Origin of the sequence: Haloparvum sedimenti (assembly GCF_001462205.1) — an archaeon.
In the GTDB taxonomy this organism is placed as follows: domain Archaea; phylum Halobacteriota; class Halobacteria; order Halobacteriales; family Haloferacaceae; genus Haloparvum; species Haloparvum sedimenti.
Map to the genome: position 1 here is coordinate 1 of NZ_LKIR01000075.1, position 40,698 is coordinate 40,698.

Genomic DNA, 40,698 nt, shown 5'->3' on the forward strand with positions numbered 1-40,698 from the left:
GCGGGAGATTTGCGTCATAGACAACCGCATTCTCTCGCTTCAACTCCTTTGATTTAGCGGCCTAACTCGCTGCTGTATGGCGATTCAACACAGCCGTAATAACTGACGTAGAAGCGTGGGTAGGAACGTTCGGAGGAAGCTCTCGCCGGGAGATACAGAAACTCGTAGAATCGAATCAAGATCGAATACATAACATCCGCGACATTCACGCTAAGGTAGTTATCTCCGACTATTCTGCTATTCTTGGGTCTGCAAATCTGACAGAAAAAGGAGTGACGGGACGGAGGGAGATGGGTGTTCAATTTGAGGAGGACGACATCATCGAGGAGTTGCAAGATTGGTTCCTCAGCCTATGGTCGAAAAGCTCGTCAATCGACCTCGATGAATTTGAAGACCACATTCAATCCCTCTCTGCAATGCCGACGACGCATTCGGGAACCACGTCGTCGGTTACGTCCGAGGCTCCGCGAGTGAATGCCAGCTTCGTGAAGCAGGACGCCCTGTCTGAGGACGACGTGGAGTCGGACGACGAAGCGCGGGAAACGTTGGTAGATATTCTCCAGATGGCTCCGAGTCAAGAGTGGGCGGATTCGTTCTTCGATCTGCTGGCCGACGTTATTCTCACTTGGGAACTCGAAAGCGACGACCCTCGTTTAGTGACCTCCATCGCTCAGAAAGACCGTATCGCGGTGTCCATCAACAACCGATACGTGTTGGGTGCGTTCCCAGCGGATGAACCTTCGACAGGTTTCACCATCGAGGATAGCACGAAGAACGTGGAGAGCCTCATCGAGGAGGCTGACGAGTATATGGCGTTCGAGGCACTCTCAGGAGAGGACGAAGGCAGAACGCCGCATTGGGTCGAGTATAGTGCTTACCCCAAGCGGATGATGAACGACTCGTTTCGCCGTGGGTGGATGAAAGCGATCTCCGACGAATTAGAGCGAGCATCTGGCTCCCCGTATCAGCAATATCACGAGCCACTGGTGTATCGAATGGCCGTCGATGCGGACTATAGAGAACTGATACTGCGGGATGCCTTCTTTGGGGGTCTGTGAGTAACCATTAATCCAGATTTACCCAATCCACCGACGCTCGCCCCACCTCGATGGGTCGAAGTCCAGTGTCGATCGTGACCGCGATCAGCTGGATGTCGGCACTAAGCCCCTATCCTCAAAGGAGCGACCGCAGGGAGCGGATTGGGAGGAGATACAGCGTCGTTATCACTTGTCTATACATCGATACGCTTAGATGACCACAGGTCTACACAGTCGCAACTTTTTCGCATTGGGATACTATACAATTAGAGGAACCCAATGGAATATGACCTCGACTCGGGAGCGCACTCGACGTATTCCCTGCACTACCACCTGATACTCACCACGAAGTATCAGCGAGGAGTGCTAACCGAGGAGCGAACCCAATTCATTCACGAGGTCATCAGCGGGTTCACGGACAACTACGGTGTCGAACTGACGAACCTCGACGGCGAGGACGACCACGTACACATCCTTTTCCGAGCGAAGCCAACGACAGACCTCGTGAAGTTCATCAACACGGTCAAGGGCGCGACCGCCCGCCGTATCCGCAATGAGTACGCGGACGAACTGAAGACCGAACTGTGGGGCGACTCATTCTGGAACGATTCGTACTGCCTCATCTCGACGGGGCAGGTGTCGCTGGATATGCTGAAACAGTACGTCGAAGACCAGCGGGAGAGCTGATGTACTACACCTACAAGTACCGTCTCAAGCCGTCCGACGCCCACCGCGAGGAATTGGACCGCCACCGAGACATTTGTAGGCAACTGTACAACCACACGCTCTACCGTCTCAACGAGTACCAAGACGAACACGGCGAACTGCCGTCTATGACCACCCTCCGGTCGGAACTTCCCGACCTCAAGGAGTGGTGGGACGGTCTCTCGGACGTGTACTCGAAAGTTCTCCAAACCGTCGTGGAACGCCTGTTCGACAACCTCAAAGGACTCTCGGCGCTCAAGAAGAACGGCTACGACATCGGTCAACTCAAGTGGAAGCCGCCACGGGAGTTCCGCAGTTTCACGTACAGTCAGTCCGGCTTCAAGCTCGACAAGAAGGGCGGTCAGACTGTCCTGTCGCTCTCGAAACTCGCGGATATTCCGATCCGGCTTCACCGCGCCATCCCCGACAATGCGACGCTCAAGCAAGTCACGGTCAAGAAGGAACCGACGGGCAAATGGTTCGCCACGTTCGGCGTCCAAATGGAACGTGAGGTACCCGAACCGCCTGAGAATCCCGAGAAATGCGTCGGCATCGACGTAGGGATTCTCAAGTACGCTCACGACACGGATGGAACCGCCGTGGGATCGCTCGATCTCTCCGACGAGCGTGAACGATTGGAGCGCGAGCAGCAGAAGCTCTCGCGGAAGCAACACGGGTCAAACAACTACGAGAAGCAACGACGACGCGTTGCGGAATGTCACGCAGATATCCGACGGAAACGCCGCGACTTCTTGCATAAACTCTCGGCGTACTACGCTCGGAAGTACGACCTTGTGGCGGTCGAAGATCTGAACGTGAAGGGGATGATGGAGTCACCGTCGAACAGCCGCAACATGGCGTCTGCCGCGTGGCAGACGTTCCTCTCGTTGCTCGAATACAAGTGTGAGCGCGAGGGGACGCACCTCGTGGCGGTCAACCCGAGAGGGACGACCAAGGAGTGTGCGTCCTGCGGCGTCTCGACGGAGAAACCGTTGTGGGTCCGTGAACACTCCTGTCCTGCCTGCGATTTCGAGGCGGACAGGGACGCGAACGCGGCATGGAACATTCTTTCTCGTGGCCTCGAAGACGTAGGAGTGGGATACTCCGAATCAACGCCTGTGGAGACTGCGCTCCCTGTGGATACGCCTGTATCTGCAAAGCGCGTCGTGGAAGCAGGAAGCCCTACCCTCAAGGAATGAAGGGCGTCAGCCGTAAGCGAGTAGGGTAGTTCACGCGTTTCGATCCGGACGCCGTCCGCGAGGTCGTCGCACGGTCGCGGTCCGGCCGTCGGCGCTCGCCCGATCGCTTCGATCGCGCCGGTAGAGCCACCGCTCCCGGTTCGAGAACGGTCGTGGGCCGCAAGCCGGCCGTCGCTGCCTGCCCGCCTCAGGCGCGCTCCTCGGAGAGCGCGGCGATGCGGTCGGCGGTGGCGTCGGGGAGCGCCTGCCCCGGCGGCGGGAACTCGCCGTCGTAGTCGGCGGCGAGCTCGCGGGCGTACGTCTGCAGCTCGGTGGGGGGGTCGCCGCCCACGGCGGTCGTCCCGGCGACGACCGCGAGCTCGAAGACGTCCTCCTCGAGGTTGCGGTCGAGGTCCGCGGCCGCGGCGGGCGCGGCCTCCTCGCGGCGGGTCTGGTCGCGGCCGAACGCGCGGACCACGTCGACGGCGGCCGCGGCGGCCTCGGTGCGCGCGAGCAGGTAGAAGCCCCGCGAGACGAGCACGTCCGCGGCGAGGATGTCGAGGTCGGCGGCGATGTCCGCCTCCGCGGCCGCCTCCTCGACCCACGGCTCGTCGTGCGCGAGCCGGCGGGTGAGCCGGAGCCCCTCGTAGATCAGCTGGACGCCGGCGGCGCGGTCCGCGACGGCGTCCATGTCCGCGGTCGGGTCCAGCGCGCGCGTGGCGACGAGCGCGAGGACGCCGGGCGTCACCGCCGCCGCAGCGAGTCTGTCGTCGAGGACCTCGCGGAGGCGCGCCGGCTCGATGTCGGCGACGGCCTCGCGCGCGGCGGCGCGTGCCCGCACGGCGTCGTCCATCGCCGGAAAGGAAGGCCGGGAAGGGCAAAGACCTTTGGAAACGACCCGTCTCTCCCCACCGTGATCCGCGCGACCGCGGACGGCCCGGTCCGGGTCGTCACCATCGACCGCCCCACTCGCCGCAACGCGCTCCGTCCCGAGGACCTCGACGCCCTCGCGGACGCCGTTCGCGAGACGAGCGAGCCCGTGGCGCTGCTCCGCGGCGCCGGCGACGCCTTCTGTGCCGGCGCCGACCTCGATGTCGTCGCAGACCTCGACGACCCCGAGGCGTTCGCACGTCGCGGGCAGCGGACCGCGCACGCCATCGAGACTGCCGACGCGGTGGTCGTGGCGGGCGTCGACGGCGCGGCCCGCGGGGGCGGGGTCGAACTCGCGCTCGCGGCCGACGTGCGCGTCGCGACGCCGGCGGCCACCTTCGGCGAACCGGGCGTCACCTTCGGCCTGTTCGGCGCGTGGGGCGGGACCGCTCGTCTTCCGCGGGTGATGGGCGAGGGCGAGGCGCTCGACTTCGCCTGCTCCGGACGCGTGCTCGACGCCGACGCGGCGCTCCGGACCGGCCTCGTCTCGCGAGTCGTCGACGACCCCCGGACCGTCGCCGATGAGATAGCGGCCAACGCGCCCGACGCGCTCGCGGTCCTGAAGCGCCGACTCCGCGACCGCCGGAGCGCGGAGGAACAGGAGGCGGCGGAGGCGGCCGCCTTCGGCGACCTCGTGCGGGAACACGCCGCGGATCTGGCCGCGGACAGGGAGTGACGGCGCCGTCGAGCGTGACGGCACCCTGTCACTCGACCGGGATCCGCGTCCTCCCGCGCTGCCGCCGACGGCGCTCCGCGTCGGCCCGTTCGGCCAGCCGCTCGACGCGCTCTTCGGTCGGGGGATGCGTAGAGATCCACCGCTCCAGCGTCGACTCCGTCTCGCGGTTGGTCGAGAGGGGACCGAGCGGCCACGCCGTCTCGGTCGCGCGCTCGATCCGCCGGAGCGCTCGCGCGAGCGCCAGCGGGTCGCCGGTCACCTCGACCGCGCGGTCGTCGGCCGCGAACTCCCGCCTGCGCGAGCGGGCGCGGACGAACAGCGTCGCCGCGAACAGGACCAGCACCGGCGCGGCGACGACGGCCCGGCGGAGTCGGCTCAGTGGACCGCGGCGGTCGCCCGGTCGGCCGCGCATCCACGCCGACCCGCGCGCGAGCCCCGACAGCGCGAGGATCGCGGGGAGGAAGGCGAGCGTCACCAGACCGACCGCGGTCTGGACGACTCCCTGCGCGAGCGCGCGGCGGAGCCCGTCGTTGCGCTCCAGGTGGGCGAGCTCGTGGGCGACGATCCCCTCCAGTTCCGCGGGATCGAGCAGGCGGAACAGCGAGCGGTCGAGGACGAGCGCGCCGCGGTCGCTCCCGCCGACGGCGAAGGCGTTGGGTGCGCCCATCTCCCCGACGTACAGCGTCGGCCGGTCCACGCCCATCCGCGCCGCGAGGTCGTCGATCCGGCGGTGGAGCCCGGGCGCGGCCGACCGCGGCAGCCGGTCCGTCGAGAGGGCGGCGAGCAGTTGGCTCGTGCCGACGCGGTAGCTCAGGTACGCGGACAGCAGGGTCGCGCCGACCAGGATCGCCGCCAGCGTCGGGGCGTCCGGGCGCGTCGCCCACAGCCACAGAAGCGCCCGGTAGCCGAGGAGCGCGGCCGCCAGATAGCCCGCGAGCAGGGCGACGCCGACCGCGGCCATGGCGACGCGCGCGGCGACTCGTCGCATCGGCCGGAAGTACGCGGGCGGTCCTGAAACAGGTTCCGGCGGTCGAGGCCCTCGGGACACACAGCGAAACCGGTAACACGACCGGCCGAGACGGGCGCGTATGGACCCGCGTATCCGCGAACACGCAGAGATCATCGTCGACCACTCCGCCGGGGTCGAGGCCGGCGACGACGTGGTCATCCAGATGCCCAAGGAGGCCGAGGACCTCGCCGTCGCGCTCCACGAGCTGTGCGGCGACCGCGGCGCGAACCCCCTCTGGCTCAACAACTCCGACCGCGCCGACCGCGCGTTCAAGCGCGCCGCGGGCGAGGCGTTCGAGGAACCGGCCCACGAGCGCGCCCTCTACGAGGAGACGGACGTCTTCATCATCGCCCGCGGCGGCGCCAACGCCACCGAGGGCGCGGACGTCGACCCCGAGACGAACGCGGCGTACAACCGCGCACGCGCCGAGATCAAGAAGGAGCGCCTCTCGAAGACCTGGTGTCTCACGCAGTACCCCACCAGCGCCCACGCCCAGCTCGCGGGCATGAGCACCGAGGGCTACGAGAACTTCGTCTACGACGCGGTCTCGCTCGACTGGGACGAGCAGCGCGAGTTCCAGGCGCAGATGGTCGAGATCCTCGACGACGCCGACGAGGTGCAGATTCGTAGCGGCGAGGAGACGGACCTGACGCTCGACGTCTCGGGGATGAAGACGCTCAACGACTACGGCGAGGCGAACCTCCCCGGCGGCGAGGTGTTCACCGCGCCCGTCCGCGACGGCGTCGACGGCGAGGTGTACTTCGACCTCCCCCTGTACCGCTACGGCCGGGAGATCGAGGACGTGCGCCTCACCTTCGCGGACGGCGAAGTGGTCGACCACTCCGCCGGCCGCAACGAGGACCTGCTGACCGGCATCCTCGAGACCGACGCGGGCTCGCGCCGCCTCGGCGAGCTCGGCATCGGGATGAACCGCGCCATCGACCGGTTCACCTACAACATGCTGTTCGACGAGAAGATGGGCGACACCGTCCACATGGCGGTCGGATCCGCCTACGAGGACTGCGTTCCGGAGGAGAACGAGTTGAACGAGTCCGCCGAGCACGTCGACATGATCGTCGACATGAGCGAGGACTCCGTCATCGAGGTCGACGGCGAGGTCGTCCAGCGCGACGGCACGTTCGTCTTCGAGGACGACTTCTAGATCGGCGCGTCGAGCCGCCGTCCACTCCGCGCCTCGGAAGTCCGGTCCGGCTCGACTACGCCTCGCGCTCGGCCTCCCGGATCCCCAGATCCGGCCCGAGCGTCACGGTCAACGTCTCGTCACTCTCGGGGATGGCCACGCGGAGCGCCCACGGGTCGCGGTCGAGGACCTCGACGTACTCGTCGCTGACGCACCACGGGAGCGTCCAGTAGGGGGTCGCCGAGAGGTCGACGCCGCGCTCGCGGTAGAAGGACACCACGTCCGACTGGTCCAGAAGCGAGAGGCCGACCGACGAACGGAGCCGGTGGCGGCACTGCGCGCAGACGTGTTCGACGTGGACCGAGAGCCCGAGCGGGGCGTCCTCGGGCTCGTCCGCCTCCACGATGTTCGTGGTCATCCGACCGTTACACTCGGGGCAGACCCCGTCCGCGGCCAGACAGTGGAGGTGGCGCACGCGCTGGTCGAACGCGCGCAGCAGTTCGGTCTCGTCGCGGTCGTTGAGCCCGCCCGGCGGGAAGGCGTACTTCCCGTGGGGCTTGCCGCAGTCGGGGCAGGCGACCGCGAACGTCTCGTCGGCGTAGCTCGCTCGCAGCTCCGCGCCGCAGTCGACGCAGGGGTCGCCGACGCCGAACGGCTCCACGTCCGGCGACTCGTTGAAGGTGCCCGCGAGCACCGCGCGCACGACGGCCTTGCCCGCGTGTCTGAGGTCGTACCCCTCGTCGGTCCGCACCACGAACTGGTCCGTGAGCTTCCCGAGGTGGTAGTTGAACTGCGCGGAGTCGCGCATGCCGACCTCTCGGCGGAGGTCCGAGAACCGCACCGGCGTCTCCTCGCTCCGCCACAGCGCCTCGAGGATGGACAGCCGCGTCTCGCTGGCGACCACGGAGAAGGCGTCCGCGGGCGACATGCAGTCGTCGCAGGCCAGAAGCTCCTCCGCGTCCGCCTCGCGTCGCCCGCGCCGGTCCCGCTCCGGTGACGTGCTCGCCTCGCTCATGCCCCTAACTGGCGCGTCCGGCCCCATAACCGTTGCCCGAACCGGATTTTTGTAGAACGTCTGAAACGAACGACGACCGCCGTCACCACAAAGAACTTGCTCACCGGGGGCGATTCGCCGACGATGCTCACCACGGTAGCCCTCCAGGGCGGCGCGGGAGCGATCTTCGGCCTGATCGGGATCCTCCTGCTCGTCGCCCACCTCGCGCTGATCGTCTGGACGTACAGCGACGCCGAGTCCAACAGCAGTCACCCCGCGTTCCTCTGGGCCATCGTCGTCTTCCTCGCGCCGCTCCTGGGGATCGTTCTGTACCTGCTGCTCGGCCGCGACCGCCTGTAGCGCGGCCGCCCGGGTGGCGACGAAGTGTCCCCCGACGGCCGGCAGTTCCTCAAACGAGTTTCAGTAAGCTCCGGTACATAATTGTTCTTCTGCTTACACTTATCTGGGTTTCGGTCCATCGTTTACACGAGTCATGACCCCATCCGACTCGACCCGACGGCGCGGACGCGAGACGACCGGCCCCGGCGGCGTCGGCCGCCGCGAACCGCCCGCAGCCCCCTCGATCCGCGCGGTCGCCGCGACGGCGCTGCTCCCGGCCGCGCTCGTCGCGGGCGTGACCGCGGCGCTGTGGCTCCGCGAGGCCGCCCGCGCGATCGATCCCTCGGCCGAGGCGGTCGCGCTCGCGGTCCTGCTGGTCGGCGTCTCGCTCGTCGCCCGCCCGCTCCGGCCGACCGCGCTGCTCGGCCGGATCGCCAGTCGGCTGCCGGCCCCCCGGCGCACGGCCGCGGCCGACGGGGCGTAGAGCGGCGCGCGGCCGGCCGAGCGGACTCGGCGCGTCCGCGACGGTCTCCGAGCCGAACCGGTTCGGGGACCGGTCCGAGCGGTCGGACTCCCCCGACCGTGTGCCGCCTTTATCCGCTACTCGGCGAACGCGTTCGCGGTCGTTCTCAGCCGCGTGGAACGCGGTCCACGCTTGACCGGGCGCCCCCCGTACGCTCGCGTACGGACCCGTCACGCGGACGCGTCGGTCGCGTGTGGCCTCCGGCGACGTGCCCGACGGCACCGCCGGCCGCGCGCGGTCGGGTCCCGGGAGACCGACCATGAGCACTGACGACGACATCGACACGCCACCCGACGACGAGGAGCGGCACAGGCGACTCCTCGACGAGACGGACTACGACACGGACCTCGGGCTGGAGCTCGCGCGGGACGCTCAGCGCGTCACCGCCGGCGAGCTGAGCGAGGCCGCGTTCTACCGGCGCTACCACGACCGGATCGTCGAGGAGTTCGAGATGGACGACCGCGAGATCGACCTTCCCGACCCCGACGCGCTCGCCGCGGGCGAGGGGGGCGACGGCGGCGTCGGCGACGGGAGCGGCGACGCCGGCGGCTTTCTCGACCGCCTCGGGGACGCGCTCGAGGGTTTCGACCCCGACGACGGGGAGTCCCGGCGCTCCGTGATGAAGAAGGGGGCCGCCGCGGGCGCGCTCGCACTCGGCGGGCTCGGAAGCACCGGCGGCGCCGGCCCCGGCGACGGCACCGCGGCCGGCGCCGCGGGGTCCGGCGAGGAGGGCGACGGCACCCGCTGGGGGATGACGATCAACCTCAACAACTGCGACGGCTGCCTCGCCTGCATGGTCGCCTGCGACCAGGAGCACAACCTCTCGCGCGGCGCCAACTGGATGTACGTCTTCGCCTTCGAGGACGAGAATCAGGGCGAGGAGACGAACTTCCTCCCGCGCACCTGTCAGCACTGCACGGACTCGCCGTGTACGAAGGTGTGTCCGGTCGGCGCCCGCCACACGCGCGAGGAGGACGGGCTCGTGCTGACGGACTACGACATCTGCATCGGCTGCCGCTACTGCGAGGTGTCGTGTCCCTACGGCGTCAACTACTTCCAGTGGGGCGAGCCCGACGTGCCGGAGTCGGAGATCGACGACGACCACCAGATCGACGACCGGGGCCGGTGGGTCGGCTCCCGGCCGCCCGAGGGCGTCATGGGCAAGTGCACCTTCTGCGTCGACAGACAGGACGGCCAGATGGGCGAGGAGAAGATCGGCACCACCGCCTGCGAGGAGGCGTGCACGATGGACGCCATCCACTTCGGCGACCTGAACGACCCGGAGAGCCCGCCGAACCGGCACCTCCGGGAGTACCGCGAGTCGCAGGAGAACGACCGCTCCGACTACCCGAACCGGAAGGAGCACACCGTCTCCACGTTCCAGCTGCTGGAGGAGCGCGGCACCGACCCCAACGTCACCTTCGTCGGCAACGCGCCCTCGCAGGACGCCCGGCAGGTCGACGGGCCCGTCACCTACGAGGAGATGGGCCTGACCGATAACCGCAAGGAGGTGCTCGATCAGGGGGCCGAGGCCGCGGGAGGTGAGACGGCGTGAGCGTCGACGTGACCGGCGTCGACCGCGACACGCTCGTCCGGCCGATCCGGACGGTCTCGACGCGCTACCTCGCGGCGCTGTCCGTGGCGCTCGGCATGATCGGCGTGTGGCTGTTCTTCTACCTCCAACAGCTCCGGCACGGCCTGATCGTCACGAACCTCGCCGACTGGGGTTCCGGCGGCGGCGTGCCGTGGGGGCTCTACATCGGCGCGTTCATCTGGTGGGTCGGCATCGCCCACGGCGGGATCATCCTGTCGGCCGCGGTCCGGCTGCTCGGGATGGACACCTACCAGCCCGTCGCGCGGCTCGCCGAGCTGTTGACGATCGCGGCGCTGACCTGCGCGGGGATCTTCATCCTGATCCACGTCGGCCGGCCGGACCGACTCGTGACGAGCGTCATCCCGGCGTGGCCGACCCGGGTCCAGTGGTCGCCGCTGATGTGGGACGTGACGGTGATCACCGCGTACTTCGTGCTGACCGCGACGTACCTCGGGCTGACGATCCGGTACGACCTCCACCGGCTCCGCAACCGGCTGCCGAACCGGCTGGACCCGATCTACGACGTCCTCCTCGTCGGCTACTCCGAGACCGAGGACGCGGTCGTCGAGCGGATGGTCTGGTGGATCGCGTTCGCGATCATCATCATGGCTCCCCTGTTGCTCCACGGCGGCGTGATCCCGTGGCTGTTCGCGCTGCTGCCATCGATGGCGGGCTGGGCCGGCGGGGTGCAGGGGCCGTCGTTCCTCTCCATCGCGCTCACCTCCGCGGTGAGCGGGATCATCATCGTCGCGGCCGCGTTCCGGTACGCGTACGGCTGGGCGGAGCTGATCCCGGAGGCCGTCTTCCGCGGGCTCGGGCAGTGGCTCGGCTTCTTCAGCCTGCTGTTCCTGTGGCTGCAGCTCCAGCAGGTGATCACGGGGATCTTCGCGGCGCCGACGACGCTCCAGCACGCGACCGAGGTGAAGATCGCGACGCCGCTCTACTGGGTCGCGATCGGCGTCGTCGCGCTCGCGATGCTCTACGTCTTCGCGGCGTCGCTGCGCCCCTCGCTGTTCAGCCTCCCGCTGCTCGTCGCGCTCTCGGTCGGCGTGCTCGCCGGGACGCTGATCGAGAAGGTGCTGTTCGTCGTGGAGGGGCTGATGCACGCGCACTTCGACCTCTACGCCGGCGTTCCCGGCGCGTACACCCCCTCGGCGGTCGAGCTGTCGGCGCTCGTCGGGACGGTGGGGATCGTGGTGCTGTTCTTCCTCGTCGTCTCGAAGGTGATCCCGGTCGTGGAGCTCCACGCCATCGAGGACCACGGGGAGGTGGAAGGATGACGGCTGCGCCGGCCGCCCTCCCGCCCCTCCTCGCGCTGGCGTCGCTCTCCGCGCCCCTGCCGGCGCTCCCCCTGCTCGCCGGCTCGGCCGACTACACGCTCCCGTTCGTCGGCCCGGGGACGTACCTGATCTTCGGCATCGTCCTCCTGCCGGTGTACGTCATGGTCGGCGCGTGGTTCCTCGGCGACCCGAGCGACCGGTTCGCGAACCTGCTCGGCGTGGGCTACCTCGCCGGCCTGACCACCGTGCTGTGGGGGAGCCTGCTGGTGGCGACGCTGGTCATCGGGGCGGTGTTCTTCTGAGCCCGCCCCGGCGCAGCGAGCGATAATCGAACACAGTACCGCCCGCCGACCGATCCGCGACCCTGCATCGCCCGCCGACCGATCCCGACGCCGCATCGCGCCGCAACCGACCGCGGTCCGACCGCGGTCCGACCCACACCGAACCCATGACCATCACCGAAGCAGAACTGACCGACCGGCTCCGAGCGGTAGCGGACCCGACGAACGACGACGACATCGTCTCGATGGGGCTCGTCAACGACGTGACCGTCAGCGACGGCACCGCCGAGGTCTCGCTGGCGTTCAACGCGCCCTGCGCCCCGGCGGAGATCGAGATCGGCGACCGCGTCCGCGAAGTCGTCGCGGACGCCGGCCTCGAACCGGACCTGAGCGCCAGTTTCGGCGAGGCGCACGGCTTCGACCGGAGCGTACTGCCCGGCGTCAGAAACGTGATTGCGGTCGCGTCGGGCAAGGGCGGCGTCGGCAAGACGACCGTCGCCGCGAACCTCGCGGCCGGGCTGGACGAGCGCGGCGCCCGCGTCGGCATCCTCGACGCGGACGTGCACGGGCCGAACGTCCCCCGGCTGCTTCCCACCGAGAACGAACCGGGGGTGATGCCCGACGGCGACATCGTCCCGCCGCGCTCCGACGGGGTGCTCGTGATGAGCGCCCACCACATGCTCCCGGGCGACGACCAGCCGGCCGTCCTCCGCGGGCCGATGGTGAACAACGTGATGATGAAGTTCGTCAACGAGGTGGAGTGGGGACAGCTCGACTACCTGATCGTCGACCTCCCGCCGGGAACGGGCGACGCCTCGCTGAACCTGCTCCAGTCGCTGCCCGTCGCCGGCGTCGTCATCGTCACGACGCCACAGGAGATGGCGGTCGCGGACGCCCGCAAGGGGCTTCGGCTGTTCGACGACCACGACGCGCCCGTGCTCGGCGTCGTCGAGAACATGGCCGCGTTCCGGTGCCCCGACTGCGGCGACACCCACGAGGTGTTCGGCGAGGGCGGCGCGGCGTCGATCCGCGACGACTACGGCGTCCCCGTGCTCTCGCGGATCCCCGTCCACCCGGACTTCGACAGCGAAGGGGCCGAGGGGCCGACCGTCCGCGACGACGACAGCGACGTGCAGGACGACCTGTTCGCCCTCGTCGACGACGTGGCCGATCGCGTCGGAACGGTGACCCGCCGAAAGGTCGCGGAGCGGGTCGGGGACTGGAACCCCGAGGGCAGCGAGGAACGCGCCGCCGAACGCGGCGGTTCCGACGACACCACCGGCGAGAAGCACGCGGCCGACGGCGGCGAGGACCCGTCGCGCTGCTCCTGCTCGGAGTGACCGGCGGCCGTTTCGGGGCGGTTTTTCGGGACAGTTTTCGAAGCGGGTTTTCGGAGTGAGGCGGGTCGGCTCCCCCGGAACCCGAACATCTTCGGCGGAAGGGCCGGGATGGCGGCGCTCGAGCGTGTGCACATGGGCGCGACACGATTCACGACACTCCTGACGGCGAGCGTCGTCGGCACGTACCTCGTTCTCGCTCTCGGCGCGACGACCGCGACGGCGGGGGAAGCGGCGACGCCCGGGCCGCTCGCGTGGGTCGCGAGGGGCCACTACGCGCTCGCGGCCGCGGTCTGGCTGCTGGTCGCCGCGACCGCCGCCTCCGCGTGGCGCGATGAGCGCGCGGCGGGCGTCCGTGCGGGGCTCGCGCTGGCGACGGTCGGCGTCCCGGTCCAGGGGGTGGTCGGCATGGCGGGACGCGTCGAAGGCTTCGACGGCGCGTGGTGGGGTATCGGCGTCGGAGGGGTCCACCTCTTCGGCGGCGTCGCGGCGTTCGCCGTGCTGCTCGTCGTGCTGGTCCGACACCTCGACGCGACGGTCGCCGAAGGGGACGCGACGGCGGAGAACGTGCCGACCGGGACCGGTTCCCGGCCGCCGCCGACCGACGCGTCCGCTCCGGACGGGCCCGCGGACCGCCTCCGCGCGTACCTCGCGCTGACGAAGCCGCGGCTGATGTGGCTGCTCTGTCTGCTCGCGCTCGCGGGGATGGCGCTGGCGGCGGCCACGGGCGCGGCGGTCGACGGCGTCACCGTGGTCGCGACGCTGGCCGGCGGCGTGCTCGCGGTCGGTGCGGCCGGGACGTTCAACCACCTGTTCGAGCGCGAGCGGGACCGGAAGATGGCCCGGACCGCCGACAGGCCGGTCGCGACGGCGGCGGTGCCGCCGCGGCGCGCGGCCGCGTTCGGGCTCGGGCTCGCCGCGGCGTCGATGACGCTGCTGTGGACCGTCGTCACCCCCCTCGCGACGCTGTTGACCGCCGCCGCGATCGGCTACTACGCCGTGGTGTACACCGTCCTGCTGAAACCGACGACGCGCTGGAACACCGCCGTCGGCGGCGGGTCGGGCGCGCTCCCGGCGCTCATCGGCTGGGCCGCGGTGACGGGCGGGATCGGGCTCCCTGCCGTCCTGCTGGCGGGCGTCGTGGTGCTGTGGACGCCCGCGCACTTCTACAACTTCGCCATCGCGCACCGCGAGGAGTACGCCAGCGCCGACTACCCGATGCTCCCGGTCGTCGCCGGAGTCCGGGCGACGCGCCGGCGCACGTGCTACTGGCTCGGAGCGACGCTCGTCGCGGCGGTCGCGCTCGGCGTCGTAGCGGAGTTTGGCGCGCTCTACGCCGTGACGACCGCGGGCGCCGGGGGCGTCTTCCTCGGGTCGCTCGTCCGACAGTACGACCGAGGGACGGACGCGGCCGCCCTCCGGACCTTCTACGCGTCGAACGCCTACCTCGGGCTGCTGCTCGCGGCGGTCGTCGCCGAAGCGGTGGTGGTCTGAGTGGCGGACGCGACCCGGACGCGACTCGGTCCGCCGCGGGTCCCTCGCCCCGCCGCGCTCGCGGCCGCGGCCGGCGACGTGACCGCGATCTCGGCGTTCCTCGGCGTCGGCCTGCTCGCACACGCGATCAACCCCCTCGCGTTCCCGCGGCACGCGGCGCTGACCGCGCTCCCGTTCCTGCTGGCGTGGGCGGTCGTCGCACCGCTCAGCGGAGTGTACGGGCGGGAGATCAGGGGGGACCTCCGGGCGCTGGTCCCACGGGTGACCGTCGTCTGGACCGTCACCTCGCTGCTGGGGGCTGGGCTCCGCGCGACCCCGATGCTCCCCGGCGATTCGCCGCCGACGTTTCTGTTGGTGAACGTCGGGATCGGGCTGGCGTTCCTGCTTCCGTGGCGACTGGCGTTCGCGGTCGGGATTCGCCGGTTCGAGGCGAAATGAAGGGGTTCGCGGTCGGGTTCGGAGCGCCGGCTCCGGCCCAGTGCTGCACCCTCCGAATCGCCACCACGTGAGCGAACACTCCGGTTCGGTGCTGTGGCAGTGAGGTGCAACGGCAGCGCTCTTCAACTGCGGTATCGCCTGCAGCTGTTGTGGCGATGCGGTCGGCGCGCGCGAGTAACGCGCGCGAGGGAGGCGGCGGCGCGGCCGCCTGCTGTGCGGTCCCGCGGCCGCGCCGCCGCCGAGGCTGGGGAGGTGTGAGGCTGCGGCTGCGGGGCGGTCGCGGGGCGGCTGCGGGGCGGTGGGACGAACAGGGCGACCGGGCGGAGCCAGAACAAGGCCCACCGACCGCGCATCGGGCGCCACAGCCATTAGCCCCGGGCGCACAGACACCGCGTATGCAGACCTCCGAGGCGTTCGTCGGACTCGACTGCGTCGACTGTGGCAACCGCTTCGACCCCGGCGAGGAACCGGGGCGCTGCCCGGACTGCGGCGGGATCCTCGACCCGGCGTACGACTACGACCGCGTGGACCTCTCGCCGGAGCAACTCGCGGACCGGCCCTTCGAGTCGATGTGGCGCTACGCGGAGCTGCTCCCGTTCCCCGCGGAGGCGGCGGTGTCGATGGGCGAGGGCGGAACCGCGCTCGTCGAGTGTCCCGAGCTCGCGGACGCGATGGGCGTCGGCCGCGTCCTCCTGAAAGACGAGGGACGCAACCCGACGGGGACGTTCAAGGACCGCGGGCAGGCGGCGGCGATGACCGCGGCGGCCCAACACGGCGCGGGGACGGTCGCGCTCAACTCCGCGGGCAACGCGGGACAGGCCGCGGCCGCCTACGCCGCCCGCGCGGGGCTGGACGCGCACGTCTACCTGCCGAAGCGCGCCGGCTTTACCCAGAAGGCGATGACCGAGGTCCACGGCGCGGAGCTCCACGTCTGTGACCCGGTTGGAGGGGCCGGCAAGAGCTCCCAGATCGGCGACGCGGGCGCCGCGTACGCGGCGGCGATGGACGACCACTCCGACTGGTACTCCGTGAAGACGTTCGTCACGCCGTATCGCCACGAGGGGAAGAAGACGATGGCGCTGGAACTCCTCGAACAGCTCGACTGGGAGGCGCCGGACGCGGTCGTCTACCCGACCGGCGGCGGCGTGGGGCTCGTCGGCATGCACAAGGCCGCGGTCGAGGCGGAGAAACTCGGCTGGACCGACGACCTCGTGCCGATGTACGTCGCGCAGGCCGAGGGGTGCGCGCCCGTAGTCAAGGCATACGAGGCCGGCGCGGATGAGCACGAACCGCTCGCCGACGACGAAGTGGACACCGCCTGCAACGGCATCGCGATCCCCGACCCGGGCGCGAGTCCCCTGATCCTCGACGCGGTCCGGGAGTCCGACGGCGGCGCGGTCGCCACCTCGGACGCGGCGATCCTCGACGCCGCCATCGAGGTCGCGCGCCGCGAGGGGCTGGAGGTCGGCGCGACCTGCGCGGCCGCGGTCTCGGGCGCGTTCGAACTCGCCGATCGGGGCGAGTTCGGTCCCGACGACACCGTCGTCCTGCTGAACACCGGCGCGGGGAACAAGGACGTGGACGCGCTCCGTGCGCATCTCGGGGAGCGGGAGGCCGCGGAGGAAGCCGCGGATGGGGAGGTCGCGGAGTAGCGACGCCGCGGACGCCGACCCGACCGAGGCATAGTTCGGCGCGACGGTCCGGATCCTCCGAAATCGTTTTTCGCGAGTACACACAACGTACGCGTATGAGTGGCAACCCCGACGACGAACGACTGGAAGAGCTTCGCGAGAAGAAGATGCAGGAGCTGCAGGAGCGCGCCGGCGGCGAGGGCGGCGCGGGCGGGGCCGACGCCGAGGCCCAGCAGGCCGCCCAGGAGCGCGCGGAGGCCCAGCAGGAGGCCGTGCTCAAACAACACCTCACCGACGACGCGCGCCAGCGGCTCAACGCCGTCGAGATGTCCAAGCCGGAGTTCGCCAAGAAGGTGAAAAAGCAGGTCGCGGCGCTGGCCCAGAGCGGCCGGATCCAGGGCCGGATCGACGAGGACCAGATGAAGGAGCTGCTGCGCGAGCTCCAGCCCGACCAGAAGAGCTTCGACATCCGGCGGCGGTAAGGGGATGGAGCTGGCCCTGCTGTACAGCGGGGGGAAAGACTCCTCGCTCGCCGCCCTCCTGTTGGACCGCTTCTACGACGTGCGCTGCGTGACGGGAACGTTCGGCCTCACCGACGACTACGAGCACGCCAGGCGGGCGGCCGAAGCGCTCGGCTTCCCCTTCGAGCGCGTCGACCTCGACGAGGCAGTCGCCCGCGAGGCCGCGGCGACGATGCGCGAGGACGGATTTCCCCGAAACGGCATCCAGCGCATCCACGAGCACGCCCTCGAGACGGTCGCGGAGCTCGACGTGGACGCCGTCGCGGACGGCACGCGCCGCGACGACCGCGTCCCCACCGTCTCACGCGCGCAAGCGCAGAGCCTCGAGGACAGACACGGCGTCGACTACATCGCCCCCCTCTCCGGGTTCGGTCGCCACGCCGTCGACCGGCTCGTGACCGCCACCTTCGAGGTGGAGCAGGGGCCAAGCGAGAAGATCGAGAAGGCCGACTACGAAGGGGAGATCCGCGCGCTCCTCCGCGCGGAGGACGGCGACGAGGTCGTCGCCGACGTGTTCCCCGACCACGAACAGACGTACGTCCACGGGCGCGCCGAGTAGCGCGCCGCGGGCGTAACCGCCCCCTTTCTTCCGTCTCCCGGCGGCTACCGCTCCGTCTCCGCGATCACGTCGCTCGCGAGGTCCCGGACGTCCCGCGCCTCCGCGAGGCGGTCGTGAACCGTGCCGGAGGCGACCAGTTCCAGTTCGTCGTCGTCCAGCTCCGCCCGCACCGTCGCAGCCTCCCGAACGCGCTCGTAGTCGTCGTTTCGCGTCGCCGTCAGCACGTCCCGGAGCGTCGCGACCGTCTCCTCGTCGGCGAACCGGGAGACGACGGGGATCAGCTCCTCGATCCGGTAGCGGAGCTCCTCGGCCGACTCCGGGGGCCACGCCAGCGCGAACGGCTCGCCGTCCAACCGCTCCAGATACGTCCGGTGGACCGCGACCGTCCGGCGGAGCGCACCGGGGTCGTCGACGTAGTGGTCCAGCTTCGACTGCGAGTAGTCGGCGTACTCCAACAGGTCCGGCACCGGCTCCTCGGCGGCGGGGTACTCCTCCACGTACTCCGTCAGGTCGGTCGGCGGCTCGTCCACGTCGATCAGCGGCGCGGACCCGGCCCGCTCCAGCAGGTCGAACAGCTCGCGGGCGCTCTCGTCCTTCTTGAACCGGCGGAAGTCCGCCTCGACCGCCTCGTTGTACTCCGTGACCGGCTCGCGGAGGCGGTCGACGGGCGCGTCGAGGTCGACCTCCGCGGCGTTCGCGAGGTCCGTCAGCTCGTCCACGCGGTCGTCCAGCTCGGAGCGCGCGGCGTTGGCGTCCCGGCGCGCGCGCCGATAGTCGTCGAGCGCCTCGTCGCGGCGTTCCAGCAGGTGGACGTACTCGCGGGCGGCCTCGAGGTGGTCGCGGGCCGCCTCGAAGTCCGACTCGGAGAGCCGGCGCTTGTCGACCGCCTCGTTGGCCGCCGCGAAGGCGTCGGCGGCGAGCGCGTCCGCCTCGACGTCCGTGACGCCCTCGAACGCGCTCTCGAACTGGACGTACGCGCCGAAGTCGCCCGTCCCGACCGCGTCCTCCTCGTAGTCGTCGAGCACCCGGACCGCGTTCCGGTAGCGGTCCGCAGCGGCCTCCACGCGCTCGCGTCCGAGGTCCGCGATCCGCGCATCGATCGCCGCGAGGTCGTCGTACGCCTCGCGGAGATCGGCCGCGGCCGTCGCCGCCTCTCGGACCGCCCCCGCGGTCGGTCCCGGTCGCCCGTCGGCGGCGGCGTTCGCGCCGGGTCCCGAGTCATCCATCGGTCAGTACACCTCGTCGGGATCGAACACCCGCTCGCCGACGTGCTCGCCGTCGACGGTCCGGTGGAAACAGGAGCGGTGCCCGGTGTGGCAGGCGCCGCCCGCCTGCTCGACGACGTACAGCAGCGCGTCGGCGTCGCAGTCGACGCGGACCTCCTCGACGGTCTGCGTGTGGCCCGAGGAGGCCCCCTTGTGCCACAACTCGTCGCGTGACCGGGAGTAGTAGTGCGCCTCGCCCGTCTCGCGGGTGCGTTCGAGCGCCTCGGGGGAGACGTACGCGAGCATCAGCACCTCGCCGGTCTCGGCGTCCTGTGCGACGGCGGGGACGAGACCGCTCTCGCCGAAGTCCATCTCGACCTCGCCGCGGGCCCCCCCGTCGTCCGCATCGCCCGTCTCACCGGTCGTCGCGTCGTCACTCATGAATGAGGGGACGGGCAGGCCGCGAATAGTCCTTTTGTCTGTCTCGGGGCGACGGGAATCGCTCCGAGGTCGAACGTCGGCGCCCGATCAGGCCGCCCCGACCGCACGCAACAGCGCGAACAGCAGGTCGCCGTACGTTAGCCCGAGCACCAGTCCGACGAACAGCGGGACGACGAACGGCATTCCGGGGGAGACCCAGACCGTCTCGCGCGCGGCGACCGTCTCCAGTCCCTCCCGCAGGGCCTCCGGGTCGGTGCCGTACGCCGATCCCTCGATCTCCGCGAGGAACCGCTCGGCGGCCCAGGGGTCCGCGGTCGGAGCCGCCTTCGACTCCGCGGCACGACCCGCTTCCCACTCCGCGGCCGCGTCCTCGAGATCCTCCCCGACCGACTCCCCGCCGTCGGTTGCGGGACCGACGTGCGTCCCGCCGTCCGTCGGGTCGTGCGTCTCGCCGACGCTCGCGGGATCTCGGAACCGATCGGGGTCGGCCCGCACGTCCGTGAGCCTCAGCCCGCGCCAGCGCAGGTACATCCGGAGGGCATCAAGGTCCAGCCCGCGCCGGGTGAACCCCGCTCGCGTCTCGAACAGCCGCCCGTGGAGGTGCGGGAGCCGCCCGATCGGAACGCGTTTGGCGAGGAACATCGCCGCAGAGAACCGACCGCGTGCGGCGTTGTACGCACCGAGTCCGACCGGGTACAGCGCCCCGAGGATAACGGCGTTCGTCAGCACCGTCAGCGAAAAGACGCCGACGTAGGTCCGCACCGCCGGAAACGCCGGGAGCCACGCGATCGGTAGGTAGTAGCTCGGGTAGGTGGGGAACAGCAGCGCGAGCGCGATCAGCGCCTTCGCGTCCGCACCGCCGAACCCCCCCACGTACCAGAAGGCGTAGCCGAGCGGCGCGACCACGAGCAGGCTGACCGCGATCCGGGTCAGAAAGAGGTCGCCGCCCACGCCCGCGAGCGGCCAGCGCGCGGCCACGTCCCACAGCAGCAGGGCCGCGCCGAGGAGGTATAGCGGCGGCCAGACGCGGTTGGGGACGCGCCGCGTCCGCACGTCGCGATAGGCGGCCCACGCGAAGACGGGGACCGCGACGAGCCGGAACAGGTCCGGCGCCGAGGCGATCATACTCGAGCCGCGGTCGCCGGGGAGTTAGGGGTTCGGATCGCCCGCGGCCAGGCCCGCAGCCGGGAGCGGGTCCACAAGAACGAGTGACAAAGAGGGGAGAAAACGGGGGGTTGGCGGGCGGCGGTGGCGGCGTCAAAAATCGGGGAGCGATATGGCCTCGCGGCCGGGCAACCTCAGATGACGCGGTTCTGAAGGTAGTCGAGGTGCTTCGCGTTGTAAACGATCCGGACCTCCTCGGCGTCCGGACTGCCGATGCAGGTCAGGCGTACGTTCTTCTCCTCGACCTCCTCGTCGGAGAGGATCTGCTGCATGTCCATGTTGATGTCACCCTCCTTGACGATGGCCGCGCAGTTCGCGCAGGCACCGGCGCGGCAGGAGAAGGGCCAGTCGTAGCCCTGCGCCTCCGCAGCCTCGAGGATGTACTCGCCCTGGTTCACGTCGAGGGTGCCGTAATCCTCCCCGTCGAGACCGGCGTCCGCCGCCTTCTCGAAGAGGTCGTCGTCGTCCATCGACCAACCGTGGTCGTCGAGCACTTCGTAGTTGAGGTATTCTACCGTGGGCATCAGGCGCGAATTCGACGCCCACCTCATTAGGCTTTGCTGTTCGATAGAAACGAGCGCCGCCCCGCCACGGATCCGTGACGCGGTGATAAATGAGAAGACGCGATATAGAAATCGCAATGCCGGAGCCGGTCCCGCAAGCCGGGGACACAGATCGGCACTGAACCGAGGCACAGATCGGCAGTGAAGCGAGACACGGGCCGGAGACAGGATCAACCGCCAGGGACGGAACCGAAACGGACACGGAGAAAAGCGCGGTGTCGTGATACCCCCACCCCGCAGTATCGACGCGGCGCTACAGCTCGTAGCCCGCGTAGTCCATCAGCTGGGCGAAGATGTCCGAGTCCATCGCCTCCTCGTAGACGATGCCACCGACCATCCCGCCGGGGTAGCTGTTCCCGTTCATCGCGTGGCTCACCTTGTGGCAGTGGAGCAGGTAGATCCCGGGGTCGGCGTCGGCCTCGAACTCGATGGTCTTGCGCTCGGCCGGCGCGATGTTGACCACGTCCTGGTCGTACTGGGCGACCTCCGGGATCGGCGAGCCGTCCTTCTCGACCACCTTGAACCGGTGGTTGTGGGTGTGGAGCGGATGGCTCATGTAGCCGTTGTTGGCGAAGTGGACGCGGACGGTGTCACCCTGCGAGACGATGATCGGCGAGCCGTCCTCGGGGTGGAGCGTCCGCGGCGCCGACCGGCCGTTGATGGTGAACGTGTCCGGGCTCCGGTCGCGGGCGCTGTAGGAGACGTCCTCGCCAGCGAACTGGCGGTTGAGCCGGGAGTCCCAGTCTTTCACCGTCATGAACAGCTCCTGATCGGCCGGCTCGTACCCCTCGGGGTCGACCCGGAAGAAGCCGTACATCCCCATGTCGATGTGGCGGTGGGTCTGGTAGTGGCAGTGGTAGAGGTGCGTACCGGGGACGTTCGCGGGGATCTCGTAGGTGTGGCTCTCCCCGGGCGCGACCGTGATCCCGGTGGTCGTCGGGACGCCGTCGTTCTCCCAGGTCTTGCTGACGCCGTGGAAGTGGACCGTATGAGGCATGTCGGCCTCGGTGTTGTCGAGCGTCACCTCGATGTCCTCGCCCTCGGTCGTTCGGAGGACCGGACCGGGTACGCTCGGCGCGCGGTCGTCGGCCTGCCACGCCCACACGCGGGGCAGCTCGACCGGCCCACCCATCGCGTCACCGGGGTGAACGGGGAGCCGCGAGGTGACCGACCGGAGCGTCACCTGGTTGTTCTGCTCCGGGAGGTCGACGACCTGCGGCGCCGCGGCCGCGGGGAGGTCCGCGTCCCCTTCGGCCTGCGCGACGCCGTCCCCGTCCGAGGTCCCGTTCCGGGGCGCGGCACACCCCGCAAGCCCCAGAACGCCCGCCGATCCCGTCGCACGTACGAAATCCCGCCGTGAGAGCTCCGTCCCGGGAGCACCGATCTGGTTCGTCATAAGCAGGTGAACGTATTCGGGGCGACCTTACAAACCCGAACGCACGTTCTCAGAGGGTTATAACGCGAGAACGGGGGAAGCACTTATGTTTCCGTTTCTCGAAATAACGGCCTTGGACCGAAAACGGCCCTCACCGCCTGCACAGTTCTCACCGCTGACAATCGGGGCCAAACACTTATCGCTCGCTCGGCGTCGATTCATGTATGGACGTTTCTTCCGTCGTGAGCACGCGGATAGTGGCCGCTCGCGGACCCACGACATGACGCAACTCCGTGCCCAAAGAGGGAGCGCTGAGGCAAGATGACCCCACTTTCCGCGGCCGTGGAAGCGGCCGACAGCGTGCTCCTCACCGGGCCACCCATGAGCGGGGAGTACGACCTGTTCCACCGCCTGCTCCACGAGTGGACGTCGTCACCGATCGTGATCTCCACCGGTCGCACCGCCGAGAAAGTCAGGGCCGACCACGAGCGAATCACGGGCGCGACCGACGACCGCGTCGTCGTGATCGACTGCATGACGCGCGACCGCGAGCTTTCGGCCGACGGCGCCGACGAGACGCGGTACGTCGCCTCGCCCGGCAACCTCACCGACCTCGGTGTCCAGTTCACGGAGCTCACCGATGAGGCCACCCCCGCGACCCCTCACGCGGTCGGCCTCGACTCCCTCTCGCAGCTCCTGATGTTCTCCGACCCCGACCGCGTCCACCGCTTCACGCGCGCACTCGCGACACAGGCCGCGAACGAGGGCTGGCCGTTCGTCGCGACCCTCGGGTCGACGATGCACGACGAATCGGTCAGACACACGCTCCACGAGGCGTTCGACGCGCTCGTGGAGACGCGCGTCGAGGGCGACGAGCGCCAGTTCCGCGTCCGCGAACGCGTCGACGGGCCGAGCGACTGGACCGCATTCTGAGCGATAGCGATACTGAGTGATGCAGACCGATTCAGACACCTCGATTTTTTGAAACTCGCGGCGGTGCGGTGCTGTGTGGTCGCGGAGCGTTGCGGTTGCGGTGCCGTACTGTCGGCGCGCGCCGCGGCGCCCCTGTGGCGCCGCGACCGCGCGAGGGAGGCGGCGGCGCGGCCGCCTGCGGTGCGTTGCGGTTTCGCGGCCGCGCCGCCGCCGAGGCTGGGGAGGGACGAGGCTGCTGTGCGGTTGCGGTGCGGGGTGGGGCTGAAAGGGGCAGCCGGCTCGATCCGGCCCCGACGACGTAAGCACCGCAGCGGGCTGTGCGGAGAGCGAGGAGCGCAGCGAGGCGCGGCCGGTCGAGCCGGCTGGGGCTTTCGAGGTGTTGCTGTCCAGATCAGCAGGATCCGCACCAGTCACAGAAACAACGCAATCTGACAGAAAGACAGAACGAACCGCGTAGTAGACTCAGTATCGTTATTAGTCGGGCCTCGGCGCCAGTTCGAGAGCCAACAGAGGACCAGGCCCAGTCGTTCTATATCGCGCTATGAGATATATTGTCCGAGCCGTACGCGGCTCCGAGCGTTCGAGGCGCGTACCGGCCGACTTTTTGCCGGCCGCGGCGGACCGTCGGCCATGACCGACTTCGACCCCGAGAAGTTCGAGGACAAGTACGTCCACTACTTCCAGGAGCTCCAGCGCGCGTACAAGAACGCCTTCAACCAGATGAACGAGCGGTACGACTCCGAACTGATCCACGGCATCGACCAGATGGTGCTCAACGAGTCGGAACCGTTCTACGAGGACGGGGAGTTCCGGGTCGAACTCCCCGAGAACCCGCGCGAGCGGCTCACCGGCGTGCTGGTCGACGACGAGAAGTTCGAGGAAACGCTGGAGGTCTACGTCGAGACGATCGAAGAAGAGCTCCATCGAGTTCTCGGGGTCGAGAAGCCCTGAAACCCCGGTATTCGGAGTCCGTACTGCGGGAATGAACCAAAGGCATAAGCCGCCACACTGCCAAGCACGGGTATGAGCACGGAATCCGCGGAGACGGAGGACGACCTGCGCGACCGCATCACGAACTTCCTGCGGCGCAACTTCCCCCAGATCCAGATGCACGGCGGCGACGCGGCCATCAGCCACCTCGACCGCGAGGCGGGCGAGGTCCACATCCAGCTCGGCGGCGCCTGTTCCGGCTGCGGCATCTCCCCGATGACGATCCAGGCGATCAAGTCCCGGATGGTCAAGGAGATCCCGGAGATCGACACGGTCCACGCCGACACGGGCATGAGCGCCGGCGCGGACGGCGACCTCGGCGGCACCAGCAGCGGTGACAGCGGCATGAGCCCCTCGTTCCCCGGCGAGTCCGACGGCGAGGACGACGAGGGCCCGCAAGCTCCGTTCTGAGGGCGTCTTCTTTCCGTTTTTCTCACCTTCCGGAGCGGCCGCGCTGTTCGAGCCGCTCCCGACACGCCCGACCGAGGCGCTCCTGGCCACACGACTGAGAGACATCCGCACGATCGTGCAGCGCTCCCGCCTCCGGCTACGGCGTAGATCGCGGTCTCGAACGACATACCGCCGATACCGCCCGAGGCATCGTGTTCGACCGTGGCCGATGCCGACGCCACGATAAATCAGATACTGCGATACAGAAATCCGACCACACGTCGCAGCCGGCGGCGATTCGCGGCGGACGGGGAACGCTTTTTGCTCGCGGCGCGTCACTCGACTCCATGAACTACCGGGAGGTCGAGTCGAGCGCGGAGTACGTCGCTCGACTGGAGACGGGCGCAGACTGGCGCGAGGAGATCGAGTCGCTGGCCCGCGCGGAGGACGTGGAAGCGGGCTGGTTCACGGCGATGGGGGCGGTGCAGGACGCGGACATCTGGTTCTACGACCAGGAGGAGACGGAGTACCAGTCGGTGACGTTCGACGAGCCGCTGGAGGTGGCCGCGTGCGTCGGGAACGTCTCGCTACTGGAGGACGAGGTGTTCGCGCACACGCACGCCGTGCTCTCGCGGCCGAGCGGACAGGCCCTCGCGGGGCACCTCGATTCCGCGACGGTGTGGGCGGGCGAGGTGTACCTGCGCGCGTTCGAGGAGCCGCTGGAACGGGCCCACGACGAGGCGACCGACCTGGACCTCTGGCTGTGATGGCCGGGGGCGCGTGGCGGGGGGTGCGGTGACGTGCGGCCCGACGACGAGCGCTATTTCGCGCGGATCGAGGACCGGTTGGACGAGGCGTTCGAGGTCGCGGAGGCCGCGAAGGCGCAGGGGAAAGACCCACGCGAGGAGATCGAGATCCCGGTCGCGCGCGACATGGCCGACCGCGTCGAGAACATCCTCGGTATCGACGGCGTCGCGGAGCGCGTCCGCGAGCTGGAGGGGCAGATGTCCCGCGAGGAGGCCGCCCTGGCGCTGGTGACGGACTTCGTCGAGGGGACGGTCGGCGACTACGACTCCCGCGCGGGCAAGGTCGAGGGCGCGGTCCGGACCGCGGTCGCGCTGCTGACCGAGGGGGTCGTCGCGGCCCCCATCGAGGGGATCGACCGCGTCGAGCTGCTGGAGAACGACGACGGCACGGAGTTCATCAACGTCTACTACGCCGGCCCGATCCGCTCGGCGGGCGGGACCGCGCAGGCGCTGTCCGTGCTCGTCGGCGACTACGCCCGCGCACTGCTGGGTATCGACGAGTACAAGGCTCGGTCCGAGGAGGTCGAGCGCTACGCCGAGGAGGTCGCACTCTACGACAAGGAGACCGGCCTGCAGTACACGCCGAAGGACAAGGAGTCGAAGTTCATCGCCAAGCACATGCCGATCATGCTGGACGGCGAGGCGACCGGCGACGAGGAGGTGTCGGGCTTCCGCGACTTAGAGCGCGTGGACACCAACTCCGCCCGCGGCGGGATGTGTCTGGTCCTCGCCGAGGGGATCGCGCTGAAAGCACCGAAGATCCAGCGCTACACCCGCGAGCTCGACGAGGTCGACTGGCCGTGGCTGCAGGACCTCATCGATGGCACCATCGGGAAGGACGATGGCGGCGAGGCGACGGACGACGACGCAGCGGTAGAGAGCGAGGGCGCGGAGGGGTCGGACGAGTCCACGGCCGCGGACGCCGACGACGCCGGCGAGAGCGTGGCGGTCGAGGGCGAACCGGAGAGTGACGCCGCAAGCGACGAGCCGCCCGGCCCGGAACGCGTCGAGCCCGCCACGAAGTACCTCCGCGACCTGATCGCGGGACGGCCAGTGTTCTCGCATCCCTCCGAATCGGGCGGGTTCCGGCTCCGATACGGCCGCGCGCGCAACCACGGGTTCGCGACCGCGGGCGTCCACCCCGCGACGATGCACCTCGTGGACGACTTCCTCGCGACCGGCACGCAGATCAAGACCGAGCGCCCGGGGAAGGCCGCGGGCGTCGTTCCGGTCGACTCCATCGAGGGACCGACCGTGAAACTCGCCAACGGCGAGGTGCGCCACATCGACGACCCCGAGGAGGCGCTGGCGGTCAGGAACGGCGTCGAGAAGATCCTCGACCTCGGCGAGTACCTCGTCAACTACGGCGAGTTCGTCGAGAACAACCACCCGCTCGCGCCCGCCTCCTACGTCTTCGAGTGGTGGGTACAGGATTTCGAGGCGGCGGGCGCGGACGTGCAGGCGCTCCGTGACGACCCCCGCGTGGACCTGGAGCACCCCTCCGTCGAGGAGGCGTTCGAGTGGGCGCGCGAGTACGACTGCCCGCTCCACCCCGACTACACCTACCTCTGGCACGACGTGAGCGTCGAGTCGTTCCTGACCCTCGCCGAGGCGGTCGCGGCCGGCGACGTGGTCGAGGGCGTCCTCGCCATCGAACACACCGACATCACGCGCGCGGCGCTTGAGCGCCTGCTCGTCACCCACACCGAGACGCCGGACTCGTTGCGGATCCCCGAGTGGCGGCCGCTCGCGCACTCGCTCGGGCTCGGAGACGGGCTCCGTAAGGAGTGGGACGAGTCGGACCTCTCCGAGGCCGCCCTGAACTGGGCCGACGGCGAGAACGCGACGAAAGCGGTCAACGAGGTCGCGCCGTTCGAGATCCGCGAGCGCGCGCCCACCCGGATCGGCAACCGGATGGGCCGACCCGAGAAGTCCGAGAGCCGCGACCTCTCCCCCGCGGTTCACACCCTGTTCCCCATCGGCGAGGCCGGCGGGACGCAGCGCGACGTGGCCGAGGCGTCCCGACAGATGGACGACCAGGGTCGCCGCGGCGTGTTGAACGTCGAGGTCGCGGATCGGGTCTGTCCCGACTGCGAGAGCCACACTTACCGCAACGCCTGTCCGGACTGCGGGACCCACACCGAACCGCACTACGAGTGCGGCCAGTGCGGCACCGAGTGCGAGCCCGACGAGGCCGGCCGCGTCGTCTGCCCGCGCTGCGAGTGGGAGGTCACGGCTGCGGACCGCCGCGAGATCGACGTGCACGCCGCCTACCGCGACGCCCTGGACGGCGTCGGCGAGCGCGAGTCCGCCTTCGAGATCCTGAAGGGGGTGAAGGGGCTCACCTCGACGAACAAGACGCCCGAGGCCATCGAGAAGGGCGTCCTCCGCGCGAAGAACGGCGTCACGTCGTTCAAGGACGGCACCGTCCGCTACGACATGACGGACCTCCCGGTCACGTCCGTCCGCCCCGCGGAGCTCGACGTGACCGCGGACCACTTCCGAGAGTTGGGGTACGAGACGGACATCGACGGCGAGCCGCTCCGCCACGACGACCAGCTGGTCGAGCTGAAGGTGCAGGACATCGTCCTCTCCGACGGCGCGGCCGAGCACATGCTCAAGACCGCGGACTTCGTCGACGACCTGCTGGAGCAGTTCTACGACCTGCCGGCCTTCTACAACGTCAACGAGCGCGACGAGCTCGTCGGCGAACTCGTCTTCGGGATGGCCCCCCACACCAGCGCCGCGACCGTCGGCCGCGTCGTGGGGTTCACCTCGGCGGCGGTGGGTTATGCTCACCCATATTTCCATGCAGCAAAGCGCCGGAACTGCTTCCACCCCGAGACGAAGGTGTGGTACGAGGACAAGTCCGGAACGTCACACCACGCGGAGATCGCCGACTTCGTCGAGCGCTATCTCGAGCGTTCCGAGGTCGAAGAGGACGACTTCGGAACTGTAGTCGGGAGGCTCGACGGCGTCGAGTCCGAGGTTCGTGTCCCGTCGATGAGCGCTAACGGAGAACAGGAGATGCAGCGGGTCGAGGCCGTGAGTAAGCATCCCGCACCTGACCACCTGATCCGTATTCGCACGCGATCGGGCCGTGAACTGAAACTCACACCGGACCACGAGGTCCACGTGTACGAGGGCGAAGCCGACGAACTCGTCGGGAAGGAGGCGCGAGAACTCGACGCGACCGACCGGCTCGTCACGCCCAGCTCGGTCGACCGGGACGGACGGACGGAGTCCACAAAGCGGTTCGATCTGCTCGAAGAGTTCATCGAGACCGAGGAGATCGCGAACGACCGCCTCATGGTGAAGGGGATGGAGAAGGACTGTCTCTACGACCTGTTTGAGGGGACGTTCGCGGACGACTGGGAGGGACAGTTCTACCCGCTGCAGAGCATGACGGAGGTCTTCGGGACGAACAAGAAGACGCTGAGCAACTACCTCTACCGCGGCAGCTTCCCGGTGTCGTACCTCGAACAATGCTTCTCGTCCGTGGACGACCTGCTGGCGTTCGTGCCAGAGGACGTGACGCTCGGAGTGAAGCGCGACCGGACCGAGATCGATCGGTTCGTCGAACTCGACGAGCGAGTCGCGACGCTCCTCGGATACTACGCGGCGGAGGGCTTTGCCCGGGAACAGGAGACCCCGAAGGGAACGATCCATCAGACGACGATCTGCGGGACCGAAGAGGAGGCACGCCAGTTCTTCCTGCAGACCCTTCGTGACGAGTTCGGGGTCGAACCGTACGAGGAGAACCACGCGAAGGTGACGGTTTCTGGGCGTCTTCTCCGGATATTCTTCGACACGGTTCTGAACGCGGGGAACGACGCGCACACGAAACGCGTTCCGGCACCGATATTCGACGCGTCCGAAGAGGTGATCGCGGCGTATCTCGGTGGGTACGTCAGCGGCGACGGAAACGTCGATGCCGACTCGCTTCTCGTTCAGGCGACGACTGTCAGCGCCGAACTCAAGGAAGACGTGCTCGCACTTCTCTCCGCCCTCGGAATAAAGGCGACCGTCGAGCGGCCGACGCGCGTGCCGCTACACGTGAAGTTCCCCGAGTTCTACGAGGAGGACTACGATTCTCTGACGGCACAGAGCTACGTCATCGGGATCTCCTCGGAGGACGCCGTTCGGTTCTCCGAACTCGTGAACGTTCACATGACCCGGAAGCAGGATCGTCTGCAGAGGCGCACTACGGAGATCGAACCACGGAGTCGTCGCGTGTTCGACGGCGGGTCTGGAGAGTACCTGCTTGAGGAGATCGACGACATCCGAACCGTCGAAAGCGACGCCGACCACGTCTATTGTCTCACGGTCGCGGAGACGCACTCGCTTGTCGCAAACGACATGTCAGTTAAGCAATGCGACGGGGACGAGGACTGCGTCATGCTCCTGATGGACGGCCTGCTGAACTTCTCGAAGGAATTCCTGCCGGACAAACGCGGCGGCCGGATGGACGCGCCGCTGGTGATGTCCTCGCGGATCGACCCCTCGGAGATCGACGACGAGGCGCACAACATGGACATCGTCCGGCAGTACCCCCGCGAGTTCTACGAGGCGACCGTCGAGATGGCCGACCCCGAGCGCGTCGAGGACCTGATCAAGCTCGGCGAGGACACCCTCGGCACCGACGACGAGTACCGCGGCTTCGAGCACAGCCACGACACGACGGACATCGCGATGGGGCCGGACCTCTCGGCGTACAAGACCCTCGGCTCGATGATGGACAAGATGGACGCCCAGCTGGAGCTCTCCCGCAAGCTCCGCGCGGTCGACGAGACCGACGTGGCCGAGCGCGTCATCGAGTACCACTTCCTCCCGGACCTGATCGGCAACCTCCGCGCCTTCTCGCGCCAGGAGACGCGGTGTCTGGACTGCGGCGAGAAGTACCGCCGGATGCCCCTGTCGGGCGACTGCCGCGAGTGCGGCGGCCGCGTCAACCTCACCGTCCACGAGGGGTCGGTGAACAAGTACATGGACACCGCCATCGAGGTCGCCGAACGGTACGGCTGCCGCGACTACACGAAACAGCGCCTCTACGTGCTGGAGAAGTCGCTGGAGTCCGTCTTCGAGGACGACACCAACAAGCAGAGCGGGATTGCGGACTTCATGTAGGACCTTTTTCTGCGGTCGGGTTCGCGCGGCGCGGGCGCCGCGCTCACCACTCCCTTGAAAAATCTCCACCAAAAACCGCGCCGCGGTCGGCGCTCCGGGCGCTTCGCGCCCTCGCGCCGCCGCGGTACCACAACCGAAACCGAGAACCGCATCAGCACCGCACCGCGACCGCACCAGCACCGTACCGCGACCGCACCGCGACCGCACCAGCACCACACCGCGACCGCATCAGCACCGCACCGCGACCGCACCAGCACCACACCGCGACCGCATCAGCACCACACCGCGACCGCATCAGCACCGCACTCCGAGGTTCAGAAATCGGTTCGCGGCCGTGCCCCGGGCCGAAACCGCTTACCTCCGGGCGGCCGCATCGGGGGGCATGACCGAGTCCGAGGGCGGCCTCGAGGAGTTCCGGCTGGAGCGCATGACCTGGCGCGACGTGGAGGCGGCGACCGCGGAGACGTCCACGCTCCTGTTACCGGTCGGCGCGACCGAGCAGCACGGCCACCACATGCCGCTCGGCGTGGACACGCTGATGCCCGAGGCCATCGGGGAGCGCGTCGCCGAGGAGGTGCCCGCGCTGCTCGCGTCCGCCGTCCCCTACGGCGTCAGCGAGCACCACACGTTCAAGCCGGGGACGTTCACCGTCGAGAGCGAGACGTTCCGGCGCTACGTCCGCGACGTGGCCGGCTCCGCGGCCGAGTGGGGGATCGGCCACGTCCTCCTGCTGAACGGCCACTACCTCGCGCAGGACCCCGAGCTCGAGGTCGTCGTGCGGGACCTCCGGACGGAGTTCGACCTCGCGGCGTTCCACGTCCCCCTGATCGACGTCTTCTCCGACGCCGCGGCGCGCGTCCGGGACAGCGGCGTCACGTTCCACGCCTCCGAGTTCGAGACGAGCCTGATGCTGGAGCTGTTCCCCGACCTCGTCCGCATGGACGAGGCCGAGGCCGTCGACCCGCCAGCGGAGAGCCTCCCGCTCACCGACTACGACGCGCTCGGCGACAACCGCGTGGGGTGGGCGCTCACCGCGACCGACATGGCGGCGCTGACCGACACCGGGAACCTGGGCGATCCCACGAGCGCCACGGCCGCGAAGGGACGCGAGATGACCGACGAGGCGGTCGAGAACCTCGTCACGCTCGTCGCGGCGCTGGAGCGCGGCGATCGGAACGGGGTCGCGACGACGGACGCGGCGGACCGTGATGGCGTCGCGGACGACCGTGGCGACGGCGCGAACCGCGGCCGTGACGACGCCGAGGCCGGCGACCGCCGCGACGGGGCCTAGAGCCGCTCGGGGATCCAGCCGCCGTCGATTTCCACGTTCTCGCCCGAGAGGTACGCCGACCCCTCGTCGAGGAAGAACAGCACCGCCTGCCGCACGTCCTCGAAGGTGGCCCACCGCCCGCGAGGCGCCTCGTCGGGGAACTCGTCGCTCGACTCCACCACGTACGGCGAGACTGCGTTGACCGTGACGCCGTCGTCGGTCGTGTCCCGCGCGACCGCCCGCGTGAACATCAGGACGCCCGTCTTGGCGATGAAGTACGGGAGGTTCTTCGGGTTCGCGAGCGCGCGGTCGCTGCCGGCGTAGCCGACGTTCACCACGCGCCCCCATTCCGCCTCGCGCATCGCGGGGAGCGCGCGGCGCGTGCAGAGGTAGGTCCCCTTGAGGTTCGTCTCCAGCACGCGGTCCCACGTCGCGACGCTCATCGCCTCCCAGTGCTCGGGCGCGAAGTCGCCGACGTTGTTCACCAACACGTCGACCGCGCCGAGCTCCGTCTCGACCGCGTCGAAGGCGGCGTCGACGCTCGCCGGGTCGGTCACGTCCGCCCCGACCGCGGTCGCGGCCGGCGCGCCGCGGTCGCGCGCCTCCTCCGCGGTCGCGACCGCGGCCGCCTCGCTGGTGTTGTAGTGGACCGCGACGGCCGCGCCCGCCTCGGCGCACGCGAGCGCGATCGATCGCCCTAGCCCCCGCGCACTCCCGGTGACGAGCGCCACGCGCCCGGACAGGTCCGGCTCGATCATACCCGACGATCCGCTCCCATCGGGAAAGTCTCGTCGTGTGAGATGATACCACGGGCCTGAAAATTAATTCAAAACCGAGTAAACAGACGGTGGTTTTAAGTTGTCGGGGGAGCAAAGGGCTGCCATGAGCATCGACACGATGTTGCTGGCGGTCGGCGCGGACGACCGCGAGCGCGTGGAGCGACTCGGTGAGGAGACGACTGACGTGGCGGCCCCCTGTGGCGCGGAGGTCGTTCTCGCGCACGTGTTCACCGGAGAGGAGTTCGAGGACACATGCGAGAAGCTGAGCATCGACCCCGACAGCGAGGAGGCGACGCCCGACGGCGTGGCCAAGCGCCACGCGACGATCCGCGACCTGACGACGATCATGGACGAGGCGGGCGTCGACTACGCGATCCGGGGCGCGGTCGGCCACCGCGGCGAGGAAATCGTCGACGTCGCGAAGGACACCGACGCCGACCGCGTGGTCGTCGGCGGGCGCCAGCGCTCCCCCACCGGGAAGGCCGTCTTCGGGAGCGTCGCTCAGGAGGTCATGCTCTCCTCGCCGTGCCCGGTGACGTTCGTCCGCGAGGGGACGAAGTAGCGCTCGGAAGCGTCTCAATTAAGTGCCGCCGGAGCCCCCCTTCGCGTAGATGCACTACGTGGGCGTCGACCTCGGCGCGACCAACGTCCGTGCGGTCGTCGGCGACGGCGACGCGACGATCCTCGGCTCCGCGAAGCGCCCGACCCCGCGCGGGCCGACCGGCATCGCGGTGACCGAGGCCGTCCTCGGCGTCGTCCGCGAGGCCTGCGCGGAGGCGGGCGTCGATCCGGCGACCGTCGCCGCGGCCGGGGTGGGCTCCATCGGCCCGCTGGACCTGGCCGCCGGCGTCGTGGAGAACCCGGCGAACCTCCCCGACGCCATCGACCGGATCCCCCTGACCGGCCCCCTCTCCGAACTGCTCGACACCGACGAGGTACACCTGCACAACGACACCAACGCGGGCGTCATCGGCGAGCGGTTCCACGCCGACCGCAACCCCGACGACATGGTGTACCTCACCATCTCCTCGGGCGTCGGCGCGGGCGTCTCCGTCGACGGCAACGTGCTCGCCGGCTGGGACGGCAACGCCGGCGAGGTCGGCCACATGACGCTCGACCCCCACGGCTTCATGCGGTGCGGCTGCGGTTCCGACGGTCACTGGGAAGCCTACTGCTCCGGCAACAACATCCCGCGATACGCCCGCGAGCTACACGCCGAGGACCCGGTCGAGACGAGCCTGCCGGTCGACGACCCCGACTTCTCCGCGAAGGACGTCTTCGACGCCGCGGGCGACGACGACTTCGCCGACCACGTGGTCGCGCAGGTCGCCCACTGGAACGCGATGGGGCTGGCCAACGTCATCCACGCGTACGCGCCGCTGGTCGTCTCGGTCGGCGGTGCGGTCGCGCTGAACAATCCGGAACTCGTGCTCGACCCGGTCCGCGAGCAGCTCTCCGAGATGGTGTTCATCAACCTCCCCGAGATCAAACTCACCGACCTCGGCGACGAGGTGGTCGTGAAGGGTGCACTCGCCAGCGCGCTCACCGGCGGGACGGGCGACCGCTCCCGGTTGTAGAGCCGACCCTGCTTCTCGACGCCTGACCCGCCGGACGCGACACCGAGTCGCACAGACACCCGACCCGACTGCACTCACGGCGGGAGTTCCGCCGCATCCGCGAAAAACGTTCGTCCCACCGCAGTGGTGCGGTGCTGTGCGTACAGTGCGGTCGGCGCGCGCGAGAAACGCGCGCGAGGGAGGCGGCGGCGCGGCCGCCTTGCGGTGTGGTGCGGTTTCGCGGCCGCGCCGCCGCCGAGGCTGGGGAGGTGCGAGGCCTGCAGTGCTGTGCGGGGCGGGACTGAAAGGGGCAGCCGGCTGGGGCTTTCTGGGTGGTACTGTCCAGCACAGCAGGATCAGTAGCAGACACAGAAAACGCGTCGTCGGGAGGGCCGGCCGAGGTTTCCGACCGTCGCGTTCCGAGCAACAGGAGCGACACGTCGACCCCTCGGGTGAGAAACCCTCATACGCGCGAGCCCCCACCGTCCGGTATGGACAGACGGCGCTTCCTCCGGACCGGCGCGCTGGGCGTCGCCGGAGTGGCGTTGGGCGGCGCGGCGACCGGCGGGGTCGGGACCACGGCCGCCGCGGCGACCGCGACCGAGCAGGAGTCGTCCGCCTACGCCCCGATCGGCCGCCTCGACCTCGACGCAGCCTACGAGGCGGTCGTCGCCGAGGACGGAGCGACCGCCTTCGTCGCCACGGGCGACGGGTTCGTCGTCATCGACCTCTCGGACCCCGCCGACCCCCGTCAGGTCGCCGAGCGCAGCGACCTGCTCACCGACCGAGAGAACGGCCCGCTGACCCGCGTCTGGGACCTCGCGGTCGACGGGACCGACCTGCTGGTCGCCGGTCCCGCGAACCCGAACCGGAGCGTGAACGCCGCCGTGCGCTTCGACGTGTCGGACCCCGCCGACCCGGAGCAGGTCGCCGTCGCCGAGGTCGGGTTCCCGATCCACAACTGCGCGCTCGCGGACGGGGTCGGCTACCTCACCGACAACGACCGCGACCGGAACCCCCTCGTCGTCGTCGATCTGGGGGCGGACGCGGCGCGGAACGGAGACGGGGGCGCCGGCGAGGAACTCGCGCGCTGGTCGGTGATCGACGCCGACCCCGCGTGGGACGACGTGCGCCAGACCCTCCGCGTGGTCCACGACGTGAGCGTGACCGACGGCGTGGCGGCGCTGGCCTACTGGGACGCCGGCACGCACCTGCTCGACGTCTCCGACCCCGCGACTCCCGAGTACCTCGGCGGTGTGACGCCGCGCGAGCCCGACGACCTGGCCGCGCTGTCGGCCCACGAGGTCACCGTCGAGAACTCCGCGCTCCCGGGCAACCACCACTACGCGGAGACGGACGATACCGGCGACCTGTTGGCCGTCAACGCCGAGGCGTGGGCGGTCGAGACCGGTGACGGACTGCGGGGCGGCCCCGGCGGCGTCCACCTCTACGACGCCTCGGATCCGACGGACATCGTCTCGCTCTCGACGATAGCGCCCCTCGAGAGCCCCGACCCGACAGGCTCGGGCGTCTGGACCACCGCACACAACTTCGAGCTCCGGGGCGACCGCCTCTACACCGCGTGGTACGAGGGCGGCGTGACGCTCCACGACGTCTCCGACCCCACGGCGCCCGCGGAGCTGGCGCGGTGGCGCGACCCCGCCCACGCCAGTTTCTGGACCGCGCGCGTCGGCGTCCCCGGCGAGTTCTTCGTCGCCCCGAGCACGAGCCACCGCCCCGCGCAGGCCGCCCTCTACACCTTCCCCGACCGCGCCGGCGAGCAGGCCGACCCGCCCGCGCTGCGCGACGCCCTCCCGGACGCGTCGACCGAGACCCCCGCGGCCGCACGAACACCCGCGGACGCGACCGACACGCGGGCCCCCGCGAACGCGACCGACGGCGCCGCAGACGACGCCGAGACGGACGGCGAGGCAGCCGGCTTCGGCCTCGGGACCGCGACCGGCGCGCTCGCGGCCGGTGCCGGCCTCCTCCGGGCCGCCCGGCGGGTCCGCGATGGTGGTGACGACGACGGCCGTGCGGAATAGTGACACAGTTGCTTACAGGGTCGGATCGGCCGGCCGAACCGCAAGCTTCCAAAGGCTCCGGCGCCAACTACGGACAATGAGCGACGAGAGCCTCGCGGACCGAGTGGAGCAGTGGATGGTCGGCCAGATGCCGATCATCCAGATGCACGGCGGCACGAGCGTCGTGCGCGAGGCGGACGCGGAGGCCGGCGAGGTCGTCGTCGAACTCGGCGGCACCTGCTCCGGCTGCGGCATCTCCAACGTCACCGCCGAGAACATCCGCCGCGACCTCATCATGGACTTCGACGAGGTAAGCGAGGTCCACGTGAAGGTCCCCTCCTCGGGCGACCAGGGCGCCGCCACCGTCGAGGGCGGCCGCGGCGGCGACCTCCAACACGAGACCGAGAGCGCCGAGCACTTCTAACCGACCGTTTTCCCGCCGACCTTTTTCTGCGTCGGGTCGCGCCGGCGCTTCGCGCCGGCTTGACCGCTCCTTGAAAAATGTCGATCAAAAAGGGGCCGCGGTCGGCGCTCCGGGCGCTTCGCGCCCTCGCGCCGCCGCGGTACCACAACCCTCGACGGAAACCGCAACCCGACCTTTTTCTGCGGTCGGGTCGCGGCGGCGCGGGCGCCGCCTTGACCACTCCCTTGAAAAATGTCGATCAAAAAGGGGCCGCGGTCGGCGCTCCGGGCGCTTCGCGCCCTCGCGCCGCCGCGGTACCACAACCCTCGACAGAAACGGCACCGCACAACCACAGCACCGCCACCGCACCGCCACCGCGACCGCGAACGGCAGAAATAGTGTATCACGCTACCGTGACACATAATTAAGACGATCCGGCACGTATTGCCGCGTATGGCCTCCGAAGAACCCGTATTCGCGGACGTGACCATCGGACAGAGCGTCTACGACGACGAAGGGAACGAACTCGGGTCGGTCCGCGGCGTCGACGACGACGGCTTCTACGTTCGGTCCCCGGACACCGGCGAGGCGCTGTCGCTCACGCGGGCGCGGGACGTGTTCGGCACCGCCTACGTGATGTGGCGATGCTGGGAGTGCGGCGAGATGGGCGAGATCGGCGACCAGCTCCCGGCGAACTGCCCGAACTGTGACGCGCCGCGCGAGGATCTCTACTACTGGGCCGAGGACTGACCTAGCGCGCTTCTGACCCCGTCGGTCAGGGGGTGACAACACCTCACAGGTTCCGAGAGCCGGCTCTAGCGGCGCGAGAGGAGCGCTTTCGAAGGCTTTATTCGCGGCGCGGAGGTGATATCCGACAAGTAACCATGTCAGACAAGCCCGCCTCCATGTACCGGAAGATCGACAAGCCGTCGTACACGCGCCGTGAGTACATCACGGGCATTCCGGGCTCGAAGATCGCACAGCACAACATGGGCGACCTCTCCACGGACCCGGACGACTACCCCGTCGAGATCAGCCTCCGCGTCGAGGAGACGCTCCAGATCCGCCACGGCTCGCTCGAGAGCGCGCGCCTGTCGGCCAATCGCCACCTGCTGAAGGAACTCGGCGAGGGCAACTACAAGATGGTCCTCCGCAAGTTCCCCCATCAGGTCATCCGCGAGAACAAGCAGGCGACCGGCGCGGGCGCGGACCGCGTCTCCGACGGCATGCGACAGGCGTTCGGCAAGCCCGTCGGCACCGCCGCCCGCATCCAGAAGGACGAGGCCGTCTTCACGGCCTACTGTACGCCCGAGCAGGCCTCCGTCGTGAAGGAGGCCTTCCGCCGCGCGTACAACAAGATGTCGCCGCCGTGCCGGATCACGGTCGACCGCGGTGAGAAGCTGCTGATCTCGTAAGCGGCTCGCAGTCTCTCGTTTTCTCTCACCCCGCCCAGCGATTGCGCCCTTCTTCGCCGGCCGCGACGCGCCGGCCGTTTTACCTCCCGCAAACGCGTATCCCGAGCCATGCACGCGTACCTCGCTCTCCCCGACCGACTGCTGGTCGCGGACCTCGCGTCCGGCGCCGTTCGCGAACGCCTGCCCGACCGCGAGCCGGAGTGCGTCGCCGTCTCGCCGGTCGCGCCGGACCGCGTCTTCGCCGGGACGTTCGACGACGGGCTGTACCGATCGACTGACGGCGGCGACTCCTTCGCGCGCGTCGGCGCGGACGCGATAGCGCCCGACGCCGTCACCGCGGTCGCGATCAGTCCCCACGACCCCGACGAGGTGTGGGTCGGGACGGAGCCCTCCGGCGTCTACCGCTCGACGGACGGCGGCGAGACGTTCGCACGCCTGTCGGGATTGACCGACCTCCCGTCGGCGTCGGACTGGTCGTTCCCGCCGCGCCCCGACACGCACCACGTGCGGTGGCTCGAACCCGACCCCGGCGACCCCGACCACTGGTACGTCGCGATCGAGGCCGGCGCGCTCGTGGAGACGCCCGACGCGGGCGAGACGTGGGACGACCGCGTGCCGGACTCGCGCCGCGACGTGCACACCCTCGGGACCCATCCGGACGCCTCCGCGCGCGTCTACGCCGCCGCGGGCGACGGCTACGCCGAGAGCGACGATCGCGGCGCGACGTGGGACTACCCGCAGGCGGGGCTCGACCACCGCTACGTCTGGGGGCTCGCGGTCGACCCGGGCGATCGGGACACGGTGCTCGTCTCCGCGGCCTCGGGCGCGGGGGCCGCCCACCGCCGCGGCGAGGCGTACCTCTACCGCCGGCGTCGCGGCGAGGAGTGGGAGCGGATCGGCGGCGGCCCACGAGCGAGAAGGGCCGAGAGCGAGGCCGCTGACGGAGCGTTCCCCGACGGTGAGGGGACCTACCGCGCGGTGCTCGCCGCGGGACCCGAGGCGGGCGAGGTCTGGGCCGCCACCGACCGCGGACTGTTCCGCACCGACGACGCCGGCGACTCGTGGGACCTCGCGACCCCTCCGGAAGCGATCGACGGCGACGGCGACGACAGCCACGACGGCGAGGCGCGGTGGAAGCCGCCGCGGGGACTCGCGGTCGTCGGGTGAGGCGCCGCTCGTCGGGAAGTGCTTATCAGTCGCGGCGCGGTGCGTATCGGTATGTACGATTTCGCCGTCGTGGGCGTCGGCCCGGCCGGCGCGCGCTTCGCCCGCCGCGCGGCGGAGGCGGGGTACGACGTGGTCGCCTTCGAGAAGGGTGAGGTCGGGACCCCGCTGGCCTGCTCCGGGCACGTCTCCGACGACATCTGGGGCTACGTCCCCGACGAGGCGCGCGAGGAACTCCTCCAGAACGAGGTGTACGGCGCGCGGTTCCGAGTCGGCGGTCCGGACTCGACGCCCTACCCCTTTTATAAAGAAGAGCGCGTCTCGAACGTGATCGACCGCGTCGAGTTGGACCGGACGCTCGCCGACTGCGCCCGCGAGGCCGGCGCGGACGTGCGCGAGGGACACACCGTCACCGGTGTCGACGAGCGCGACGACCGCGTGGTGCTGGAGGTCAAAAAGGCCGACCGCGTCGGTGGGGGCACGGAGACGGTCGAAGCGCGGATGGTCGCCGGCTGTGACGGCCCCGTCTCGCGCGTCCGGCGCGCGGTCGGGCTCCCCGAACCCGAGGAGAAACTCCACGGCGTGCTCGCGTTCGACCGGACGCCGGACGGCGGCGACTTCGTGGACGTGCACCTGACGGCACCGACCTTCTTCGCGTGGCGGATCCCCCGCGGGGAGGCGGGCGTCGAGTACGGGCTCGCCGCGCCGCCGGGCGTCGAGGTGAACGACATGTTCGACGCGCTCACCGACGCCTACGACGTGGAGACGGACCACTTCTGTTCGGGCGCCATCCCCGTCGGCCCCCCGGAGACGGTGACGACCGACCGCGTCTTTCTGATCGGCGACGCGGCCGCGCAGACGAAGCCGTTCACCGGCGGGGGGATCCGCTACGGGATGGCCGCCGCCGACGCCGCGGCGGAGACGATCGATCCCGCTGACCCCGCCACGCTCGACGACTACGAGTCGGCGTGGCGCGACGAGTTGGCCAGGGAGATCCGGCTCGGCAAGCTCATCAGGAAGTGCTACTCGCTGCCGGAGCCGGTCCAGCGGCTCGGGCTCCGGGCGCTGTCCGGCGAGATCGGGGTCCACATGGACAGGCCGTCGTCGTTCTTCTCGCGGACGCATCTCCGCCGACTGCTCCGCTGAGGGGGAGTCGCGGGGGGTCCGGAGCACCTCGACTCTCCCGACTGCTCCGCTGCAGCGCCGAGAACGGAGTCCGCGCGGTCAGTCGCCGGCTCCCGGTTCGGTCCCGTCGTCGTCGAGCGCCGGGAACCGGAGTTCGACGACCGCGCCGCGGGGCTCCGCCTCCCGGTAGGAGACGGTTCCACCGGCTGTGTTGAATCGCCATACAGCAGCGAGTTAGGCCGCTAAATCAAAGGAGTTGAAGCGAGAGAATGCGGTTGTCTATGACGCAAATCTCCCGCTT

At 69.5% G+C, this 40,698-nt stretch carries 39 protein-coding genes; 30 read left to right on the forward strand and 9 right to left on the reverse strand.

Going from position 1 to position 40,698, the window contains the following annotated elements; all coding sequences use genetic code 11:
* The first annotated feature begins 98 nt into the window (after positions 1-98).
* The 3 genes from AN233_RS05015 (at position 99) to AN233_RS05025 (ending at position 2,941) form a co-directional block, all read left to right on the forward strand.
* Positions 99-1,058, forward strand: a complete 960-nt coding sequence (locus tag AN233_RS05015; protein ID WP_080508357.1) for a phospholipase D-like domain-containing protein — start codon at positions 99-101, stop codon at positions 1,056-1,058.
* A 258-nt stretch (positions 1,059-1,316) separates the two neighbouring features.
* Positions 1,317-1,724 carry an IS200/IS605 family transposase gene (gene tnpA / locus AN233_RS05020; protein ID WP_058365752.1) on the forward strand — a complete coding sequence of 136 codons (408 nt, stop codon included), beginning with the start codon at positions 1,317-1,319 and terminating at the stop codon, positions 1,722-1,724.
* Positions 1,724-2,941, forward strand: a complete 1,218-nt coding sequence (locus AN233_RS05025; RefSeq protein WP_058365753.1) for an RNA-guided endonuclease InsQ/TnpB family protein — start codon at positions 1,724-1,726, stop codon at positions 2,939-2,941. Before tnpA ends, AN233_RS05025 begins: the two co-directional genes overlap by 1 nt.
* A gap of 187 nt (positions 2,942-3,128) precedes the next feature.
* On the opposite strand, the gene AN233_RS05030 is transcribed toward AN233_RS05025, so the two are convergent.
* Positions 3,129-3,773: a DUF7114 family protein gene (locus tag AN233_RS05030; protein WP_058365754.1), complete on the reverse strand. Its 645-nt coding sequence runs from the start codon at positions 3,771-3,773 to the stop codon at positions 3,129-3,131.
* Between the two features lie 60 nt (positions 3,774-3,833).
* On the opposite strand from AN233_RS05030, the gene AN233_RS05035 reads away from it, so the two are divergent.
* The gene (locus AN233_RS05035) at positions 3,834-4,526 is read left to right on the forward strand and encodes an enoyl-CoA hydratase/isomerase family protein (protein ID WP_058365755.1); all 693 of its coding nucleotides are present in this window, start codon (positions 3,834-3,836) and stop codon (positions 4,524-4,526) included.
* 28 nt (positions 4,527-4,554) lie between these two features.
* Here AN233_RS05035 and AN233_RS05040 read toward each other — a convergent pair whose 3' ends face one another.
* On the reverse strand, positions 4,555-5,514 hold the full coding sequence (locus AN233_RS05040) for a M48 family metallopeptidase (protein WP_058365756.1): 960 nt from the start codon (positions 5,512-5,514) through the stop codon (positions 4,555-4,557).
* 100 nt (positions 5,515-5,614) lie between these two features.
* Here AN233_RS05040 and AN233_RS05045 point away from each other — a divergent pair, with 100 nt between their 5' ends.
* Positions 5,615-6,697, forward strand: coding sequence for an aminopeptidase (locus tag AN233_RS05045; RefSeq protein ID WP_058365757.1), 1,083 nt, complete (start codon positions 5,615-5,617; stop codon positions 6,695-6,697).
* A gap of 55 nt (positions 6,698-6,752) precedes the next feature.
* On the opposite strand, the gene AN233_RS05050 is transcribed toward AN233_RS05045, so the two are convergent.
* Positions 6,753-7,691 (reverse strand): winged helix-turn-helix domain-containing protein, encoded by a 939-nt coding sequence (locus AN233_RS05050; RefSeq protein WP_058365758.1) that lies wholly within the window; start codon positions 7,689-7,691, stop codon positions 6,753-6,755.
* A gap of 123 nt (positions 7,692-7,814) precedes the next feature.
* Here AN233_RS05050 and AN233_RS05055 point away from each other — a divergent pair, with 123 nt between their 5' ends.
* From AN233_RS05055 to AN233_RS05105, 11 genes are all read left to right on the forward strand, one after another.
* Positions 7,815-8,030: a PLDc N-terminal domain-containing protein gene (locus AN233_RS05055; RefSeq protein WP_058365759.1), complete on the forward strand. Its 216-nt coding sequence runs from the start codon at positions 7,815-7,817 to the stop codon at positions 8,028-8,030.
* Positions 8,031-8,163: 133 nt separating this feature from the next.
* Complete coding sequence (locus AN233_RS05060; RefSeq protein ID WP_058365760.1) at positions 8,164-8,493, forward strand: hypothetical protein; 330 nt, start codon at positions 8,164-8,166, stop codon at positions 8,491-8,493.
* A 298-nt stretch (positions 8,494-8,791) separates the two neighbouring features.
* Positions 8,792-10,087, forward strand: coding sequence for a 4Fe-4S ferredoxin N-terminal domain-containing protein (locus AN233_RS18225; RefSeq protein WP_080508363.1), 1,296 nt, complete (start codon positions 8,792-8,794; stop codon positions 10,085-10,087).
* Entirely contained in the window at positions 10,084-11,406 is a 1,323-nt protein-coding gene (gene nrfD, locus AN233_RS05070) for an NrfD/PsrC family molybdoenzyme membrane anchor subunit (RefSeq protein WP_080508358.1), read from the forward strand. The genes AN233_RS18225 and nrfD overlap by 4 nt, the downstream gene beginning before the upstream one ends.
* Positions 11,403-11,708 (forward strand): hypothetical protein, encoded by a 306-nt coding sequence (locus AN233_RS05075; RefSeq protein ID WP_094192405.1) that lies wholly within the window; start codon positions 11,403-11,405, stop codon positions 11,706-11,708. Before nrfD ends, AN233_RS05075 begins: the two co-directional genes overlap by 4 nt.
* Before the next feature lie 146 nt (positions 11,709-11,854).
* Positions 11,855-13,027 carry an Mrp/NBP35 family ATP-binding protein gene (locus tag AN233_RS05080; RefSeq protein ID WP_080508359.1) on the forward strand — a complete coding sequence of 391 codons (1,173 nt, stop codon included), beginning with the start codon at positions 11,855-11,857 and terminating at the stop codon, positions 13,025-13,027.
* 132 nt (positions 13,028-13,159) lie between these two features.
* On the forward strand, positions 13,160-14,518 hold the full coding sequence (gene cyoE, locus AN233_RS05085) for a heme o synthase (RefSeq protein WP_058365785.1): 1,359 nt from the start codon (positions 13,160-13,162) through the stop codon (positions 14,516-14,518).
* Complete coding sequence (locus tag AN233_RS05090; protein WP_058365762.1) at positions 14,519-14,956, forward strand: DUF3054 domain-containing protein; 438 nt, start codon at positions 14,519-14,521, stop codon at positions 14,954-14,956.
* 395 nt (positions 14,957-15,351) lie between these two features.
* Positions 15,352-16,608 (forward strand): threonine synthase, encoded by a 1,257-nt coding sequence (locus AN233_RS05095; protein ID WP_058365763.1) that lies wholly within the window; start codon positions 15,352-15,354, stop codon positions 16,606-16,608.
* Positions 16,609-16,703: 95 nt separating this feature from the next.
* A complete protein-coding gene (locus tag AN233_RS05100; protein WP_058365764.1) occupies positions 16,704-17,069 on the forward strand; it encodes a DNA-binding protein in 366 nt (121 codons plus the stop codon).
* Positions 17,070-17,073: 4 nt separating this feature from the next.
* On the forward strand, positions 17,074-17,667 hold the full coding sequence (locus AN233_RS05105) for a DUF7411 family protein (protein ID WP_058365765.1): 594 nt from the start codon (positions 17,074-17,076) through the stop codon (positions 17,665-17,667).
* Between the two features lie 44 nt (positions 17,668-17,711).
* Here the strand turns inward: AN233_RS05105 and AN233_RS05110 are convergent, their stop codons facing one another.
* The 5 genes from AN233_RS05110 to AN233_RS05130 all read right to left on the reverse strand — a co-directional run bounded on the left by AN233_RS05110 (position 17,712) and on the right by AN233_RS05130 (position 22,436).
* On the reverse strand, positions 17,712-18,893 hold the full coding sequence (locus AN233_RS05110; RefSeq protein ID WP_058365766.1) for a DUF7118 family protein: 1,182 nt from the start codon (positions 18,891-18,893) through the stop codon (positions 17,712-17,714).
* A gap of 3 nt (positions 18,894-18,896) precedes the next feature.
* Entirely contained in the window at positions 18,897-19,244 is a 348-nt protein-coding gene (hisI, locus tag AN233_RS05115) for a phosphoribosyl-AMP cyclohydrolase (protein WP_245626017.1), read from the reverse strand.
* Positions 19,245-19,400: 156 nt separating this feature from the next.
* Positions 19,401-20,438, reverse strand: coding sequence for a prepilin peptidase (locus AN233_RS05120; RefSeq protein WP_058365768.1), 1,038 nt, complete (start codon positions 20,436-20,438; stop codon positions 19,401-19,403).
* Between the two features lie 173 nt (positions 20,439-20,611).
* Positions 20,612-21,001: a ferredoxin Fer gene (gene fer, locus AN233_RS05125; protein ID WP_058365769.1), complete on the reverse strand. Its 390-nt coding sequence runs from the start codon at positions 20,999-21,001 to the stop codon at positions 20,612-20,614.
* Between the two features lie 292 nt (positions 21,002-21,293).
* Positions 21,294-22,436, reverse strand: coding sequence for a multicopper oxidase domain-containing protein (locus tag AN233_RS05130; protein WP_058365770.1), 1,143 nt, complete (start codon positions 22,434-22,436; stop codon positions 21,294-21,296).
* A gap of 300 nt (positions 22,437-22,736) precedes the next feature.
* Here AN233_RS05130 and AN233_RS05135 point away from each other — a divergent pair, with 300 nt between their 5' ends.
* The 6 genes from AN233_RS05135 (at position 22,737) to AN233_RS05160 (ending at position 31,952) form a co-directional block, all read left to right on the forward strand.
* Positions 22,737-23,348, forward strand: a complete 612-nt coding sequence (locus AN233_RS05135; protein ID WP_058365771.1) for a DUF7504 family protein — start codon at positions 22,737-22,739, stop codon at positions 23,346-23,348.
* Between the two features lie 630 nt (positions 23,349-23,978).
* Positions 23,979-24,299, forward strand: a complete 321-nt coding sequence (locus AN233_RS05140) for a DUF5783 family protein (RefSeq protein WP_058365772.1) — start codon at positions 23,979-23,981, stop codon at positions 24,297-24,299.
* Between the two features lie 72 nt (positions 24,300-24,371).
* Positions 24,372-24,749 carry a NifU family protein gene (locus AN233_RS05145; protein WP_058365773.1) on the forward strand — a complete coding sequence of 126 codons (378 nt, stop codon included), beginning with the start codon at positions 24,372-24,374 and terminating at the stop codon, positions 24,747-24,749.
* A 326-nt stretch (positions 24,750-25,075) separates the two neighbouring features.
* The gene (locus AN233_RS05150; protein WP_058365774.1) at positions 25,076-25,495 is read left to right on the forward strand and encodes a PPC domain-containing DNA-binding protein; all 420 of its coding nucleotides are present in this window, start codon (positions 25,076-25,078) and stop codon (positions 25,493-25,495) included.
* 33 nt (positions 25,496-25,528) lie between these two features.
* The gene (polC, locus tag AN233_RS05155) at positions 25,529-30,661 is read left to right on the forward strand and encodes a DNA polymerase II large subunit (RefSeq protein ID WP_058365775.1); all 5,133 of its coding nucleotides are present in this window, start codon (positions 25,529-25,531) and stop codon (positions 30,659-30,661) included.
* Positions 30,662-31,043: 382 nt separating this feature from the next.
* Positions 31,044-31,952, forward strand: coding sequence for a creatininase family protein (locus tag AN233_RS05160; protein WP_080508360.1), 909 nt, complete (start codon positions 31,044-31,046; stop codon positions 31,950-31,952).
* Here AN233_RS05160 and AN233_RS05165 read toward each other — a convergent pair.
* Entirely contained in the window at positions 31,949-32,689 is a 741-nt protein-coding gene (locus AN233_RS05165) for an SDR family NAD(P)-dependent oxidoreductase (RefSeq protein ID WP_058365776.1), read from the reverse strand. The two genes, AN233_RS05160 and AN233_RS05165, sit on opposite strands and share 4 nt — an antisense overlap.
* 124 nt (positions 32,690-32,813) lie before the next feature.
* Here AN233_RS05165 and AN233_RS05170 point away from each other — a divergent pair, with 124 nt between their 5' ends.
* The 8 genes from AN233_RS05170 to AN233_RS05205 all read left to right on the forward strand — a co-directional run bounded on the left by AN233_RS05170 (position 32,814) and on the right by AN233_RS05205 (position 40,418).
* Complete coding sequence (locus AN233_RS05170) at positions 32,814-33,272, forward strand: universal stress protein (RefSeq protein ID WP_058365777.1); 459 nt, start codon at positions 32,814-32,816, stop codon at positions 33,270-33,272.
* Between the two features lie 49 nt (positions 33,273-33,321).
* Positions 33,322-34,287, forward strand: a complete 966-nt coding sequence (locus tag AN233_RS05175; RefSeq protein WP_058365778.1) for an ROK family protein — start codon at positions 33,322-33,324, stop codon at positions 34,285-34,287.
* Between the two features lie 470 nt (positions 34,288-34,757).
* Positions 34,758-36,311, forward strand: a complete 1,554-nt coding sequence (locus AN233_RS05180; protein WP_080508361.1) for an LVIVD repeat-containing protein — start codon at positions 34,758-34,760, stop codon at positions 36,309-36,311.
* Positions 36,312-36,387: 76 nt separating this feature from the next.
* Positions 36,388-36,714: a NifU family protein gene (locus AN233_RS05185; RefSeq protein ID WP_058365779.1), complete on the forward strand. Its 327-nt coding sequence runs from the start codon at positions 36,388-36,390 to the stop codon at positions 36,712-36,714.
* Positions 36,715-37,146: 432 nt separating this feature from the next.
* On the forward strand, positions 37,147-37,443 hold the full coding sequence (locus AN233_RS05190) for a DUF7130 family rubredoxin-like protein (protein WP_058365780.1): 297 nt from the start codon (positions 37,147-37,149) through the stop codon (positions 37,441-37,443).
* 134 nt (positions 37,444-37,577) lie between these two features.
* Complete coding sequence (locus tag AN233_RS05195; RefSeq protein WP_058365781.1) at positions 37,578-38,108, forward strand: 50S ribosomal protein L16; 531 nt, start codon at positions 37,578-37,580, stop codon at positions 38,106-38,108.
* A 108-nt stretch (positions 38,109-38,216) separates the two neighbouring features.
* Positions 38,217-39,275, forward strand: coding sequence for a WD40/YVTN/BNR-like repeat-containing protein (locus AN233_RS05200; RefSeq protein WP_080508362.1), 1,059 nt, complete (start codon positions 38,217-38,219; stop codon positions 39,273-39,275).
* Positions 39,276-39,326: 51 nt separating this feature from the next.
* Complete coding sequence (locus tag AN233_RS05205; RefSeq protein WP_058365782.1) at positions 39,327-40,418, forward strand: geranylgeranyl reductase family protein; 1,092 nt, start codon at positions 39,327-39,329, stop codon at positions 40,416-40,418.
* Positions 40,419-40,698: the final 280 nt, after the last annotated feature.

Excerpts from the sequence above, each read along its gene's own strand:
- tnpA (WP_058365752.1), top strand. The coding sequence starts at position 1,317 with ATGGAATATGACCTCGACTCGGGAGCGCACTCGACGTATTCCCTGCAC.
- AN233_RS05025 (WP_058365753.1), top strand. The coding sequence starts at position 1,724 with ATGTACTACACCTACAAGTACCGTCTCAAGCCGTCCGACGCCCACCGC.
- AN233_RS05030 (WP_058365754.1), bottom strand. The coding sequence starts at position 3,773 with ATGGACGACGCCGTGCGGGCACGCGCCGCCGCGCGCGAGGCCGTCGCC.
- AN233_RS05040 (WP_058365756.1), bottom strand. The coding sequence starts at position 5,514 with ATGCGACGAGTCGCCGCGCGCGTCGCCATGGCCGCGGTCGGCGTCGCC.
- AN233_RS05045 (WP_058365757.1), top strand. The coding sequence starts at position 5,615 with ATGGACCCGCGTATCCGCGAACACGCAGAGATCATCGTCGACCACTCC.
- AN233_RS05050 (WP_058365758.1), bottom strand. The coding sequence starts at position 7,691 with ATGAGCGAGGCGAGCACGTCACCGGAGCGGGACCGGCGCGGGCGACGC.
- AN233_RS05055 (WP_058365759.1), top strand. The coding sequence starts at position 7,815 with ATGCTCACCACGGTAGCCCTCCAGGGCGGCGCGGGAGCGATCTTCGGC.
- AN233_RS05060 (WP_058365760.1), top strand. The coding sequence starts at position 8,164 with ATGACCCCATCCGACTCGACCCGACGGCGCGGACGCGAGACGACCGGC.
- AN233_RS18225 (WP_080508363.1), top strand. The coding sequence starts at position 8,792 with ATGAGCACTGACGACGACATCGACACGCCACCCGACGACGAGGAGCGG.
- AN233_RS05075 (WP_094192405.1), top strand. The coding sequence starts at position 11,403 with ATGACGGCTGCGCCGGCCGCCCTCCCGCCCCTCCTCGCGCTGGCGTCG.
- AN233_RS05080 (WP_080508359.1), top strand. The coding sequence starts at position 11,855 with ATGACCATCACCGAAGCAGAACTGACCGACCGGCTCCGAGCGGTAGCG.
- cyoE (WP_058365785.1), top strand. The coding sequence starts at position 13,160 with ATGGGCGCGACACGATTCACGACACTCCTGACGGCGAGCGTCGTCGGC.
- AN233_RS05095 (WP_058365763.1), top strand. The coding sequence starts at position 15,352 with ATGCAGACCTCCGAGGCGTTCGTCGGACTCGACTGCGTCGACTGTGGC.
- AN233_RS05100 (WP_058365764.1), top strand. The coding sequence starts at position 16,704 with ATGAGTGGCAACCCCGACGACGAACGACTGGAAGAGCTTCGCGAGAAG.
- AN233_RS05105 (WP_058365765.1), top strand. The coding sequence starts at position 17,074 with ATGGAGCTGGCCCTGCTGTACAGCGGGGGGAAAGACTCCTCGCTCGCC.
- AN233_RS05110 (WP_058365766.1), bottom strand. The coding sequence starts at position 18,893 with ATGGATGACTCGGGACCCGGCGCGAACGCCGCCGCCGACGGGCGACCG.
- hisI (WP_245626017.1), bottom strand. The coding sequence starts at position 19,244 with ATGGACTTCGGCGAGAGCGGTCTCGTCCCCGCCGTCGCACAGGACGCC.
- AN233_RS05120 (WP_058365768.1), bottom strand. The coding sequence starts at position 20,438 with ATGATCGCCTCGGCGCCGGACCTGTTCCGGCTCGTCGCGGTCCCCGTC.
- fer (WP_058365769.1), bottom strand. The coding sequence starts at position 21,001 with ATGCCCACGGTAGAATACCTCAACTACGAAGTGCTCGACGACCACGGT.
- AN233_RS05130 (WP_058365770.1), bottom strand. The coding sequence starts at position 22,436 with ATGACGAACCAGATCGGTGCTCCCGGGACGGAGCTCTCACGGCGGGAT.
- AN233_RS05135 (WP_058365771.1), top strand. The coding sequence starts at position 22,737 with ATGACCCCACTTTCCGCGGCCGTGGAAGCGGCCGACAGCGTGCTCCTC.
- AN233_RS05140 (WP_058365772.1), top strand. The coding sequence starts at position 23,979 with ATGACCGACTTCGACCCCGAGAAGTTCGAGGACAAGTACGTCCACTAC.
- AN233_RS05145 (WP_058365773.1), top strand. The coding sequence starts at position 24,372 with ATGAGCACGGAATCCGCGGAGACGGAGGACGACCTGCGCGACCGCATC.
- AN233_RS05150 (WP_058365774.1), top strand. The coding sequence starts at position 25,076 with ATGAACTACCGGGAGGTCGAGTCGAGCGCGGAGTACGTCGCTCGACTG.
- AN233_RS05160 (WP_080508360.1), top strand. The coding sequence starts at position 31,044 with ATGACCGAGTCCGAGGGCGGCCTCGAGGAGTTCCGGCTGGAGCGCATG.
- AN233_RS05165 (WP_058365776.1), bottom strand. The coding sequence starts at position 32,689 with ATGATCGAGCCGGACCTGTCCGGGCGCGTGGCGCTCGTCACCGGGAGT.
- AN233_RS05170 (WP_058365777.1), top strand. The coding sequence starts at position 32,814 with ATGAGCATCGACACGATGTTGCTGGCGGTCGGCGCGGACGACCGCGAG.
- AN233_RS05175 (WP_058365778.1), top strand. The coding sequence starts at position 33,322 with ATGCACTACGTGGGCGTCGACCTCGGCGCGACCAACGTCCGTGCGGTC.
- AN233_RS05180 (WP_080508361.1), top strand. The coding sequence starts at position 34,758 with ATGGACAGACGGCGCTTCCTCCGGACCGGCGCGCTGGGCGTCGCCGGA.
- AN233_RS05185 (WP_058365779.1), top strand. The coding sequence starts at position 36,388 with ATGAGCGACGAGAGCCTCGCGGACCGAGTGGAGCAGTGGATGGTCGGC.
- AN233_RS05190 (WP_058365780.1), top strand. The coding sequence starts at position 37,147 with ATGGCCTCCGAAGAACCCGTATTCGCGGACGTGACCATCGGACAGAGC.
- AN233_RS05195 (WP_058365781.1), top strand. The coding sequence starts at position 37,578 with ATGTCAGACAAGCCCGCCTCCATGTACCGGAAGATCGACAAGCCGTCG.
- AN233_RS05200 (WP_080508362.1), top strand. The coding sequence starts at position 38,217 with ATGCACGCGTACCTCGCTCTCCCCGACCGACTGCTGGTCGCGGACCTC.
- AN233_RS05205 (WP_058365782.1), top strand. The coding sequence starts at position 39,327 with ATGTACGATTTCGCCGTCGTGGGCGTCGGCCCGGCCGGCGCGCGCTTC.